Genomic DNA, 53,244 nt, shown 5'->3' with positions numbered 1-53,244 from the left:
TTGCACCGGGCTGGAAAAGCTGGTGACGCGGGCGATATGGGCGTTCTGCGGGATCTCGCGGAAGAGACCGGTGCCGGTCAGGTCGTCCGACACGACGCGGGTGATCTGTGCCGCCATTTCGGCCGAGGCACCGTTTTCCGGCACGAAATCCGGCACGGCGAAGGGCAAGGGTTCGATGACCCCCTCGGTGATCTCGATCCGCAGGGGGCCGTCCTGGGCGAGAAGGGGCGCGGCCGCAAGCGTGGCGGCCGCGGCGAGGATGCTCAGAAGCCTGATCAGAAGTTTGGTCATTTGATCCGCATCTTCTCCGGGTTAAATGTCATTTCAATGTCGCGCCAATGCTCGTACTTGTCGACCGGCAGGCCGAAGCCTTTCGCGCCGCAGCGGATGATGGCGCGGCGCGCGGCCTCGAAAGCCTGCCGCTCGGCGTCGCCGGCCCCGCCCGTGGACGAGATCAGGCGGATGGTGTCGTTCTTCGGCCGCCCGTCCTCGGACATGTCGACGCCGACGACGACGGTGGTCCGCAGCGCATCCGTGGAAAGGCTGCCGGTGTTCCAGCAGGCCGATACGGCGACGCGCAGCGCGTCCCTCTCGCCCGAGGTGAGCGGCGGTCCGATCGGGCCGGACGGCACGTCGTCGCTGGCTGCGGTGGAGGTAGAGCCCGCGAGCGCCCGTTCCAGAGCATCGTTGATCGCGTCCTTCTGTTCCGGCACGGGCTCCGGGTCGGGCTCGGGGTCGGGCTCGGGCTCGGGCGTCGGAGCGGGCTCGGGCTCGGGTGTTTCCGCCGGCTCGGGCTCGGCGGCCGCTGTGCGGACCGGGCGGCCGGACGGGGGGCGTTTCGAGACTTTCGGCGGACCATCGCCCTGGTCCTCGGCCTCGGTGATGATCTCGGTGGTCGCTTCCTCGGGCGCCCTCTCCTCTTCCTCGGGCCGGGCCTCGGTCGCATCGGGCGACGGGGCGGAGGGCGCGGTCGGCGTCTCGTCGATCGCCGCATCCGGGTTGGGGCGCTCGACCGGGCGCGGCGCGACGCGCGGGATCGCCCGGGGCGCCTCTTCGGAGGGGGTGGGGAGCAGGACGGCCGTATCCTCGGACGGCGGCGTGATCTCCTGCGTGCTGTCGGCGACCTCGGCCTGCGGCGCGGTCAGGTCGGGCCTTTCGGGGGAGGTTTCCGACTGCGGGGCCTCGGCCGCCTCGGGCTGGGCCTGTTCGGGGGCGCTGTCGGCCTGCGGCGTGACGGGGCTGGCATCTTCCGCCGGGGCGGGCGCCGGAAGCTCGGCCACCTCGGTGTCCGCGCCAGGGGGCTGCTCCGCCGGGGTGAGCGCTGCATATTCCTCGGGCGAGATCAGGGCGACATCCGTCACCTCGATCGCGTCGTCGGGCGGCAGCGAGAAGCTGCCGATCAAGGCCCATGCGAAGAGAGCCAGATGGCCCGCCCCGGATATGATGTGCCCCGCGTGCATCGGTCCGGCCTAGCTACCGCCATCCAGCGAAGGCCCGCCCGGGTCGGTGACGAGACCGATGTTCTTGAACCCGCCCCGGTTCAGCGCCCCCATCACCTGCATGACCTGCTCGTAGGGCACGGCGCCGTCGGCGCGCAGGTAGATGCGGTCGCTGTCGCGTTCCGCCGCGATCGAGCGGAGCTTGGGGATCAGATCGTCGCGGGCGGTTTCGGTGGTCTGGATCATCACCGCGCCCTCGGCGGTGACGGTCACGGTCAGCGGTTCCTCCTGCTCGGTCGGGAGGGAATTGGCCGCCGTCTCGGGCAGCTTGACCGGAACGCCAACGACCATCAGCGGGGCCGCGACCATGAAGATGATGAGCAGCACCAGCATGACATCGACGAAAGGCGTCACGTTGATCTCGGCCATGGGCCGGGCGCGGCCGCCGTGGCGCCGCCCCCTGCGGCCCGAGCCGCCGTCCTTGCCGATCACCCCCGCCCCCATCTCAGGCGTCCAGCTGGCGGCTGAGAATGGTCGAGAACTCGTCGGCGAAGGCCTCGTAATTGCCCACGAGCCGGTCGGCATCGGTGGAGAGCTTGTTGTAGAAGATCACCGCGGGAATGGCCGCCAGCAGGCCGAGGCCGGTGGCCAGCAGCGCCTCGGCGATGCCGGGCGCCACGACGGCGAGGTTCGTGTTCTGGCTTTCCGCGATACCGATGAAGGCGTGCATGATGCCCCAGACCGTGCCGAAGAGCCCCACGAAGGGTGCGGTCGAGCCGACGGTGGCCAGCACCGGCAGACCCGCCTGCAGGCCCTCGGCCTCTTTCGCGATGGCCACGTCCATCGAGCGGTCTATGCGGGCCTGCGCTCCGGCGATCATCTGGCCGTCCTCGCGGTGCGAGCGGCGCCATTCGGTCATGCCGGCGGCGAAGACGCGATGCGCGCGGCCCGACGGGTCGGGGCCGATCTGCTCGTAGAACTCGTCCAGCGGCTCGCCGGACCAGAAGCTGCGATCGAATTTCGTCGCCTCGGAGCGGGCCGAGCGGTAGGTGATGATCTTCTGGATGATGATGGACCACGACCAGAAGGAGGCGGCGATCAGCAGAAGCATCACCAGCTTCACGGTCAGCGTCGCACGGGCGAAGAGCGCCCACATGGAGAAATCCACGTGCTGCGCGATGGCTAAAGTCTCGGTTTCCATTCTGCCTGCTCGTCAGAAACAAAAATTCGGGCCGTCTTTCGCGGCCTCGTTGCAGCGGAATGTACCGGATCTCAACGCAGTTGGCCAACACATTGCCGCGAGCGCGCGTTGCGTCGGTTTTTCAGTGCATCAACAGGCGGATATTCGCCGGGAGGCGTGCGGGATGGCCGGTTTCGTTCAGCGCGACCACGGTCACGAGCGCGGAGAACAGGGGCTCGGCCTCGCGCAGCACCTCCTGTTTCAGGACGATCCGCGCGCCGGTCACCATCTCGGTCACGGTCGTCACCTCGAGTTCGTCATCGAACTGCGCCGGCGCGAGGTAGTCGGCCTCGATCCGGCGGACGGCGAAGACGATGCCGGTGTCCTCCTTCATCGCCCTCTGGTCGATGCCGAGCGACCGGACCCATTCGCTGCGGGCGCGTTCGATGAATTTCAGGTAGTTGGCGTAATAGACGATCCCGGCGAGATCGGTGTCCTCGTAATACACCCGAAGCTGAAATCGATGCGTCATCTTCCCCTCCGCTGCCGCGCGGAGAAGACACCGAAGCCGGCGGAATCACAAGACGGTGCGGCGCAATTCAGGCACGGCGCAATTCAGGCACGGCGCCCGGCCTCAGGTCCGGCCCAGCCGGGCGTAGATGCGCAGCGCATGGCCCCTGTCCTGCGCCGAGGCCGGCAGCACGGGGTCATAGGCGGCGCGGATCACCGAGGCGGGCATGGGATGCAGGCGGCCCACCCCGTCCTCTCCGCGCAGCAGGGTGGGCTGTGCGGCGAAAGCTTCCGGGCCCCAGTCCAGCATGGATTTCACCGCCAGATCGAGGCCGATCTCCTCGGCCGGGCGCCGGGCCTGATCCCCGCGCATCCTGATAAAGGCAAAGACGGCGCGGATCGCCCCCTCGTCGTCGAAACGGATGTGCCGGTACTGGCCGGCCTCGGCCCCCATCAGTCGCGGCACCAGCGCGCCGAGATCGGGGATCATCTGGTCGAGCCCCTCGAGATCCGCCAACTCCTGCCAGTCGCGCAGGAAGAAGACCATCAGGTTCGTGCCGAGTTCGGGATCGGTTTCGGCCGTAGCGTGACCCGCCATGGCCACGACGGTTTCGATCGCGCCCTTCAGGGGCGGCAGGCTCGTGTCCTCGACACCGAAGACGACCGGAACGATGGGGCGGTTCCACCGGGCGAACTGGAACGATCCGTCCGGACGGGTGAACAGGTTCTCGATGTCTTCCGGCTCCGGGTGAAGCGTGCTCACGTTACCGGCCCCATTTTCCGTCGAATGCCTGAGCAGGATCGATGCCCGCCCGAGGAGCCGAGGGCAAGAAAAAACAGCATATTCAGATGATTTCATCCCGCCGCGTGCCGGCGCCGACGCGATTCTTCGCAGGCCGTCACTCGAACAGGGTGGCCTGACCGGGCGCGCGCGGCGGCGGCAGGCCGATATGCGCCCATCCCCGTGCCGCCAGCATCCGGCCGCGCGGCGTGCGCTGGATCAGCGCCTGTTGCAGCAGGTAGGGCTCGATCACCTCCTCGACGGAATCGCGGCTTTCGCTAAGCGCGGCGCAGAGTGTCTCGATCCCGACAGGACCGCCCTGGTAGTCCTCGCCGATCATCTTCAGATACCGCCGGTCGGCCCCGTCCAGGCCAAGGTTGTCGACGCCGAGCCTGGTCAGCGCATTGTCGGCGAGGTCGCGGGTGATGCGGCCGTCGCCCTCGACCACGGCGAAGTCGACGACCCGGCGCAGCAGGCGGCCGGCGATCCGGGGGGTGCCGCGCGCGCGGCGGGCGATCTCGCGCGCGCCATCGGCATCGGCGGGGGCGCCGAGCTTGCGGGCGTTGCGGGTGACGATCTCGTGCAACTCGTCCTCGGTGTAGAACTGCAAACGGGTCGGGATGCCGAACCGGTCGCGCAGCGGCGTGGTCAGCAGGCCGAGCCGCGTGGTCGCCCCGACCAGCGTGAAGGGCTGCAGTTCGATCCGCACGGTGCGGGCGGCGGGGCCTTCGCCGATCACGAGGTCGAGCTCGAAATCCTCGAGCGCGGGATAGAGCACCTCTTCCACCGCCGGGTTGAGGCGATGGATCTCGTCGATGAAGAGGACGTCGCGCGCCTCGAGATTGGTGAGGATCGCGGCCAGATCCCCGGCCTTGGCAAGGACGGGGCCCGAGGTCATCCGGAAGTTCACGCCGAGTTCGCGCGCCATGATCTGCGCCAGGGTCGTCTTGCCGAGGCCCGGAGGACCGTGGAACAGCGTGTGGTCCATCGCCTCGCCGCGCTGGCGGGCCGACTGGACGAAGACCCGCAGGTTGGCGCGCGCCTCGCGCTGGCCGATGAAGTCGTCGAGCGTCTGGGGCCGCAGGGCGCGGGTGTCCTCGGCATCCTCGGGGAGCGGGTCGGGGCGGAGCGTGGGATCGGAGCTCATCTATCCACCTCAGGCCGGAGCCAGGCGCCTGAGGGCGCTCCGGATCAGCGCGGCGGTGTCGGCCCTGGGTGTCTCGCCCGCGGCTTCGGCCACGGCGGCGGCGGCCTCGGACGGGCCGTAGCCGAGGTTGCCCAAGGCCGAGAGCGCCTCGGCCTGGGCCGAGGCCGTCGAGGCGGGCGCCGCGGTGGCGGCCGGCGCGGGGACAGGCTCGACCACCTCGGTCTCGGCCGGCGCGGCCGACGTGGGGGCGGCCCCGCCCATGGCCATGACCGCGGGGGCCTTGTCCTTGAGTTCCAGCACGATCCTCTGCGCGGTCTTGGGGCCGATGCCCTTGGCCGCCTTGACCGACGCCTGATCGCCGAGCGCGATGGCGCGGCCCAGCCCCTCTGCCCCGAGCGCGCCCAGGATCGCCAGCGCGCCCTTGGCGCCGACGCCCTGAACCGACGTCAGCAGGCGGAACCATTCCTTCTCGACCAGGGTCGGGAAGCCGTAGAGCTGGAGCAGGTCCTCGCGCACGATCAGTTCGGTATAGAGCGCGGCGGCCTCGCCCGCGCCGGGCAGCGTGGCGAGCGTGCGGTCCGAGACGAAGACCACGTATCCCACGCCGCGCACGTCGATCAGAACATGATCGGGGCCGCGCATGTCGATGCGCCCTGCCAACCGCCCGATCATGCGCGCACCTTCGTCGCGCGCGACATGGCGGCGGCCGAACCGAGGTGATGGGCATGGCAGATCGCGATGGCCAGGGCATCGGCGGCGTCGGGACCCGAGAGATCGACACCGGGCAGCTGCAGGCGCACCATGTGCTGCACCTGCTCCTTGGCGGCGTGACCGACGCCCACCACGCTCTTCTTCACGGTGTTCGGCGCGTATTCCCCGACCGGAAGCCCCGCCTGCGCCGGGACCAGCAGCGCGATCCCCCGCGCCTGCCCCAGCTTGAGCGTTCCCGCCCCGTTGGTGTTGACGAAGACCTGTTCGACCGCGGCGGCGTCGGGCGCGTGTTCGATCAGCACGGCGGTCAGGGCCGCGTGAAGCGACAGCAGGCGTTCGGCCATCTCGGTTCCGCTGCCCGCGCACTGCCCGTTCGCCACGTGGCTGATTCGGCTGCCCGAGACCGATATCACGCCCCAACCCAGGCTTCGCAGGCCCGGATCTATGCCGATGACTCTCATACTGCCCCTTCGCATGACTGCGACCTTGTCCTTTTGGCAACATCTAGCACGAATAGTGAACATCCGCCAAGGGCGATACATCCGGCGGACCAAGGTCGGTTTGCGACAGCACAATCCCGGGAAACGACCCGCACCGGCCGAAAGCGACGTCGCGGCGGGTCCGAGCGACACTCCCGGGCGCCTGATTATCAACCTGATATCAATGATTTGGACCGCTCTCCGAGCCATGCAGAAATCTCATGGGACCCATGCAACAACTCTGCTTCCCGGGCGGCGAAAGCTCGATTATTGGGCGGTTTGAAAACATGTATCCGCTCCTCCGGCCAAGGACCCCCGCCATGTCCGTCTACACGATGAAACCCCGCCCCCAGACCGCCTATGTCGAGACGCTCGGCCACATCGGCCGCGCCCTCTCGAACCTGCATCTCGCGCTGCGCGACTGGAACGACCGCCGCGTCACCCGCCGGATCCTCGGCGGTCTCACCGACCGCGAACTGTCCGATATCGGTCTGCTCCGGTCCGAGATCGGCGACCTGCGCTGACCGGCGACCGCACCGACGACAAAGCGCCGCGTCCCCCCGGGGGCCGCGGCCTTTTTTTGGGGCGGACGACAGGCCGGGCGCAGTCAGCCGACGATGAAGCTGATGGCGTTGTAGACCCAGAGGGTCACCGGTTCGATCTGCATCACCTTGGCGCCGAGCCGGTCCATCATGTCGCCATCGGCCATCGCGGCCACCTTGGCGGAGTATTTCGCGAAACCCAACTGGTAGAGCAGGAAGCCCTTGAAGGTCAGCAGAACGCCGGCGATGATCAACATCGCCCGAACGGGCATCGCCCGGCCGATCTGGCGTCGGCGGGTGCCCGAGGGCATCAGCTTCATCAGCCCGGTGTCATCCAGCTCCAGGCGTGACCCCTCTTCCAGCGCGGCGCGGCGGTCTTCCAGCCGCTCCAGTCTCCGGTCGAAATGTGCGAACCCGTCCTTCATTGCTCTTGTCCCGCTCCTCAGGATCTTTTCCCGGAGAAGTTGGTAAAGAGCGATTGAGGCCAGATTTTGGCCGGACTTGGGTCAGTTGGCGCGACCGAGCAGCAGCGTGGTCCAGTCGCCGATCCGCGTCGCCTCGGCGCGGTCCAGCCCCTGGGCGGCATAGGCGTCCGCCACCTCGTCGGCCTGATCGTTCAGAAGCCCCGAGAGAATCGCATGCCCCCCCGGCGCCAGGTGCCGCGCCAGGTCCGGGGCCAGGTCGATCAGCGGTCCCTTGAGGATGTTGGCGAAGATCAGGTCGTAGGGCGCGCCCGCGGCGATCCGGGGGTGATCGAAGCCGGTCGCCTCGATGCAGACGACCCGCCCCGCCATGTCGTTCGCCGCAAGGTTCGCCTCGGCCACCTCGACAGCGACGGGGTCGATGTCGCTGGCCACCGGGGTGACCGGCCAGATGCGGGCGGCGGCCATGGCAAGGACGGCGGTGCCGCAGCCGATATCCGCGACGCTGCCTGCCACGACCCCGCGGTCGGCCAGCCGGTCGAGCGCCTCCAGGCACCCCCTGGTCGTGCCGTGATGCCCCGTGCCGAAGGCCATGGCGGCCTCGATCAGCAGCGGCACGGCATCCTCGGGCACGGTCCCGGCGTCGTGGCTGCCATAGAGATAGAACCGCCCGGCCCGGACCGGCGCCAGTTCGCGCCGGACCTTGGCCACCCAGTCCGTCTCGGGCAGTTCGGACACGGCAAAGGGCCGCGCCTCGTGCAACGTGGCGAGAAGGGCCAACCCCGCCTCGTCCGGGCGCTCGCTGAAATAGCCGCCGACCTCCCACAGGCCCGATCCGTCCTCGATCTCGAAGACGCCGACGCCGTAGGGTTCCGGCGTCAGGGCGTCCATCGCCTCGCCCAGGGCTTCGGCGCGGTCCTTGCCCGGCAGGGTGGTGAGGGCGGTGAAGGTTGGCATGGTCCGAGTTCCTCTGCGATCCGCACCGCGCCTATTCGGCGGCGGCGGGCACGTCAAGGAGCCCGGGCGGGTTTCGGGGCCGGCAGACGACAGGCCGGGGGCCGGATCGGGCAGCGGGGGCGAAGGGCCTCCTCACTCCGCGGCAAGCGGGAGGGTGCGGGCGAAGACGGTTTCGTGCCCCGGTTCGGGATGACGCGGGATGAGCATCGAAAGGGCGAGGGAACAGGCGGCCATGCCGGCGGCGAGGACAAAGACGCCGCCCGACGAGACGAGCCAGAAATAGCCCAGGAGCGCCGGCAGGAAGACGGCCGCGATATGGTTGATCGTGAAGGCCACCGCCGCGGTCGGGGCGATGTCGCCCGGATCGGCGATCTTCTGGAAATAGGTCTTGAGCGCCAGCGCCATGGCAAAGAAGATATGATCGATCACGTAGAGCGTCGCCGCCAGCACGACGCCCCAGCCGAAATAGTAGATCCCGCCGTAGGCCGAGAAGACGCAGACCAGCCCGAAATACTCGAACATCAGCGTGTTCCGCTCGCCGTATCGCGCGACCGCGCGGCCCAGCAGGGGTGCGAAGATCATGTTCGCGACGAGGTTGATCAGGAAGAGGCCTGTCACCTCGTGCACGTCGAAGCCGAACCGCTCGACCATCATGAACCCGGCGAAGACGACGAAGATCTGGCGCCGCGCCCCCGCCATGAACTGCAGCAGGTAATACAGCCAGTAGCGCCGGCGCAGGATCATCTTCTTGACCTGCGGGTTGGGCGCCTCGAACTGCGGATAGGCGATCATGGCGAAGATCGCGATTGCCGCGGTCAGTCCGCCCGCCAGCAGGTACACGATGTTGTAGGTCAGGCCGAGCGGCTCCCACAGCAAAACGATCAGCCCGTAGGAACAGAGCGTCGCCGCCGAGCCCACGGCCAGCAGCAGGCCCAGCACGCGCGGCGCCTCTTCCCTGCTTAGCCACTGCAGCTGCAGCGACTGGTTGACCGTCTCGTAATAGTGAAAGCCGATCGAGCTGAGCAGGGTGATGGTCAGGATGCCCCCGAGCGACGGGAACCAGGCCGTCACCGCCGTCGCCGCGCCCAGCATCGTCAGCGAGACCAGCCCGAGCACCTGCTCGCGCACGAAGATGATCAGCGCGATCACCCCGATGGCTAGGAACCCCGGGATCTCGCGCACGGTGTGCAGCCAGCCGATGTCCGCACCGTCGAACTGCGCCACCTCGATGACGAAGTTGTTGAGCAGCGCGGACCACGTCGCGAAGGCGATCGGCATCGCGGCGGCCATGACGAAAAGCAGCGTCACGGGCCTGCGCCATGCCGGCAGATCCTGGGCCGCGTGGAGATCGAGTACGTTCGTCATGCATCTCCCATACGCCCATTCCCGGGCGATGGCGAGAGGCCTGTTCTCGTCCGCCGGTCCCCCGCCACCTCGTCGCCCGGCCGGCCGGTCCGGCAGGCAAGGCCGTGGCGCGGGTCCCGCCCAGCTGCCGCACAGGAGACCTCCCCGGTCTGCGCCACCGAACACTGGCCGCGCCCTGCCTGCTTCTTTGGTCCGAAAAATATCCTGGGGGAGCTCGAGGGGGTGAAACCCCCTCGTTGCCCTTGAATCGAATGCGCGCATCGCGCGCACCGCTGGCTCCGCCGGTCAGAAGAACGACTGCGGGTCGATGTCCACCGCCACCCGCAGATCCCGGTCCGGCCGCAGCTGTCCGACCCACTGCGCCATGGCCTGCTGCAGCGCCACGCCCTTGTCCGCCTTGACCAGCAGGCGCACCCGGTGCCGCCCGCGGATGCGGGCGATCGGCGCGGCGGCGGGGCCGAAGACCTGGGCCTGCAGCCGCGCGAGCGGCCCGGTGCGGCGGGCGAGGTCCTGGCCCGCCTCGAAGGCCGTCCTGGCCTCGGTGGCTGACAGGATCACCGCCGCCAGCCGGCCGTAGGGCGGCATCCCGGCCAGCCGGCGCGCCGTGGCCTCGGCCGTCCAGAAGGCCTCCTCGTCCCCCGTCAGGATGGCGCGGATCACCGGGTGATCCGGCTGATGCGTCTGCAAGAGCGCCTCGCCCGGGGTCTCGGCGCGGCCGGCACGCCCCGCCACCTGGCGCATCAGCTGAAACGTCCGTTCGGCCGCGCGCAGGTCGGACCCCTGCAGCCCGAGGTCGGCGTCGATCACGCCCACCAGCGTGAGGTTGGGAAAATTGTGCCCCTTGGCCACAAGCTGCGTGCCGATGACGATGTCCACATCGCCCTCGGCGATCCCGGCGATGGCCTCCTTCAGCGCGCGGGCCGAGGAGAAGAGATCCGAGGACAGGACGGCCGCCCTGGCCTCGGGGAAGACCTCCGCGACCTCCTCGGCCAGGCGTTCGACCCCGGGGCCGATCGGGGCCAGCCGGCCCTCGACCCCGCAGGCGGGACAGGCCTCGGGCATCGGCCGGGTCTCGCCGCATTGGTGGCAGACCAGGCGCTTGAGAAAGCGGTGCTCCACCATGCGCGCGTCGCAATGATCGCAGCCGATCTGTTCCCCGCAGGCCCTGCAGAGCGTCACCGGCGCATAGCCACGGCGGTTCAGGAACAGAAGCGACTGCTCGCCTTTCGCGATGCGCCGCTGCACCGCATGGGCCAGCGCGGGGGAAATCCAGCGCCCCGGCTCGATCCGTTCCGCCCGCATGTCGATGGCGCGCATCTCGGGCAGGACCGCCGCACCGTAGCGCGCGCCGAGATCCAGCCGGTCATACTTCCCGGCATCGGCATTGGCCCAGGTCTCGAGCGACGGCGTGGCCGAGGCCAGAACGACCCGCGCCCCCGCGATCGAGGCGCGCAGCACGGCCATGTCGCGCGCGTTGTAGAGCACCCCGTCCTCCTGTTTGTACGAGGTGTCGTGCTCTTCGTCGACGACGATCAGGCCAAGGTCGCGGAAGGGCAGGAACAGCGCCGACCGCGCCCCGACCACCAGTTCCGCCTGCCCCTGCCCGACCATCTTCCAGGCCCGGCGCCGCTCGGTCATGGTGACGCCGGAATGCCATTCGACCGGTTTCGCGCCGAAACGCTGCTCGACCCTGACGAGGAACTGTTCCGACAGGGCGATCTCGGGCAGCAGGACCAGCGCCTGCCGGCCGGCGGCGAGACAGGCGGCCACCGCCTCGAGATAGACCTCGGTCTTGCCCGACCCGGTGACACCGCGCAGCAGGGTCGTGCCGTATCCGCCATCCTGCAGCGCCGCCGAAAGCCGGTCGGCGGCGGCGGCCTGGCTGTCGGTCAGCGGCTTGCCGTGCCGGTCGGTGTCCATCCGCGGATAGGGCGTGTCGCGGGGCGCCTGTTCTTCGCGCACGGCACCCTGCTGCACCAGGCCCTTGATCACGCCGGTGGAGACACCGGCCATCTCGGCCAGTTCCTTCTGGGTGAAGGACAGCCCGCCATAGTCGCGCAGGACCTCCAGCACCCGTCGGCGGGCGTCGGTCATGCGGTCGGGTTCGGCCTGGCCCAGGCGATAGACCTTCTGCATCGAGGGCGGGTCGCTCAGCCCGGGGGCGCGGGTGGCGAGACGCAGCATCGCCGACATGGGCGTCAGCGTGTAATCTCCCGCGCGGGTCAGGAACTCGCGCATCTCGTCGCGCATCGGTGCCGCGTCCAGCACCCTGGTGACGGGCCGGATCTTCGACAGGTCGTAGTTGCCCTGCCCCGGCCCCCAGACGACGCCCAGCACCTGCCGGGGCCCGAGCGGCACCTGGACATAGGCCCCCTGCATGCAGCCCCCCGCCGGGGCGCGGTAGTCCAGCAGCCGGTCAATAGGCTGCGTGGTCAGAACCGAAACCAGCGCGCCGGGATCGTAATGTGAGGTCAGGTCCAACGCGGTCTCCGGCTGATTTCGTTAGCGCTAGCAGAATTGATCGGTTCGGGGGTTACGAAGCGCCCCCCTATCGGGTAAATCGCGGGCGACGTCTTTCCAACCCCCGGCGTGACTGCCGCACGCCCGGGCCAACCGCATGAGGCCCCGAAATGAAGTTCTTTGTCGATACCGCCGATGTCGAGGCCATTGCCGAGCTGAACGAGCTGGGCGTGGTCGACGGGGTGACCACGAACCCGTCACTGATCAAGAAGTCCGGCCGCAACATCCTGGAGGTCACCAAAGAGATCTGCGAAATGGTCGAGGGGCCGGTCTCGGCCGAGGTGACCGCGACGGATGCCGAGCAGATGATCGCCGAGGGGCGCAAGCTCGCCCAGATCGCCGACAACATCGCGGTCAAGGTGCCGCTGACCTGGGACGGGCTCAAGGCCTGCAACGTGCTGACCGACGAAGGCTTCATGGTCAACGTCACGCTGTGCTTCTCGGCCAACCAGGCGCTGCTCGCCGCGAAGGCCGGCGCGACGTTCATCTCGCCCTTCATCGGCCGGCTGGACGACATCAACCTCGACGGACTCGAGCTGATCGCCGACATCCGGACGATCTACGACAACTACGCCTACGAGACCGAGATCCTCGCAGCCTCGATCCGGACCGCGAACCACATCTCCGACTGCGCCAAGATCGGGGCGGACGTGATCACGGCGCCGCCGGCGGTGATCCAGTCGATGGTCAAGCACCCGCTGACCGACAAGGGTCTCGATGCCTTCCTCGCCGACATCAAGGCGGGCGGCATCAGCATCCTCTGAGCCCCCGCCGGCCGCCTGCACCTGCCGTCATCCCCGGCCCCGACCGGGGATCTTCCGGCACCTCGCACCGCCTTCATCCCCGGCTCCGGCCGGGGATCACCCGATCATTTGTCGCGACAGGCGGCAAGGGTTCCTCGGATCGCGCCCCAGGATGACGCGGCGCGGGGCGACCGGCCGGGGCGGCACGATCCCGGCCCCTGTTCCCTTCAGGACTCACACCGGCGGTTTCTCTCCTGCCGGGGAAAAATCCCCCCTCACATCGCGGCCACGTCTGTTAAGGTCGCCAAAAAAAAAGACGAGGCAGAGATGAGCAATCCCAAGATCGACGAGTCCCTTCGCGCCAAGATCATCGCCGAACCCGCCGCCATTCTCGACGACCGCGACCTGATGCATGCCCTGATCGCGGCGAACGACCGCGAGATCGGCAGCAACGTGGTGGACCTGCGCGGCATCGCCATGGAGAGGCTGGAGACGCGGCTCGACCGGCTGGAGGACACGCACCGGTCGGTGATCGCGGCCGCCTACGAGAACCTCGCCGGAACGAACCAGGTGCATCGCGCCGTGCTGCGCATGCTCGACCCGCTGGATTTCGAGGCCTTCCTGCGCGACCTCGACGGCGAGGTGGCCGACACCCTGGGCGTGGATCACATGCGGCTGGTGCTGGAAACCGTGCAGACCGCGGACGACCCTGCCGTCGACCGTCTCGGCGGGGTGTTGCGCGTGGTGCCGCCGGGGTTCTGCAACGAGTTCTGCGACGGCGGCCGGGGCGCGCCGCCCCGGCAGGTCACGCTGCGCCAGGTCCAGTCGGGGGAGCCCGGGATCTACGGGCCTCAGGCCGACTTCGTGCGGTCCGAAGCCTGCCTGCGGCTGAATTTCGGTCCGGGCCGCCTGCCGGGGATGCTCGTGATGGGCGCCGAGGATCCGCATCAGTTCACGCCGCAGCACGGCACCGACCTGCTGGGCTTTTTCGCGGGCGTCTTCGAACGGACGATGCGCCGCTGGCTCGACTGATGAGCGTCGCGATCTCGGATGCGGCACGCGACGCGCTGGCGGACTGGCTGTCGGGGATGAAGTCGCTGCGCGGCGCCTCGGAGGCGACGATTGGTGCCTACCGGCGCGACCTGGTCGACTACCTGTCGTTCATGACCGAGCATCTGGGCGGCCCCCAGGGGATCGCCGCGCTCGGGCGGGTGACCACCTCGGACATGCGGGCCTGGATGGCGCGGGAACGCGGCGCGGGCCTCGGGGCGCGGTCGCTGGCGCGCAAGCTGTCGGCCGTCAAGACCTTCTACCGCTGGCTGGCCGAACGCGAGGGGCTGGAGGTGACGCCGGTGCTCTCGGCGCGCGCGCCCAGGTACCAGCGCAGCCTGCCCCGCCCCCTGGCCGAGGACGCGGCGCGGGCGATGATCGAGACCGTCGGCTCGTCCGATACGCGGCCCTGGGTCGCGGCGCGCGACGCGGCGGTGGTGACGCTGCTTTATGGCTGCGGGCTGCGGATCTCCGAGGCGCTATCCCTGACGGTGGACGATCTTCCGCTCGGGGACAGCCTGCGGATCCGGGGCAAGGGCGGGAAGGAGCGGATCGTGCCGCTGATCGCCCCGGCCCGGCAGGCGGTCGAGGCCTACCTCGAGATCATGCCGCATCCGGTGACCTCGGGCGCGCCGCTCTTCCGGGCCATCCGGGGCGGGGCGCTCTCGGCGCGCACGGTGCAGAAGTCGATGGAACGGGCGCGGATGGGGCTGGGCCTACCGGCGACGGCCACGCCGCACGCGATGCGCCATTCCTTCGCCACCCATCTGCTGAGCGCGGGCGGGGATCTCAGGTCGATCCAGGACCTGCTCGGCCATGCCTCGCTGTCGACGACGCAGGTCTACACCGGCGTCGATACGGCGCGGCTGATGGAGGTCTACGAGGCCAGCCACCCGCGCGCGGCCAGACGCTGAGCCCTCAGGCGGCGGCCGCGGCCGGATGCAGCCAGTCGCGCAGGATGGCCGTGACGGCATGCGGATCCTCGAGCGACGGCAGATGACCCGCGGTGTCGAGACAGTCGAACCGGGCGGTCGGGGCCAGGCCGGCCATGAATTCCTGGCGCTTCGGCGTGACAAGGGTATCGTGGGCGCCCGCGATGATCCGTATCGGGCATTGCGCCCTATAGAGCGAGGACTGGTGGTCGCGCCGCCGCTGCATGGCGCGGGTCTGGACCTCGAAGGCGCCCGCGCCGAAGGGCCCGGCCATCTCGGCGAACAGCTCCTGCGTGGCCATGCGGCCCGGCCCCGGCGCCAGCGCCCCGGCGGGCAGCGCCGCCCGGACGGCCTCGTCCATCCGCCCGATCCGCGCCTGCACGAGAAGCGGCTCGCGGTCGGCGGCGACATTGGGCGCATCGGGCAGCGCATCGGTCGAAACCAGGCAGACGCGCGCCACGCGGTCGGGCGCCTTGCGCAGGATTTCCAGCGCCACGATCCCGCCGAGGCTTGCTCCGACGAGCGCGAAGCGGCGCGGCAGATGCGGGATCAGCGCCGAGGCCATCTCCTCGCAGCGCTCGCCGATCAGCGGCGCCTGGATCACCATGTGGTCGCGGGACAGATCGAAGGTCTGCGCGCAGAACAGGCGCTGGTCGCACAGGTATCCCGGGAGGAATACGATCGGATCGGTCATTGGGCCTGCTCTGCCTCGTTTTTCCGAATCGTCGCAGATCTGGCGGGCAGGTCAAGGCCGGCCGCGGTCAGGCCCCGGGCATTCCGGCGGAAACCTGCGCGACGGCGTCCTCGATCAGCGCCAGGCATTCTGGATCGGAAAAGCGGTGATCCTTGCCCTTCACCAGCAGCAGGCGGATATCCGGACCCTCGGCCCGTTCCAGCAGGCGGTAGGCGACGGAAAGGTCCACGTCCGCATCGGCCGTGCCCATCAGGAAACGGGTGGGAAACGGCAGGTCGATCCTGTCGCGCAGCATCAGGTGATTGCGACCATCCTCGATCAGGCGTTTCGTGATGATGTAGGGTTCGCCGTATTCAGACGGCAGAGCGACCTGTTCCACCATGTCCAGCGCGGTGCGCTGCGCCTGGTCGAACCCGGCCCACATGCTGTCCTCGGTGAAATCGGGCGCGGCGGCGATGGTTACCAGCCCCGCCACGCGCTCGGGCAGGCGCCGCGCCATCAGCAGCGAAATCCAGCCCCCCATGGACGAGCCGACGAGGATCTGCCGGCCCTCGGTCAGGGCTTCGATCACCGCCTGGGCGTCCTCGGCCCAGTCCCCGATGCAGCCGGCCGTGAACTCGCCCCCGCTTTCGCCGTGGCCGGAATAGTCGAACCGCAGGAAGGCCCGGCCCTCGCGTTTCGCCCAGTCCTCGAGTGCGACGGCCTTGGTGCCCTGCATGTCCGACTTGAACCCGCCGAGGAAGACGACCCCCGGCCCGGCGCCTTCGGTGCGGCGATAGGCGATGCGGCGGCCCTGCGGGGTGGTCAGGAATTCAGGTGCGGTCATGTCGGGCTCCTGTTGCTCCGGCGTCGTTGGACGTATCGGGGATGTGCCACGGCGCGAGGGACGGTGCAATCTCAGGCGTGCTCGACCTCTTTCAGTGTCAGGGCCAGCGCGCCCCCGGCGGCGGCCATCAGCGCGAAGCCGGCGATCGCCCAGTCCGCCGACACCGCGCCCAGCCCGCTGCCGAAGAGGCCGACCGCCAGCAGGATCAGCCCGATCGAGAGGTTCGCGACGGCGGCGTAGCCCGCGCGCCGGTCCTCGGGGGACATGTCCACCAGATAGGTCGAGCGGCCCTGCCGCACGCCGTGATAGGCCAGCATGAGACCGAAGAGCACGGCCGGCGCGGCCCAGGCGCGGCCCGCCAGCCCCAAGAGGGACAGCGCAACCATGACTGCAAGGGCCGCGGCGGCGATCGCCCCCGACAGCGCCAGCACCCGGCGCGAGGACCAGTCCGACAGCCGTCCCCAGACGAAGGAACTGACGAAGGAGGCCGCGGCCGAGGCCAGGACCAGGGCGCCCAGTTGCTGCAGGATCGCATCGCCGCCCGCCTGTGCCACGACGACGAGCCAGGGCGGTGCGAGCGCGGTCGAGACAAGCAGCCCGCGCACCAGGATGAAACGCCGCAGCGTCGCATCCTCGGTCAGGAACTGGCGGACGGGGGGCAGCCCGGCCGCCTCGTCCCGGTCGGCCGCGGGCTCTTCCAGCGTCGTGAACAGGCCGGCGGCGGCGATCCAGAGCAGACCGGCGAGGGCGATGGCGATGATCACCGGGGTCCGGGCCTCGAGCATGCCCGACATGAGCAGAAGCGCGAAGACCACCACGCCGGCCGATGCGACCGATCCCGCCAGCCCGGTGACCGCGCCCCGCCGGGTTTTCGCCACGGTCCGTCCCAGCACGTCCTTGGTGCTGACGGAACAGGCGGCGCGCGACAGCGCGAGGCCCGCCAACAGGGCACAGATCGCCAGCCCCGCCGCCATCCCCTCGAGCCAGAGGGCCGAGGCAGCGATCCCCAGCGCCGCGACCCCCTGCCCGACCGAGCCGGCGGCCCACATCCACCTGCGGTGACTCATGCGCCTCAGTAGGCCGGCATAGAGAACCTGCGGCAAAAGCGCCCCGGCCTCGCGGATCGGCACCAGCGCCGAGGCGAGAAAGCCCGGCGCGCCGAGGGCGGTCACCAGCCAGCTCAGAACCAGCTTGGGGTCGATCAGGCCGTCAGCCACCTTGGTCATCGACAGAGAGGCGACGAATCTCAGCCCGTTGCGGGCCTCGGCGCCTTCGGGCGCGGCCTCTCCCTGCGCGCCGGCGATGCGTCCGAACACCTCGCCTGCCTCGATTTTCCGGTCCTGTTGGCCTGCGGTCGTCATGTTTCTTTCCGTTTCCCGCTGTCGGGGCGCTTGACTTGTGCCGAGCGCCGATTCACTTAGGGCGGACGTACATACCCGCAACCGGGCGTTCCGTGGGCGCCAAACCGACGAGGAGGACAATGATGTCCCAGATCACCCTTACCTTTCCCGATGGCAATACGCGCGAGGTCCCGCAGGGGATCACTCCGGCCCAGGTGGCGTCCGATATCTCCACCTCTCTCGGCAAGAAGGCGATCAGCGCGACGGTGAACGGCGCGCATTTCGACCTGCAATGGCCGATCGAGAAGGACGCCTCGGTCGCCATCCACACCATGCAGGACGACGAGCAGGCGCTGGAACTGATCCGGCACGACCTCGCCCATATCATGGCGCGCGCGGTGCAGGAGATCTGGCCCGAGGTGAAGGTCACCATCGGGCCGGTCCGCGACTACGGCTGGTTCTACGACTTCGACCGGGAAGAGCCGTTCACGCCCGAGGACCTGGGCCGCATCGAGGCGCGGATGAAGGAGATCATCAACGCCCGCGACGCCGTCCGCACCGAGGTCTGGTCGCGCGACCAGGCCATCGCGCATTACGAGAAGACCGGCGAGCCCTACAAGGTGGAACTGGTGAACCGGATTCCCGAAGGCGAACCCATCCGGATGTACTGGCATGGCGACTGGCAGGATCTCTGCCGCGGCCCGCACCTGCAGCACACCGGCCAGGTGCCGGCGGACGCCTTCAAGCTGACCCACATCGCCGGGGCCTACTGGCTGGGCGACAGTTCGCGCCCGATGCTTCAGCGGATCTACGGGATCGCCTTCAAGAACCGCAACGATCTCAAGGCGCATCTGAACATGCTCGAGGAGGCCGCCAAGCGCGACCACCGCAAGCTGGGCCGCGAGATGGGTCTTTTCCACATGCAGGAAGAGGCGCCGGGCCAGGTTTTCTGGCACCCGAATGGATGGACGATCTACACCACGCTGCAGGATTACGTGCGCCGCAAACAGCGCGCCGGCGGCTACAACGAGATCAACACCCCGCAGGTGGTGGACCGCAAGCTCTGGGAAGCTTCGGGGCACTGGGAAAAATACCAGCACCACATGTTCATCGTCGAGGTGGACGAAAGCCGCGACGGCGAACATGACGACGCGGCGGCGAAAAGCCGTGAACACACCCGGATCAACGCGCTCAAGCCGATGAACTGCCCCTGTCACGTGCAGGTGTTCAACCAGGGCCTGAAGTCCTATCGGGACCTCCCCCTGCGGCTGGCCGAGTTCGGCTCCTGCGCGCGGTTCGAGCCCTCGGGCGCGCTCCACGGCATCATGCGGGTGCGCGGCTTCACCCAGGACGATGCGCATATCTTCTGCACCGAAGAGCAGATCCAGGAGGAATGCGCGCGGTTCATCGACTTCCTCGCCGACATCTACCGCGAGCTCGGATTTCCGGAATTCGAGATCCGGTTCGCCACCCGCCCCGAGAAACGCGTGGGCACCGAGGAAAGCTGGGACTACGTCGAAGGCGCGCTCGAGAACGCGATCAAGGCCACCGGGCACGACTATGTGCTCGAACCGGGCGACGGCGCCTTCTACGGGCCCAAGCTGGATTTCTACCTGACCGACGCGATCGGGCGGGTCTGGCAATGCGGCACCTTCCAGGTCGATCCCAACCTGCCCGAACGGCTGGATGCGGGATATATCGCCGCCGACGGCGAACGGCACCGGCCCTTCATGCTGCACCGCGCGGTGCTCGGCTCGTTCGAGCGGTTCATCGGCATCCTGATCGAAAACCACGCCGGCAAGCTGCCGCTGTGGCTGGCGCCGCGCCAGGTGGTCGTCGCCGCCATCGTATCGGACGCGGACGACTACTGCCGCGAGGTCGTGGCGAAACTCCAGGCCGCGGGCATCCGCGCCGAGACCGATCTGCGCAACGAAAAGATCAACTACAAGGTCCGGGAGCATTCCGTCGGCAAGGTGCCCTATATCCTCGCCTGCGGCATGAAGGAGGTCGAGGAGCGCACGGTCTCGGTCCGCAAGCTGGGCGAGAAGCAGACCTCGGGCGCGACGCTGGACGAGATCGTCGACCGTCTCCGCACCGAAGCCACGCCGCCGGACCAACGGTGACGGCGGCGGTGCGGGCGAGCGCGCACCCTACGGGCGGCGCGGCCCTGGGCGCATAGCCCGGCCAGGGCGCGGGACGGTCACCACCTCAGCCAGCGCCCGCCGGCCAGCGCGCCGATTCCGGCTGCGATGCCGATGCCCAGCGAATACCAGACCGCATAGAAGAGCGGCGAATCCTCGGTGCAGAAGGTCGAGTAGAGCGCCGCCGCCAGCCCGCCCGCCGCCAGGCCCGCCAGCGCCCCCGCGGCGCGGGGGCGGACCGGGGCGCCGCGGCGCAGGGCCAGCATGAGCCCCACGAGGATCGGCATGGAGAGGGCCGTGATCGAGGGCAGGCAGACCTGGATCGAATGGCCGAGAAAATCCGCCAGCCGCTGATCGGCCGGCGTGGTGACGAAGACCCCGGCGAAGAGGGCCGCGGCGGCGGCCGGGACGATCCAGATCAGACGGCCGGTCCGGCCGGGCACGCCGGCGGGACGCACCGCGCGCAGCCCCAGCACCAGGGCGAATGCGGCCAGCACGAGCGGCAGCGACATCTTGGCGAAGACGAGCGGGTCCAGCATGACCTGGCCGAGCGCCGGGCGCGGGCCGAGCGCCAGCAGATACAGAACGGCAGCCGCCGCCAGCCCGGCCCCCAGCCCCAGGCCGGCCCGCTGCGCGATCGGCGCGGCCGGGGGCGGCGCCGCGTCCCGCGCCAGCATGGTGATGAGATCGTCCGTCTTCATGCCTCGGTCTTCATCCGTTCACGTCCCGCCGTCACCGGCCAGGTCCTTCAGTTGCACCATCGCGCGGTGATAGGCCACGCGGACGGCTCCTTCTTTCATCCCCAGGGCGCGGCCGACTTCCGCCGCGCTGCGCCCCTCCAGCCCGACCGCGCGCACGATCCGCGCCGCTCGGTCGTCGATCCGGTCAAGCAGCACCGCGAGATCGCGGGCCGCCGTCGTTTCGCCCGCCTCGTCCGGCAGCACCTCGACCAGGTCGTCGAGGGGCACCTGCCCGCCGCGCCGGCCGCGCCTGCGACCGGCATCAGCCGACTTGTAGCGGGCGATGGCATAGAGCCAGGGTCTCACCGGCTCGTCCTCGCGCCATGTATGACGCTTGGCGTGAACCGCAAGGAGCACCTCCTGCACGATGTCCTCGGCCTCCTCGGCGCGCGCCGTGCGGGCGCGGACGATGGTGCGGATGACGGGCGCGGCTTCGGAGAGGAAGGCCGCATAGGCCGCGCCGTCCCCGCGCAGTGCCCTGCGCAGCAGATCGCTCCAGCGGTCATCGCGATCCGGCATCTGTCTCTCCATTCGGGCCCGACGGGCAAACGTTACAGCCACCGCGTGAAAAACGGCAATCTCATCACTCGTTCGTGAGCCGTGTAACAGGCCCGCCCCGCCCCGCGAAGGGAGGAGCACGGACGCCGGACACGGCGCCGCAACCAACGAACGCCATTCCGGCATATCCAAACGGAGGAAACCATGAAAACCAACAAAGCCGTCATCGCCAGCGCATTCGTCGCCGCCGTTTCCGCAACCGCCGCCGCCACCCCGGCCGCCGCCGCCGACAACGTCAAGTGCTTCGGCGTCTCGATGGCCGGCGAGAACGACTGCGCCGCGGGGCCGGGCACGACCTGCGCGGGCACGTCCAAGGTCGACTACCAGGGCAACGCCTGGACGCTGGTGCAGGACGGCACCTGCGAAACCGACAGCCCCGTCCTGGCCGACGGCACCGAGGTCATGCTGCCGGACGGCAAGATGGGCAGCCTCGAGGCGCTTGAGCGCGACCTGCCGATGGACAGCTGACCAAGCGCGCGGGGCGGGTTCGCGCCCGCCCCGACGCAACCTGTTTCCGGGGAGGTTCCCATGACCACAGCATCCGAATTGCCCGCCGCGCCGGGCGTCGGCTACAAGCCGCAGCATTATTCCGCGCTCCTCGCCGATCCGGGCGCGGTGCAATGGCTGGAAATCCACGCCGAGAATTACATGGGCGACGGCGGGCGCCCCATCGCGCAGCTTCGTCACCTGGCCGAGCGCTTTCCGATTTCCGTGCACGGGGTCGGCCTGTCGATCGGCGGCGAAACCCGTCCCGACCCGGATCACCTGGCGCGGCTGAAACACCTCTGCGACTGGCTGAACCCGGCCAGCTTTTCCGAGCATCTCGCCTGGTCGACCCATGACGGCGCCTTTCTGAACGACCTGCTTCCCCTGCCCTACACGGAGCGAACGGTGGCGCGGGTCGCAGATCATATCGACGAGGTGCAGGAGGTGCTGGGCCGCCGAATGCTGCTGGAGAACCCCTCCTCCTACCTCGCCTTCGCCGATAGCACGATGCGCGAGACCGATTTCCTGCGTGCAGTGGCCGACCGGACGGGCTGCGGCCTGCTGCTCGACGTGAACAACGTCTTCGTCTCGGCCACGAACCTGGGGCTCGACGCCCGGCGGTATGTGGAAGAGTTCCCCATGGACCGCGTGGGAGAGCTGCATCTGGGCGGGCATGACGAGGATCACGACGATCACGGCGCGCCGCTGCTGATCGACAGCCACGGACGCGCGGTCGCGGATCCGGTCTGGGCGCTGCTCGACGAGGTCCTGGGACATGGCGGCCCGGCGCCCTTGCTGATCGAATGGGATACCGATGTTCCCGACTGGCCCGTGCTCGCCGCCGAGGCGGGGCGGGCGCGCCACGCCCTCGCGCGCGCGGCGGAAAGAGCGGCAGCATGAGCGGCACTGATCAAGGCCTCTTCCGTGCCGCCGTGATGAACCCCGCGGCGGCTGTCCCCTCCTCGCTGCGTGACGGCTCGGGGCGTCCTGCTGGGCGCCGGTTCGCCGTCTACCGCAACAATGTCGCCGTCAGCCTGACCGAGGCCCTGGCCGAGGACTTTCCGGCCTGCCGCGCACTGCTGGGCGACGAGACCTTCCGCGCCATGGCGGGCGCGTATCTCCGACAGCATCCGCCCGCCTCGCCCCTGATGGCCCGCTACGGGGCCGAACTTGGGGCCTTCATGGACGCGGCTCCGCAGCTGTCGCGCATGCGGTGGATCGGAGACCTCGCCCGGTTCGAATTCGCGCTGCGGGACAGCTATCATGCGGCGGACGCCACGCCGCTCGGGGCCGAAACCCTCGCCGCCATTCCGCCCGAAAGCCTGCCGGAGCGGCGGTTCGGCCTCGCTCCGTCGGTGCGCGTCCTGCGATCCGATTGGCCTGTTCTGTCGATCTGGCGCCGCGCGACCGAGGCCGGGGCGCCACAGGCGCAGCCCGTCCCCGAGGACGTGCTGATCGCCCGGCCCGCTTACGACCCCGAGCCGCACCTGCTGGGCCCCGGCGATGCGGCCTTCGTCGATGCCCTGGGCGCTGGCGCGCCGCTGGGCGAGGCCGCCGAGGCCGCCCTGGCCGTGGCGGGCGCGCATGATGCCACGGCGATCCTGACCCTGCTGATCCAGACCCGAAGCCTGACCGAACCGGAGCCCCGGCCATGACCGATCCCTCTGCCCCCCTTGCCCGACTGACGCCCGGTCTTCCGCTGCTGGCGCGTTTCGTCTTTGCCGCCGTTCTGGTGCCGTACTACTGGGCATCGGCCGCCACCAAGATCGGCGGTGGCATCTCCGGGATTTTCTCGCCTTCGGTCGGGGCCTACGCACAGATATTTCCCGGCGCGATGGAGGCGGCGGGCTTCGATTCCGCAAACCTGGACCTCTATCACCGGATCGTGGTCGTGGCAGGCACCTGGGCCGAGTTCCTCCTGCCCCTGCTGATCGTGCTGGGCCTGCTGACCCGGCTCGCCGCGCTCGGCATGATCGGTTTCGTGGTGGTGCAAAGCCTGACCGACCTCTTTGGCCATGGCGGGATCGCGCATGAGGGGACGCTTGGCGCGTGGTTCGACAGGACGCCGGATGCGCTGATCCTCGATCAGCGGGCTTTGTGGATAAACCTTCTCGGCACCCTTGTCGTGCTCGGGGGGGGCCTGCTGTCCGCCGACCGGCTGATCTTCAGAAGTGCGCCTTCGGCTCGTCGGGTTTCCCCGCAGCCAGAGCCATGAGCCCGGCGACACCGCAGAACGCCATCGGGAAGAGGGTGAAGACCCCGAGGCCAAAGCCCACGTACATCCCGGCCACCGACAGCAGAAGCAGCGCACCGCCCCAGAGGGCCCGGACCTTGGCCATGCCCGCGCCGGCCAGCGCCAGGATGGGCGCCAGAACGGCCGTCGCGCGGAGGGCATCGACGTTGGCCACCTGTTCGAAAAGGCCCTCGACCTCGCCGAAGCGGTCGACCGCCTCGGTGTAGCCATAGCTCGCAAGGCCGACGACAAGCCCCATCAGGCCGCCGATCAGCCCGAGGATCAACGCCGCGTTGCGCATCGGTCAGACCCCCAGCTCGGCCCGGGCATCGGCTGCCCAGCCCAAGGTCATGCGGTCGCCGTCCACGATAAGAGGGCGTTTCATCAACGTCGGATGCTCGGCCAGAAGCTGCGCGGGCGGCAGGGCCCGCGCCTGTTCATCCAGGGTGCGCCAGGTCGTGGACCGGCGGTTCACCAGCGCATCGCCGAATCTCGCGAGAGCGGATTCCATCACCGCGGGCTCGACGCCCGAATCCCGGACATCGACAAATTCCGCAGCGGGAAGTGCCTTGCGCGCCGCGCGGCAGGTGTCGCAATTTTTCAGCCCGTACAGCTTCATACCGTTCCTTCCCTTAGGCGTTTGCGCTGACATAGGTAACAATTCGATAAGATTCACCCCGGTTTCGCTTGCTTTTTACATCCGGTCGGTACTCTCCTGTGTCATGGCACCGCCAATCCGGCCGCGCCCAGCTGTTCCGGTGCGATCCACGGTGCCAGGGAAGACCCGCAATTCCGCGGGGCGAAGACAGAAGGAGAGGCGGCATGCCTGTGGGCACCGTAAAGTGGTTCAATACAACCAAGGGCTATGGTTTCATTGAGCCCGAAGAAGGCGGCAAGGACGTGTTCGTCCATATTTCCGCGGTCGAGCGGTCCGGGCTGACCGGGCTGGCGGACAACCAGAAGGTCGGCTACGAACTTCAGGATGGCCGGGACGGCCGAAAGATGGCGTCGGACCTCAAGCTCCTCTGAAAATGCGAAAGCGATCCGGCCGGTCTCAGGCCGGATCCCGCTTGCCCGTCTCGGTCCAGGCTTCGCCCATGGCCACGATGCAGCTCTGGCCGCTGGCATAGGTGATGACCATCGTCCAGTCGCCGCCGTCGTCGGTCCAGACCTCGACGACCTGTTCGGGCCCGCGCAATCCCATGCTCTGCCGTTCGCTGCCGAGCTGATGGATCAGCTTGTCCTTCATCCTGGCCTTGCTCTCGCAGATCACCTCGGCGATCGGGCTGGGCGTGGCGAGGGCGGACACCGGGACGGCGATAAGGAAAAGCGTCAGCGCGGAACGGATCAAGATGATGCGGCCTTCTGTTACCTTGCCCAAGTGTAACAGTTTCATGACATCGCAGCGAGCGGATTGTGCGCCCCGCCCGGCGAACGAAAAAGGCGCGCCGCGCGGCACGCCCCAAGCTAGCTCCGATGCCGTCGCGGTCAGTTCCGCGGCGACTTCGAGCCATAGTGCCCGCCGGGCGATTTCGAGCCGTAGTCGACGTGCGGCCGGTGATATGCCCGGGATACAGGGTGCCGCTGATACTGGGAATAGGTAGCGGCCTGGTTCGGCACGCCGCAACAGATCACCCCGCCGAGGCGGACGGGCTGGAGACCTTCCGGACAGTAGTTGGCCGAGGCCGGATAGGGGAAAAGCTTGGCATCCATCGCCGCCGCGGGCGCCATCATGGCGAGCAGGCCGAGGCCCGCGCTCAGGATCAGGTTCTTCATCTTGCCACCCCCACCTCAGGTCGCCTTCCGGCGCGATGTGCTCAGCTTAACAGCCTGACACCGAAACGCAAAAGGCAAATGATCAGCCCGCGTTGCGGAACAGCGCCTGGGTGATCAGCACGCCCAGCAGCGCCGAGCCCCCGGTCAGGACCGTGCCCCAGGCAAGATCGACCGCGACCATCCGTGGCGACCAGTCGCGCAGGGTGGCGAAATTGGTGAACTCGTACGTGCCATAGGCCATGGCCCCGATCAGCATCCCGTTCGACAGGGCCTGCCAGGGATTGCCGTCGCGCAGGGCCGGGTGCGACACGAACCACACCAGACCGCCGACGTAGAAGAGATAGAAGATCGCCGCCGGGGCAAGGCGGAGATCGTCGAGCAGCAGGTGACTGATGCGGGTTTCGAAGACCGGCCGGATGACGGTCTTGAGCATGATGGCATCGAGGCCGAGAAAAATCACGGCGGTGGAGATATAGAGTGTGAGGATCTGCATGTTGGCCTTCCGCGTCGTTCAGAGGGAATACGCAACGCGTGGCGAGACGGATCTGTCGGGGCGAACGGGTGGGGTCCGGCGCGCCCCCCCCGATATCGGGCACGGTGTGAGGGTGGGCCGAGAGCCCACCCTGCGCGGCGCGGCGCCCCGGACGTGCCAAGGGGGTCAGGCGGCGGCGCGTTTCCGCACTGCCAACGCGCCGAGACCGGCCACGAGCAGAAGACCCGAGGCCGGCAGCGGCACCGGGGCTACCGCACGCAGCACCGTCGCCTCGACCTCGTTTGCCCATTCCCGATGGACCGGCGTGGTCGGATGGACCGGATCGGCCAGGGAATACGCATTGGCGAGGTCGAGATCGAAGATCGGATCACCGGAGCCGTCGAAGCCCGCGAACGTGCAGTTCGTGGGGTCGAAGCTGCCGATGCCGGTGCTGGCGCAGGGGCCGGTTTCGGTGATGCCGTAGGCGGTCGGATCGGCAGCGATGCGGGCCGAGGCGGCATCGAGGTTCGGCACGTAGATATTCAGGCCGCTTGCGCGCAGACCGGCCACCTGTTCGAACAGATATTCGTTGTACTCGACGCGCGTCGCGCCGAAGGTCCCGTCGCCGGCGCCCGGCGTCAACGGAATGATGAAATCGCCGAAGGGACCTAGTCCCGCGATCCGCTCGACCGCGGCGATCACGTGATCGACCGTGTCTTCCACGTCGTAAGCCGGGTTCAGCACCGTCCGTCCCGCGTCGAGATAGGTCTGCTGAAAAATGTCGTTCGACCCCATGAGAACCGAGACCAGCGGCCGTGACCCGGCCGCCGAGAGGTCGAGGTCGCTCTCGAAGACATCGACCTGGTCGCTCAGCGTGGCGAACTGGTTGAGGTCGAAGGTCGGGTCGGTTGTGGCCGTGCCGTAAGGCGCATTGTCGTTCTCGGGACCAGCCGTCGCACCACCCAAGGCGTAGTTGTCGCTGGTCGCGAAGTCCTCGGCGATCATTTCTGCATAGGTCGGCCCGTTGGTAAACCGCCCGCCGGCGCTCGGCGGGGGCAGCAGCCCGAACTTGCCGTCATCCGTCAGGCTGTCGCCGAAAGCGTAGTAGCTGGTAAAAATGGTCCCGAGCGTCCCGGCGGCCGCGGGCACCGAAATGCAGACGGTCAGACCGGCTGCAATCAACAGGTTTCTCATCTTGGTCTCCTCCCTGAAACGCGGGAACGGTAGGGGCGGAAAAACGGTCTGCAAGACTGGGCAGGGACGTGTTTCGCGCTAAGGCAGGCGCATCCGCCCGCCTGTTCCGCCCGCAGGGTGGGCTTTCAGCCCACCATTCCGCCCAACGTCCCCGGATCATCCACAGCCGCCCTACCCCCCGCGCTTGCGGATCAGTTCGCGGACGGCGTAGCCCGGATCGCCCGCCGCCGTCGCCCGGGTCGTCTCCTGCCACTCTTCCTCGTCGAACTCGGGAAAGAAGGTGTCCGCATTCTCGACCGCGGTCTCCACCTCGGTCACCAGCAGACGGTCGGCAAGCGGCAGCATGTCGCGGTAGATGCCCGCGCCGCCGATGCCGTAGATGCGGAAATAGCCCTCGGCCTCGGCCAGGCGGACGGCCTCTCCGACCGTTTCGCAGATCAGTTTCGCGGTGTCGGGCCGGCTGGTGACCACGATGTTCAGCCGCCGGTTCAGCGGCTTGGCCGGCAGGCTTTCCCAGGTGTGGCGGCCCATGATCAGCGCACCGCCGGTGGTTTCGCGCTGAAACATCTTCAGATCGCCCGGCAGGTGCCAGGGGATGCCCCCGTCCTTGCCGATGGCACCGTTGCGATCGCGGGCGACGACGAGCGTGATCATGCCGTCACCGGCGCCGTGATGCCCGGCCTGGGCCTTGTTCCGGCTTGTCTGCACATCTGGTGATTCCCTCCGCCCCGAAAGTTTGCAGAGGTGTACCACTTTTGCGCCCCCCGGGACGAGCAAGTCGTCCGGTGAAATGGCGACGGCGGCAAGCCAGGGGCACGATGATCCTGCTGATGTCGATCACCGAGCGCCGACTCCGATCCGGAACGGGGCAGGATGCCCGCGCGTTGAGACGGTGAAGGAGGTCGACGGATGGCAAAGTTTTCGACGAACGATCACGTCAGCTGGAATTCCGAGGCGGGCCGTGTCAGCGGCCGGATCGTGAAGGTCCACGAGGCGGATTTCGACTACAAGGGTCATCGCCGCCGCGCCTCGAAGGAGGAGCCGCAATACGAGATCGAGAGCGACAAGACCGACCATATCGCGGCACACAAGGAGGGGGCGCTGACCAAGCTCGACTCGTGAGCGGCGCTTTCGCGTTTCATCGGAGATGCCGGCGGCTTGCCGCCTGCGGACAGTTTTCACGGCGCAGCATGCGCGGCGATCCTTCCCCGTAAGGGCCGCCTGACCGTCAGGTCGCGCGCTACACCGCGACCTCCGCCCGGATCGCGGCATGGGGGGCATATCCCTCGACCTCGAAATCCTCGATCCGATACCCGTCGATGCTCTCGGCCTGGCGCAGAAGTCTCATCCGAGGAAGAGGCCGCGGCTCGCGCGACATCTGTTCGCGTGCCTGGTCGAGGTGGTTGAGATAGAGATGAACGTCTCCGCCGACCCAGACCAGTTCACCCGGCCGCAGTCCGGCCTGCTGGGCCAGCATCAACTGCAAGGAGGTTGCCCCGACGTAATTGAAAGGCGCCCCCAGCAGCAGGTCTGCCGATCGTTGAAACAGAAGACAGTTCAGGCGCCCGTCAGTGGTGACGTGGTACTGGTAGACCATGTGACAGGGCGGCAGCGCCATCCCCCCCAGCTCGGCCACGTTCCACCCGTGGAAAAGCATCCGGCGGCTCGCCGGGTTCTCCCGGAGGGTCCGGACCAGGTCGGCGATCTGGTCATGCTCCTTCCCGTCCGAGCCCAGCCAACGGCGCCACTGTTTGCCGTAGACGGGCCCGAGCTCGCCCCAACGTGCAGCGAAGGCGTCATCCTCGAGGATGCGCTGTTCGAAAACGTCCTGCCCGATATCCTCGCCGGTCTCGCGGCGGTAGGTCGCCAGCGGCCAGTCCGTCCAGATGCGGACATTCTCACGCAGGAGCGGCTGGATGTTGGTGCCCCCGGTCAGGAACCACAGCATCTCCTTGACGGCTGTCTTCCAATAGACGCGCTTGGTCGTGAGGATCGGCACGGTGTCTTCGGAGAGGTCAAAGCGCACCATGGCCCCGAAGATCGAGCGCGTGCCCACCCCGGTCCGGTCGGTGCGCTCGTCGCCGTTTTCCAGCACTTGGGAGAGCAGATCGAGGTATTGATACTCGGGATGGCGCATGCGCGGGCCTCGCCTTGAAGTCAGAAGAAGATACCGCCGACGTTACAGAATGCAGAGAGGCGCATCCAGCGCAGAGAGCCGGGACAATCGATCTGCGTCGCAGGAGGCGCCGATCGACGGCTTTGAGGCCGTGCGGGGACCCATGCCGCGGGCTGTCGGGGGGCTCTTTGCTGAACATCCCGATCCGGCCGGCCATCTGGTGGGCCACAACCACCGCCGTTGCGCGCGCCCCATTCGCCTCCGGCTGATCCGCACCGGGGCCACGTGCGCGACGGCAGGCTCGCCAGCCCCGGCCATTCAGCACGAGCCGGCGCCCTTCGGCCCGTTCATGGCGATCCGATTCGCCCGGGGCCGGGACGGCATTCCTGCCTCCGCCGGGCCGCCGCCCCTCGACAGCGGCGGGCGAGGGTCTATCCTCGCCTCAGCGACCGACACACAGGAGCCAGCATGAAAGTCCGTTATCTGCATACGATGGTCCGGGTGAAGGACCTTGAACGCACCATGGCGTTCTTCGAACTTCTCGGCCTGAAGGAAATACGCCGCACCGACCACGAACAGGGGCGTTTCACACTGGTCTTCATGGCCCCCGAGGAACAGGACGAGTGCCCGGTGGAACTGACCTACAACTGGGACGGGGACGACGCGCTGCCCTCGGACAGCCGCCATTTCGGGCATCTCGCCTATTCGGTCGGCAATATCTACGAGATGTGCCAGCACCTGATGGACAACGGCGTGACGATCAACCGCCCGCCGCGTGACGGGCGCATGGCCTTCGTCCGGTCGCCGGACAACATCTCGGTCGAGCTTCTGCAGGAGGGCAGCGCGCTGGATCCGGCTGAACCCTGGGCCTCGATGGAGAACACGGGCCATTGGTGAGCCGCTGCGCCGGGAGCCTGACCGCCCTGGCCCTCATGGCCGGGGCCGCAGCGGCAGACTGCCGCCTGGCCCTGGTTCTCGCGCTCGACGTATCGGCTTCGGTCGACAGCAGCGACTATGCCCTGCAGCGGGACGGGCTGGCCCAGGCGCTGAACCATCCGACGATCCGCGCGGCGATACTCGACGGCGCGCCGGGCGACGTCGTCCTGCATGTCTTCGAATGGAGCGGGCGGTATCAGCAGACGACCGTGGTGGACTGGACGGTGCTGGACACCCCCGCGGCGATGGACGAAATCGTCGCCCGGATCGGGGGATGGAAACGATCGTACAAGGAGTTCCCGACCGCACTCGGCTATGCGCTCGGGCATGCGGCCGGCGTTCTGGAGACCGGACCGCGCTGCGCCCGGCAGGTTGTCGATGTCTCGGGGGACGGGATCAACAACGAGGGCTTCATGCCCGTCAGCGCCTATATGCACTTTCCCTTCGACGGCGTGACCGTGAACGGACTGGTGGTGCAGGGCAAGCAGGCCGAGGTGGTCGATTTCTACCGGCGCGAGGTTCTGCGCGGCCCCGGCGCCTTTCTCGAAACCGCCGACGGGTTCGAGGATTTCGAAAGCGCAATGATCCGAAAACTGTTCCGCGAGATCAACGGGATGGTCGTCGGCTCCAGCGGGGGGGCGGCATGGTCGCCGGGATGAGGGCACTTGTCGTCCTGGCGCTGCTCGCGCTGCCTGCGGGCGCCCAGTCGGCCTGTCGGCAGGCGCTGCTGCTCGCCCTGGACGTGTCCGGCTCGGTCGATGAGCGGGAGTATCGCCTGCAACTCGACGGGCTGGCGGCGGCGCTGCTGCATCCCGACGTGGTCGCGGCCTTCGAGGCGATGCCGGATGCGCCGGTGCGGCTGGCCGTGATGGAATGGTCGGGACCCGGTTTCCAGCGCGTCCTGTCGCCCTGGCGGGAGGTCGCGGACAGCGCCGGGCTGGCAACGGTGGCCGCCACCCTGCGCGGGACCGGTCGGGTCGCGGCGGATTACTCCACCGCCATCGGGTCGGCGCTGGTGCGGGGCGGCGCCGAGGTCCAGGCTCAGCGAGGGTGCTGGCGGCGGGTGATCGACGTCTCCGGCGACGGGAAGTCCAATGTGGGCCCCCTGCCCGGCAGCGTCGGGGCCGAGCTGCGCGGGGTCACGGTGAACGCGCTGGTCATCGGCGAGGCCGGTCCGACGGCGCGCGAGGGACGGTCGCCGGAAATCGGAGAGCTGGTCGCCTATTTCCGGGCCTACGTCCTGCGGGGCGAGGATGCCTTTCTGGAAACCGCCCGCGGATTCGCGGATTTCGAGGCCGCCATGGTGCGCAAGCTGCTGCGGGAGTTGCGGGTGGTCGCGGTTTCCGAAGCGGAGGGGAGGGCTTCGCCGACCCGGCGCGGCGACTGAGCTGAGCGTTGCGCGGGCTGCGGGCGTCCGCCGTCGCCTCCCGGAGAGGCAGAACGGGGGGCCGCGGCGACGCACGGGCGGTTCGAAAGGGGTTCGCCCGGCCCAGTCCCGTGGCCATTCACTCACGTCCCCCCCGACCCCGAGGGCGGCATTGCTGGCTGCGGGCCCAGAACCGGGCCCGAGGACGCTCCGGACGGACACCGACCCGGAGAGAGCGGTCGCGGCAGCCGGGCGACGGCCGGTCAATAGATGTACCGGATCTGGTCCGACCAGTACCGCTCCACGCGCCGGAGCGAGGCGGTGATGAGGTCGATGCCACCGATATCCACGATCTCCCGCTCGCCCAGTTCCGAGGCATGGCGGCGGAACAGCCCGGCCACGGTGTTCCGGACCTCGCGCCCCTTGGCGGTCAGCCGGACCCGGACGGAGCGGCGGTCGATTTCGCATCTCTGGTGATGCATGTAGCCCATCTCGACAAGCTTCTTGAGATTGTAGCTGACGTTGGAGCCCTGGTAGTAGCCGCGGGTCTTGAGTTCGCCCGCCGTGACCTCGTTCTCGCCGATGTTGAAGAGAAGCAGGGCCTGCACGGCGTTGACCTCCAACACGCCGGTGCGTTCGAATTCATCCTTGATCACGTCCAGGAGAAGCCGGTGCAAACGCTCCACCAGGGAAAGCGCATCGAGATAGGACGCCAGAAACGCCTGTTGGCCTGCGGGTAGCGCCGCGGGTTCGTGCATAGAGATCATCATATCCGTTCCGTCACTTGCTGCTCGGACCGGACATTGGCGGAAAAAGCCGAAAAAACCGTTAAGTCAGGCGGGTCTTTTGGCCACCGGATCGTTTTCGGCAGCGGCGGCGATACGGGCGATCACCTGCGCCAGCGGCGCAGGCGGTTCCGCCTGGCCCGTGATCCAGCGATAGAGATCCTGGTCGTTGCGGCCCAGTATCTCGTCGTAGATATCCAGTTCCGGATCGCTCAGCGCCGCCAGATGCGCCTCGGCGAACCGCATCAGAAGGATGTCCATCTCCTTCATGCCCCGCCGCATGGAGCGCATGCGCATGCGGCGCAACCTGATGTCGCGCGGTTCGTCCGTCATCCGGCGTCCTCTTTCAGCTTTGTCCGCAGGCGCTTTTCCAGCACGCCTAGCCGGTCCACCTTGGCATCGAGATCCGTCCGCAGCTCGCGCAGTTCGGCCAGGATCGCCATCACGTCGCCGGGAAGGTCGGCGCCCTCGCCCGGGGCTTGCACCCCGTCGCCTTCGCCGGTCAGCAGCCACGACAGGGAAACCGACAGCAGGCCGCTGAGCATCTGGAGCCGGTTGGCGCGCGGTTCGGACAGGTCGTTCTCCCATCCGCGGAGCGTTGACAGCTTGACGCCGAGCCGTTTCGCCAGTTCGCCCTGCGTCATCTCGGCAGCCTCGCGGGCCGCGGCGAGGCGGTCCCCGAATGTCGCGCTGTCGGCGCCGTACCAGCCGCTGGTGTCGTCGTCCATCATCGGTTCCCTCCGCCGAACCCGCTTGAGAGCCCGGTGCTTTGCTTCTATGACAGGGCCGTCCGAAACACAAATTCCGGGGGCCCCCGATGCCTTTCCTGTCCGACACCCTGTCCCGCGTCAAACCGTCGCCGACCATCGCCGTGACCAACATGGCCGCCGAGCTCAAGGCGGCGGGAAAGGACGTGATCGGCCTGGGCGCCGGTGAGCCGGACTTTGACACGCCGGACAACGTCAAGGCTGCGGCAATTGCGGCCATCAATGACGGGAAAACGAAATACACCGCCGTCGACGGCATCCCCGAGCTGAAAAAGGCCATCTGCGCCAAGTTCAAGCGCGACAACGGACTGGACTACACGCCCGAGCAGGTGACGGTCGGCACCGGCGGCAAGCAGGTCCTCTACAACGCGCTGATGGCGACGCTGAACCCGGGCGACGAGGTGCTGATCCCCGCGCCCTACTGGGTGTCCTACCCCGACATGGCGCTGCTCGCCGGGGGCGAACCCAAGTTCGTCGAGGGCCAGCTTCAGACCAGGTTCAAGATCACGCCCGACCAGCTCGAGGCGGCGATCACGCCCAAGACCAAGTGGTTCATCTTCAACTCGCCGTCGAACCCGACCGGCGCGGGCTATTCCCGCGACGAACTCAAGGCCCTGACCGACGTGCTGAAGAAGCATCCGCATGTCTGGATCATGACCGACGACATGTACGAGCACCTGGCCTATGACGGGTTCGACTTCTGCACCCCCGCCCAGGTCGAGCCGGAACTGTACGACCGCACCCTCACCGTCAACGGCGTCTCCAAGGCCTATGCCATGACCGGCTGGCGGATCGGCTACGCGGCCGGCCCCAAGGAACTGATCGGCGCGATGCGCAAAATCCAGTCGCAGTCGACCTCGAACCCTTGTTCGATCTCCCAGTGGGCGGCGGTCGAGGCGCTGAACGGCACGCAGGACTTCATCCCCGCCAACAACGAGACGTTCAAACGGCGCCGCGACATGGTCTGCGAGATGCTGAACGCCGTGGAGGGGATCACCTGCCCCGTGCCCGAGGGCGCCTTCTACGTCTATCCGTCCATCTCGGGGCTGATCGGCAAGACCACCCCGGACGGGGTGAAGATCGAGGATGACGAGACCTTCGCCAAGGCGCTGCTCGAGGACAAGGGCGTGGCCGTTGTCTTCGGCGCGGCCTTCGGGCTCTCGCCGAACTTCCGGGTCTCCTACGCGACCTCGGACGAGGCGCTGAAAGAGGCCTGCACGCGCATCCAGGACTTCTGCGCGGGCCTGAACTGATGCCCTGGGCGGGAGGTCGGGCCGCCTGGGCGGCACCGGCGGGTCCGGCCGCCTCTCGGGCCGACGATCAGTCCGGGGGCTCGCTGCCGCCGAGGCCCGGCCCCGCGCGGGAGGAGCCGTGATGGCGACCGAACTGCCCCCGTACTACTTCCGCGTCCGCGACAACGGCGCCTTCGTCTTCCGGGTCCTCGCCGCCGACCGCGCCCGCCGGATCGAACTGGATCAGATCGCCGTGGCGAATATCCGGAACGGCGAGATCAAGCCTCACGGCGACCGGGACCTCTCGCCAGAGGATATCGCGGCGATCGAGGAATGGATGGCCGATCGGCTGGCGGTCATGTCGGCGCGCGACATCGACGACATCCATCGCACCGTCGACACCCTGAACCAGACCGCACATTGGGCGCAGTCCAAGGCGACGGATCACGAACTGGACCAGGTGACGGACGCGCTGCTGCTCGCGATGCACGACCTGCGCACGATCCTCGTCCGAAAAAAGGCCGACCGCACGCTCAGGGAGCGGGGAATGGCTTGAGCGGCGGGACCTCGGGGTCTTCGGGCGGATCGACCGACAGGCGCGGCAGCACCTGGCGCCAGAACCACAGGTTCAGCAGGACCGCCGCCACCGCCAGCCCCGCGGCCAGCCCCAGCCAGACGCCGACGCCACCGAGGCCGAGCGGAAATCCGAAACCGTAGGCCACCGGCAGGCCGATCAGCCAATAGCTGACCGTCGCGATGTACATGGGCACGCGCGTCTCCTGCACGCCGCGCAGGATGCCGATGGCCATGACCTGCGCCGCATCCACCAGCTGGAAGAGCGCCGCGGCGATCAGCAGCGCGACGCCGATGGCGATGACCGCCTCGCGCTGCGGGTCGTCGGGATCGAGGAAGAGGCCGATCAGCGTGGCGGGCATCGACAGGAACAGCACGATGGTCAGCACCGCCGCCACCATGGAGAGCAGGATCGACGCGATCGCGCCGTCGCGCAGCGCGGTCCAGTCGCGCCGGCCCATCGTCCGGCCCACGCGGATCGTGGCGGCGTTGGACAGGCCGAGATGGATCATGAAGGTCAGCGAGGCGATCTGCAGCGCGATGCCATGCGCCGCCAGCGGGATCTCGCCCAGCCAGCCGAGCATGACAGACGAGGCCGAGAACAGCCCCACCTCGGCCAGCGTGGTCAGGCCGATCGGGACGCCAAGGCCGAAGACCTGCCGGAACGAGTCCCAGTCCGGCCGCCACATGCGCTGGAACAGGGTGTGTTCCGGCAGCCGGCGCTGGATATAGGCGATCAGAAGCAGCATCGAGACCAGCTGCGTCGCGACCGAGGCGATGGCGGCCCCTCGGATCCCCAGTTCCGGAAACCCGAGATGGCCGAAGATCAGCACGCCGTTGAACCCGGCGTTGGCCACCACCGCCGCCAGCGTGACCCACAGGATGACCCGCGTGCGCTCCAACGCCGAGAGAAAGCTCTTGAACACCATGACGACGTTGGCGGGCAGCAGCCCCAGCCCCGCGATGGCGAGGTACGTCCCGCCGAGCGCCGCGATCTCGGGCTCCTGTCCGATCGCCAGGAACAGCCCTTCGCTCAGATACATGAGCGGCAGCATCAGCACCGTGTAGATGGCAACCAGCCAGAGCGCCATCCGGGTGGCGCGGCGGGCCTGGGTGGTGTCGCCCCGGCCCTCGGCCTCGGCCACGACCGGCGTGACGGCCCATGCAAACCCCGACCCGGTGATGAAGATCACGAAGAAGAAGCCGCCGGCGAGCACCTGCGCCGCCAGGGCCGAGACATCGTACCAGCCCAGCATGAGGGTATCCGTCAGCGTGATCGCGAACTGCGCCACGTGGCTGCCGATCAGCGGCAGGCCGAGCGCCAGCAGCGGCCGGATGTGGCTGCGGATATCGGGCTTGGGTGTCATGATCCCCATTACGCCCGGGCCGGGCCACGGGCAAGGCCCCGACTGCGGGTGCAAGCGCGCCGTTGCGGGCTCAGCCCAGCCGGGCGGCCATGGAGAGGGCGAGCGCGAAGACCAGCAGGCCGGCCGCCAGTTCGGTCAGCGCGCCGGCGCGGGCGGCCATGGCAGCATCGGGCAGAGCGGCGCGTATCCGGTCCAGCGAGGACCGGCGCAGCCAGACCGAGGCGAGGGCCGCCGCCACCGTTACCGTCGCCACCCCCAGACCCATGGCGAATGCGCCGGCGATCCCCGCCGCCAGCAACTGCATGCGCCACGCGACAATCAGCAGGAAGAGCGCGCCGGTGCAGGGCCGGATCGCGACCGCGCCGATCAGGACGAGCGCATCGCGCAGGCTGCGCGTGCGGGCGGCTTCTTCCGGGGTCGGACCATGGGCATGGCAGGTATCGCAGTGATGGTGGCCATGACCATGATCGTGATCGTGATCGTGGCCCGGTCGGCTCCGAAGTCGCCACAGGCTTCGCAGGCCGCGGGCGGCCAGCCACAGCCCGACCAGCGCGATGGCCACGTAGGACAGCAGGTTGAGCGTGCCGTCCGCAAGGCCGGTGACCTGCGTGCGCGTCCATTGCAGGGCGCCGATGCCGGCCAGCACCAGCAGGACCGCCGTCGCCGACTGCGCCAGGCTCGAGGCCAGCGCCAGCCCGGCCAGCCGTGCCGCCGCCACCTGACGGCCCACCCCGTAGCCCCCGATCAGGATCTTGCCGTGGCCCGGCCCCGCCGCATGGAAGACGCCGTAGAGGAAACACAGGCCGAGCAGCCCCGCGACGGCCCCCGCCTCGCCCTGCCGCAGCGCGCGCAGCGTCCGGGCGAGCGCGTTCTGCGCGTCGCGCTGCCCCTCGGCCGCCCATCGCGCGACGGAGTCCAGCCCGCCCCCCAGCCAGAGCCACGCCGCGACCCCGAGCACGAGGACCAGCGGTAGGGCGAGGATCACCCGGCGGGCTGGCATGTCAGCGTGACCGTCTCGGCGAAGACATGGCCCAGCAGCGGGACCCCGACGGCATCTTCGGGAAAGTCCTTCATCACGTCCCTCGCTTCGCGATAGGCCTCGTTCTCGTCCGGCTTGTCGATATTGACCGTGCAGAGCGGGTTCGCCGCGTCGCCCGCGATCCGGACGCCGAGGGTCAGATCGTAGGCGGTGTAGAACTCGGGGTCGTAGGCCTGCAGGACGGCGGTCGCGGCATCGGCGGCCGGCTCGACGGGGCGGCGATGGACAGAGATCAGCCGCCCCTCGACCACGCGCGTCTCGAGCGGGACCGGCGGGCCGAGCGCGACTGCTCCGTCCTGCGGCCCCTCGAGGTAGAGATCGCCCTCGTAGCCCTCGACCCACTTCATGTCCCATCCTTCGACCTGGCGCAGTTCATCGGGCGTGAGAACGCCGTCCGCATCCGGGTCGAGCCCCATGTCCTGGAGCACCAGCAGGGAATAGAACTCGTCGTAGGCCCAGGTCACGTCGACGGCCTCGATCCGCGCCTCGTCGTCGAGATGAAGGGTCAGGCCGGTATCGACGAAGACATGCGGATGCGCCCCGAGCCCCCCGGCTGAGAGGGCCGTGCCAAGCAGAGCGAGAAGCGGGAGGGCGCGCCGGATCATGCCAGTTCCCTACCCCGCGCGGCGCATCGCGGCAAGCGAGGCCGGCCCGGGCAGGCCGCCCGGTCGGCGGCAGCTTGCCCGCGCGGCATGGACCCCGCCGCAGCGCGGCGTGACAAGCTGACGCAGCTTGCCTAGTCTTTCCCCGACCGCACGGGCAGAGAAATGCGCGCGGCATGGACGATCGGGAGGTGAAATCCATGAAATCAATCTTCGAACCGGCCGTGGCCGGGCTGATGGCCTGTACCCTGATGGCGGGCGCGGCGCTTGCCGAAAGCCACGGGGACATGGCGTGGACCGAGTCGAAATACGGGCCCGACGACGAGATCGGCGCGGCCAACCTGCTGACGCCCGAGCGCGCGAAGATGGCAGCCGACCTCGTGACCGAGGGCAAGGTCTATTCCCTTGGCCTCACGCTCGACAGCAGCGTGCCGGCCTTCGCGCCGCGGTCGATGTCGGTCGCGATCCTGCAACCGGGACAGGTCAACAACTCGGGGCTGGGACCGACGGAGACGACCTATAACGACGACATCTTCATGGGCTGGCTGGGGATCGGGTCGCAGATCGACGGGCTGGGCCATATCGGCGTGGATCACGTCTATTACAACGGCAACGACGGGGCGGATTTCGTGGCCGCCGACGGCATGACCAAGCTGGGTATCGAAAAGGTGCCGCCGATCGTCACCCGGGGCGTGCTGCTCGACATGTCGTCGCACTACGGCCAGGAGATCGTGCAGGAAGGCACCGCCTACACGCGCGAGGACATCATGGAAGCCGCCGAGTCGCAGGGCGTGGAGATCCGCGAAGGCGACGTGGTGCTGTTCCACTCGGGCTGGCTCGACCTGCTAAAGGAGGAGACGCGGGACGCGCAGCGCTATGGTTCGGTCGAGCCGGGGCTGGGCAAGACCGGGGCCGAGTATCTCGCCGAGATCGGGGTGATCGCGGTCGGTGCGGATACCTGGGGGCTCGAGGCCGTGCCCTTCGAGGACGGCGTCGGCGTCTTCGAGGTCCACCAGATCCTGCTGGCGCACAACGGCATCTACATCCTCGAGAACATGGTGACCGAGAACCTGGTCGCCGACGGGGTCAACGAATTCATGTTCGTGCTCGGCCAGGCCAAGGTGCGCGGGGCCGTGCAGATGATCATCAATCCGGTCGCGATCCGGTAGGAGGCCACGGAGCGATCGGTGAGGCGGGCGGGCCAGGGGCCCGCCCGTTCCTTTCGGGCCCGGTGGACCTGACGCCGCCGCGGATCCGGCCACGGGCCGGAGGAGACGTGCAAATCCGGGGGCAACCGGCGTAAGCTTGCCCTCGAACCGGGGAGGATGCCATGCGCGACCGCGACATCACGCTGAACGGACAGGATTTTCACCTGCGGGAATGGGGCGATCCCGCGCGGCCGCGGCTGCTGTTTCTGCACGGGTTCCCCGAATATGGCGGCGCATGGGCGGACCTGGCCGGGCGGCTCGGAGATGGGTTCCACTGCGTCGCCCCGGACCAGCGGGGCTATGGCCGGTCCTACGCGCCGGGGGATGTCGAGAGCTACAAGGTCTCTCACCTCGTGGGCGACATGGTCGCGCTGATCGAAGAGATCGGCGGGCCGGTGACGGTTGTCGGGCATGACTGGGGCGCCGCCGTGGCCTACGGGCTGGCGATCGGCCGGCCCGATCTGGTCTCGCGGCTGATCATCCTCAACGGGGTCCACCCGGGCCCGTTCCAGGCCGCGCTGGCCACGGGCGGTGCCCAGGCCGAGGCGTCGCAATACATGCGCAGCCTGCGCCGCGAGGGATCGGAGGACCGGCTGGCGGCGGACGGCTACGCCCGGCTTCTGGGGCTCTTCGCGGAAGGCATGGACATGAGCTGGATGACCCCGGACAGGCAGGCGGACTACATCGCGGAGTGGTCGCGCCCCGGCCGGTTGACCGGCATGGTCAACTGGTACCGCGCGACGCCGATCGTGGTGCCGGAGCCGGGGCGGTCCCTCGACCTGCCCCCGCTTTCGACGGACCGGTTTCGGGTCGCCATGCCGCATCTGCTGATCTGGGGCCTGGGTGACCGCGCGCTGCTGCCCGAGGCGACCGCGGGCCTCGAGGCCTATTGCGACGACCTGACCCGGGTGGACGTGCCGGAGGCCGACCACTGGATCGTGCACCAGGCGCCGGACCGGGTGGCCGCGATCATCCGCGACTGGCTGGAACGCTGATCCGCGCGGCCCCGATCCGACGGCGCGCCCTGCGGGCGCATTCCTTTCATCTCGCGATCTTGCGCTGCAAGATCGCTCGGTCTGCCTCCGGCGGGGATATTTTCATCAAGAAGAAGGGCGGGTTGGGACTTCCTTGGGGGGTTTTGCGCAGGTCCCGGCTTTTACAAGGCCGCGAGGGCTGCAATAATGCGGGCCAACCAAGCAAAAGAGCAGCCGATGGCCGACGATCTTCTGACCGATACCGCACCGGATACCTATGACGCTTCTTCGATCGAGGTGCTCGAAGGGCTGGAACCCGTCCGCAAGCGACCGGGCATGTATATCGGCGGCACGGACGAACGGGCGCTGCACCATCTGGTTGCGGAGATCCTCGACAACTCGATGGACGAGGCGGTGGCAGGCCACGCCACCCGGATCGAGGTCGAACTGCACGAGGATTATTCGCTGACGGTGCGCGACAACGGGCGCGGCATGCCGTTCGACCCGCATCCGAAGTTTCCCGGCAAGTCCGCGCTGGAGGTGATCCTGTGCACGCTGCACGCGGGCGGGAAGTTCTCGGGCAAGAGCTACGAGACCTCGGGCGGTCTGCATGGCGTGGGCGCCTCGGTGGTGAACGCGCTTTCGGATTCGATGGTGGTGCAGGTGGCCCGCGATCGCAAGCTGGTGGAGCAGCGGTTCTCGCGCGGGGTGCCGCAGGGCCCCCTGCAGGAGATCGGGGCTGCGCCGAACCGGCGGGGGACCACGACGACCTTTCATCCGGACGAGGAGATCTTCGGCCATCACAAGTTCAAGCCCGCCCGGCTTTTCAAGTCGATCCGGTCCAAGGCCTACCTGTTCTCGGGCGTGGAGATCCGCTGGAAATCCGCCATCGACGACGGCGAGACCCCGCAGGAGGCCACGTTCCACTTTCCCGGCGGGCTGGCGGATTACCTGAAGGAATCGCTTTCGGGCGCGATGACCTATTCCGAGGCGCCCTTCGCCGGCCGCGTGTCGTTCCAGGAGCGGTTCGGCGTGCCGGGTCGGGTGGAATGGGCGATCAACTGGACGCCGGTGCGCGACGGCTTCGTCCAGTCCTACTGCAACACGGTACCGACGCCCGAGGGCGGGACGCATGTGGCGGGGTTCTGGGCAGCGGTGCTCAAGGGGATCAAGGCCTACGGCGAGCTGGTGAACAACCGCAAGGCGGCGCAGATCACCCGCGAGGACCTGATGGCGGGCGGCTGCGCGCTGGTGTCGTGCTTCATCCGCGAGCCGGAGTTCGTCGGCCAGACCAAGGACCGGCTGGCCACGGTCGAGGCGCATCGGCTGGTCGAGAACGCGGTGCGCGACCATTTCGACAACTGGCTGGCGGCCGATACAAAGTCGGCCGGCGCAATCCTCGATTTCCTCGTGCTGCGCGCAGAAGAGCGGCAGCGCCGCCGGCAGGAGAAGGAGACGCAGCGCAAGACGGCCACGAAGAAACTGCGCCTGCCCGGCAAGCTGACCGACTGTTCCGCGACGAACCGCGACGGGACCGAGCTGTTCCTCGTCGAGGGGGACTCGGCCGGCGGCTCGGCCAAGATGGCGCGGGACCGCAAGACACAGGCGCTGCTGCCGCTGCGGGGCAAGATCCTCAACGTGCTGGGGGCCGCGTCGAACAAGATCGGCACCAATCAGGAGATCAACGACCTCTGCCAGGCCATGGGCGTGGGGCTGGGGACGAAGTTCAACATCGACGACCTGCGCTATGACAAGATCATCATCATGACCGACGCCGATGTCGACGGGGCGCATATCGCCTCGCTGCTGATGACCTTCTTCTTCTCCCAGATGCGGCCGCTGATCGACAAGGGGCACCTCTACCTCGCCTGTCCGCCGCTGTTCCGGCTGACGCAGGGCGCGCACCGGGTCTATGTCCAGGACGAGGCCGAACGGGACGTCTGGCTGGAAAAGGGCCTCGGCGGCAAGGGCAAGATCGAGGTCAGCCGCTTCAAGGGCCTGGGCGAGATGGACGCCAAGGACCTCAAGGAAACCACGATGGACGTGAAGACGCGCAAGCTGATCCGCGTGACCGTGGACGAGGAGGCCCCGGGCGAGACCGGCGACCTGGTGGAGCGGCTGATGGGCAAGAAGCCCGAGCTGCGGTTCCAGTACATCCAGGAGAACGCGCGCTTCGCCGAGGGGCTGGACCTGTGAGCGCAGGGCGGTGCGGGTAGCGCCCCCATCAGTTCCTCTTGGCCAGACTCTTCCGCAGTCCTGCCATCTTTCCGCCCAGAACACTCTCCAAGGTTGAGCGCACCCAACACCTCGGGACCTGCTCGCCCCTTGGAATCAGGCAATGAAAAAGCTGCTGCACAGGTTGCGGACGGATGACTCCGGCTCCGCGACATTGGAAACACTCATCTGGCTTCCGCTCTTCGTGTGGATGCTGGCCATGGCGATCAACGTCACCTTCATCCTGTTCGACAAGAACCAGGCGTTCCGGATCGTGCAGGACGCCAACCGGACCTTGTCGACCGGATACCTGCTGACCGAGGCGCAGACCGAGGCCTTCATCTCGGACCGCCTCGCGACGATCGCGCCCGACGCGGTCGTCTCGACCACGATCAACGACGGCATCGTGACGTCCAACGTCTCGTACCAGGTCGACAACCTGTTCCTGCCGCATGTGGTGAAGGATCTGATGAACATGCAGATCGCGATTTCGGCGCAACACTTCATGGAGTACTGACGGATGACCGGCCATTTCAGGAGTTTCGCCGCGCGGGCCGAGGGCAGCATGACGATCCTGTCGCTCTATTTCCTGGCGGGCGTGCTGGCGGTCAGCGCCTTCGCCATCGACTTCGGATACCTCATGTCGGCGCGCAACCAGCTGCAGGTCGGCGCGGATGCGGCGGCCCATGCCGCGCTTTATTTCCGTGAAAAGAACGATGCCGACGCGGCCAGGGCAAAGGCGGTCGAGATCGCCAATCACAGCATGCCCGCGGCGGACTATGGCGATGTGCTTCGGGTGCAGGATGTCGCGTTCGGCCACTGGGATTACGCGAGCAGGACATTCACGCCCGATCCCCACTCGCGCGAGGCGGTGCGCGTCCTGCCGGGGCGGACCGCCTCACGCGGGAACCCGGTTGCGGCACATCTTTTCCGCTTCCTGAACAAGCCCTTCTGGGATCTTTCGGCGCAGGCCGTCTTCGTCACCTACGTGCCGCATTGCATGCGCGAAGGTTTCGTCGGCGACCGCGTGGTCGATATCCAGTCGAACAACGGCTACGAGGACGGCTTCTGCCTGCATTCGAACGAATACGTCTCGGTCAACTCGAACAACACGTTCGAGCCCGGCACGGTGGTGTCGATGCCCGACAGCGGAGATATCGACCTGCCGCGCTCGGGGTTCGAGACCAACCCGGGTCTCAAGGCGGCCCTGCGCAGCGGCTATTACCGGCTGCGCATCCTTCGGCAGCTGGACCAGATCCACGACGACCTCTACTTTGCCAGCGGAGAATTCCTGCCCGACTACATCACCAGTTCGGTGCCGGTGGTTCTGGACGTCAAGAAACTCACCACAGCCGATCTCGTGCCCGGGCGGGTGCATCGCGTCGGTTGCCGGTCCAACGGCCTGACCGTCGACCCGGGCACCGTCCTGTCCGAGGTCGTGGTCGTGACGGACTGCGCCATCAAGTTCGGTCAGGGCGTGACCCTGGAGGATGCGGTGGTCTTCACCCGCGACACCGGGGCCAAGAGCGTCTCTGCCGCCTCGTCGCTGCAGATCGGCCGCAACGATGCCTGCGCCGAGGGCGGCGGGGCGCAGATCGTCACCTACGGCGGCGTCGACGTGCCGAGCGACCTGCGGTTCTACGGCGGCCAGATCATCGCGCTGGACCATGTCCAGTTCTCGGCCAATGCCGGCGGGATCGAGGGCGCCTCGATCATCTCGGGGTCGACCATCTCGGGAACCTCGAACATGACCATGGGCTTCTGCGGCTCGGGGATGGAGACCAACTTCTCGGTCCCCTACTTCAAGCTGGCCTACTGAACGGGGCCCGGCCCGGACGCCGTGACGGCGCACGCGGTGGGTCGTCCCGTGGCGACGGCTCGCATCATCCGCGCCGGCGGGACCGGACCGCCCTTCAGGATTCCAGTTCGAAGGTGACCATCAGGTTGACGACGTAGGACGTCACCTTGCCGTTTTCGACATTGACCTTGTTTTCCTTGACCCAGGCGCCGCGGACGTTGCGCAGCGTCTCGCTCGCCCGTTCGATGCCCTGTTTCACGGCATCGTCGAAGCTCTCGGGCGAAGTTGCGGAAATTTCTGTGACTCGTGCGATGGACATGGGGTCCTCCTTGCTCTGGTCGCACCTGCCCAACCGGGCACCCCGGGCCGTTGTTCCCGGGATCGACGAGCTCAGCAGGATCGCGCCGGAAGGCCGGCGCTCAGGCCGGCACCACCAGCCCACCGTCGAGCCGGACCGTCCGGTCCATGCGCGCGGCGAGTTCCATGTTGTGGGTCGCGACCAGGGCCGCCAGTCCGGTCTGGCGCACCAGGTCCATCAGCGCGGCGAAGACCCGGTCCGAGGTCTCGGGGTCGAGGTTGCCGGTCGGCTCGTCCGCCAGAAGGATCCGGGGCGCGTTGGCGAGCGCGCGGCAGAAGGCGACGCGCTGCTGTTCCCCGCCCGAGAGCGCGGCGGGGCGATGGCCGGCGCGTTCGGCGATGCCGACGGTTTCCAGCAGCGACCGGGCGCGGGTGCGCGCTGCCCCCTGCCCCGCGCCATTGGCGAGCTGCGGCAGGACGATGTTCTCTTCGGCCGAGAATTCGGGCAGCAGGTGGTGGAACTGGTAGACGAACCCGACGTCGGCGCGGCGGATCGCCGTGCGGCGGCGATCGCTCTGGTCCTGGACGGTGTCGCCGCCGATCCGCACCTCGCCCGCGTCGGGCAGGTCGAGTAGCCCGGCGATGTGCAGCAGGGTCGACTTGCCCGCCCCCGAAGGCGCGACCAGCGCGACGGCCTCGCCCGGGTGCAGCGTCAGATCGACGCCGCGCAGCACCCGGATCTCGCCGGGTTCGCCGCGGTTGTAGACTTTCTCGATCCGCGAAAGCTCAAGTATCGGGTCACTCATAGCGCAGGGCCTCGACCGGGTTCATCCGCGCCGCGCGCCGGGCCGGAAAGATCGTGACGACGAAGGACAGGCCGAGCGCCAGCCCCACCGAGGACAGCACGTCCTGCCATTGCAGCAGCGCGGGCAGCGCATAGATGCCGCGGATCGACGGGTCCCAGACATCGCCGCCGGAGAGGCGGTCGACGAGGGCGAAGATCGGGTCGATGTAGATGGCGAAGAGACAGCCGATCACCAGGCCGATCAGCGTGCCGATGACGCCGGTGGCCGCGCCGCACAGAAAGAAGACGCGCAGCACCGAGGCCTCGGTAAGGCCCATGGTGCGCAGGATGCCGATATCGCGTCCCTTGTTCTTCACCAGCATGATCAGGCCCGAGACGATGTTCATCGAGGCAATCAAGACGAGGACCGACAGGATGATGAACATCACGTTGTCCTCGATATCCAGCGCGCGCAGAAACGACCCGGCTGAATCGCGCCAGGTCCAGACCAGGGCCCGGTCGCCCGCGGCGCGCAGGATCTCGAAGACCTGGGCATCGACCTGCTCGGGGCGTTCGACCATCACCTCGATCTCGTCGGCGACCCCCTCGCGGTTGAAATAGCTCTGCGCCTCGTCGAAGGGCATGTAGACGCGGGTCTGGTCGATGTCGTAGCGCCCGGCCGTGAAAAGATAGGCGATCTCGTAGGTCTTGACGCGGGGCGAGGTGCCGAAGGCCGTCTTGACACCGTCGGGCGAGATCAGCTTGACCCGATCGCCGACCGTCAGGTTCAGGGACCGGGCGACGCCCGATCCCATGGCGATCGCCTCGCCGCCGAAGCGTGACAGGTCGCCCTGGGCGGTTTCGGGGTTCGCCACCCGGGGAATCGTGGCAAGATCCGCGGCGGCGATGCCGAAGACCTCGACCCCCGAGGTGCCTCCGTTGGCCGAGGCCATGACCTGACCCTTCACCAGCGGCGCGGCGCGGGTCACGCCGGGCACGGCGACGATGCGCTCGGCCATCCCGGCATAGTCGGCGATCGTGCGGTCGAGGCGCCCCGCCTCGTTCGGCTGGCCCGAGTTGTAGACCGTGACATGAGCATTCGCGCCCAGGATCGTATCCACGAACTCGGCCCGGAACCCGGCGCGGACCGCCAGGGTGATGATCAGCGCGGCGACGGCCAGGGCGATGCCGATCAGGCTGATCCAGGTCATGACGCTGACCCCGCCCTCGGCGCGGCGGGCGCGCAGATAGCGCCAGGCGATCATCCATTCGAACGGTGCGAAAGCGGCGGGTCTGGCGGTCATGGGGGCTCCTGTCGGGTCCGGCAAGATGTGTCGGTTGGGGCATCTGCCGTCAAGTCCGCTTTGACGCGGGCGCATGGACCTTATCCCGCTGTCAGGGTGTTGGATCACGGTAGGGAGAAAGCGATGCTCGACTGGATCACGTCAAATGCCAATCTCGTTTCCGCCGGCGTCCAGATCGTCACTGCGGCCGTCTGGATCGTCTACCTGCAGATCTTCATCACCTCGTACCGACGCCAGAAACGGTCGAACATCCTGATCAACCGGATTGCCGGCAATGCCGACCGGGCGCATCTGATGGTCGGCAACATGGGGGCCGAACCGATCTATGTCAGCGCGGTGCTGGTCGACGTCCTGGTCGACGGCGAGACGCACTGCGCCGCAGTGACCGAGAGCGTCCAGATCGAAGAAGACAGGGAGGCCCTGACCAATTCGCGCCAGGGTCCGCTGAAGAGCGCCGAGACCAGGGATATAGGGGCGCTTGGCGACATCACCGACCGGGCGCTCGAGCATTTCGGCCTGAGCGACCGGTCCATGGAGGTGGAAGAGATCACAGTGACCGTGGCGGCCGAAGGCACCTACGATGCGGAAATCGTCGCCGGTCAGCAGGCGTTCTGGGTGCATCAGCGCGACGACCGGCGCATCTTCATGCCGAAATGGTCCCGGACACGGCAGGTGCGCGGGCGCCGGCAGAGAAAACGCCTTTCGGTGCGGCTGGACGGGCTGCTGCGGACCGAGGCGCGGACGATCGAAGAAGAGGAAAAGTCGTCGGCCTAGCGCCGCGCGGGCCGGACAGGGCCGAGCAGTATCCGCAGCATTTCCTGCGCCAGGCCCAGCACCAGAAGGCCCAGCACGAACCCGGCGAGGGCGAAAACGATGCCCTCGAAGGTCAGCGGCAGCGCCGGCCGGTAGTCCGCGGCGGTCCGGCGCGCGATCTCGCGGTCGTCGATATGCGCAAGGTGATAGGCGCGGGTGAAGGGGCCCGCTCCGCGCAGCGCATCGAGATCGGCGCTCAGCGCCGCATGGCGGGCGATAGTGCGGGCCATGTCGGCGCGGCGCCTCTCGACGAAGGCGGTGCCGGTCATCGCCTGCAGGGCCTCGCCGCGGGTCAGCCCTTCGGCGGCGGCCGAGCGGTCGAAATCCTCGACCACCCGCGTCAGCTCATCCACCGCGCCGGCAAGCCGCTGGGTGTACTGCTGCGAGAATTCCGGGAACTGCGATAGCCCCGCCGCGCCGGTGAGCGCGCCGGCCAGGGTCAGCGTCCTTGCGATCATGCCTGCCTCGACTGCCGTCTCGTTTCCGGCAGCATAGCGGACTTTCGGCCGGAGGTCAGTCGCGCGCGAAGGCGACCGAGACGAGGGTGGCGTCAAGCCGGGCCATCTCGGGGCCCGTGGCGCAGCCGGCATACCAGGCGGTGACGGTCCAGCCGTTCAGCCAGCGGACCGCGTAGCTTCCCAGGTCGGGGCCGCCGGCAAAGCAGAGGGCGCCGAAATGCCAGAGGTTGACGCCGCCCGCCATCTCGCGTTGCAGCATCCCCATGCCATAGGCCACCGGCCCCTCGATCACGGTCCGGGGCAGGTTGGCCAGGGGGGCGCCCAGCACGCTCTCGTCGCCATAGGCGTGGTCGACGAAGCGGGCATAGTCGGCCACGGTCATGCTCCAGCCGCCCCAGGGCAGGTAGGCGGCGAACCGGGCGGAGGCCGACCCGGCCACACCGGCCGGCTCCAGCACGCGGGAACGGCAGGCGCTCTCGTAGCTGTCGCCGGTGACCTCCTCGATCACCGTTCCCAGCACGGCGTAGTTCTTGTTGCTGTAGTAGTACCGCGCCCCGCCGGTGAGCCTCTCGCGGTCGAGCGCGCGGGGCGTGATCTCGGGCCAGCGCGGGGTGGGGTCGTCCTTCCACCACGCCATGGGGCGCTGCGTGTGGTCGCGGTCCAGTCCCGTCGCATGGCTCAGCAGGGCGCCGATGGTGACGGGCGCCGCACGGCGCAGGCCGAGGATATCGCGCGCCGCCATGTCGTAATCCAGCGCACCCTCGCGCACCAGCGCGGCGATGCAGGTCGCGGTGACCGCCTTGGAGAGCGAGGCGAGATCGACCGGCGCATCCGCGTCCATCCCCTGCGCCCAGGTCAGGATCGACCGGTCGTCGTAGCGCACGGCGATGGCGCCGCGGTCGATGCCCGCAGTCTCCATCCAGTCCGCGAAGCGGAGGGGGAAGTGCGCGGCCCTGCGCGATACCTCGTCCGCCCGGGCCGCTCCGGCGACCAGCACCAGGACCAGGGCGAGGCGCAGCATCACCCGGCCGCGTAGATCGCCGCGACGCGCCGCACGGCCTCTTCGGGGGGCAGTTCCTCGCTCTCGCCGGTCCGGCGGGAGGTCAGCTCGACCACGCCGTTCTTCAGGCCGCGCGGTCCCACGGTGATCCGCCACGGCAGGCCGATCAGGTCCATCGTCGCGAACTTGCCGCCCGCCCGTTCGTCCCGGTCGTCATAGAGCGGGTCGAGGCCGAGCGCCGTGAACCCGTCGTAGAGCGCCTGGCACGCGGCATCGGCCTCGTCGTCGCCCTGCTTGAGGTTGACGATACCGACATGGAACGGCGTCACGCCCTCGGGCCAGATGATGCCCTTGTCGTCGTGGCTGGCCTCGATGATCGCGCCCAGCAGGCGGCTGACCCCGATCCCGTGCGACCCCATGTGGACAGGCACCTGCTTGCCGTCGGGCCCCTGCACGGTCGCGCCCATGGGCTCGGAATACTTGGTGCCGAAATAGAAAATCTGGCCGACCTCGATGCCCCGGGCCACGCGGCGGCGATCCTCGGGAATGCGGTTGAAGACCTCTTCGTCATGGGTCTCGTCCGTGCGGGCATAGCGCGAGGTGAATTCCTCGAGCACCGCCTGGCACTGCTCGACCGAATCATAGTCGATCTCGCGGTCGCCGAATTTCAGGTCGGTGATCTCGCTGTCGTAGAAGACCTCGGATTCGCCGGTCTCGGCCAGCACGAGGAATTCGTGCGTGTCGTCGCCGCCGATGGGGCCGCTGTCGGCGCGCATCGGGATCGCCTGAAGCCCCATGCGCTCGTAGGTCCGCAGATAGCTGACGAGATGCCTGTTGTAGGCGTGCAGCGCGTCCTCTTTCGTCAGGTCGAAATTGTAGCCGTCCTTCATCAGGAATTCGCGGCCGCGCATCACGCCGAAGCGGGGGCGCACCTCGTCGCGGAACTTCCACTGGATATGGTAGAGCGTCATCGGCAGGTCCTTGTAGGACCGCACGTAGGACCGGAAGATGTCGGTGATCAGCTCTTCGTTGGTGGGGCCGAACAGCATGTCGCGGTCGTGACGGTCACGGATTCGCAGCATCTCGGGACCGTAGGCGTCGTAGCGGCCGGATTCCCGCCACAGGTCGGCCGATTGCAGCGTCGGCATCAGCAGCGGGATATGACCCGCGCGCTGCTGTTCCTCGTGCACGATCTGCTCGATGCGGCGCAGCACCCTGTAGCCGAGCGGCAGCCAGGAATAGATCCCGGCGCTCGCCTGCTTGATCATGCCCGCCCGCAGCATGTAGCGGTGGCTGACGATCTGGGCGTCGGCGGGGGTTTCCTTGAGAACAGGCAGGAAATAGCGGCTCAGGCGCATCGCGGGACCCTTCGAATGATGGCTCCCTGCGGTTTACTGGCGCGGTCTGGGTCATACAAGGGCCGAGGCGGCCCCCAACGCCCGAACGGGTCCGGCCTTCCCCGGCGCGGCGCCGCCCCCGGGCCGGTCACAAATCCTCCGGCCGGCCGCCAATCCCCCTGCCCCCGCCCCGGCACGGGCGGATCACCTCCGGATCACTAGACCGACACAAGTGTCGCCATCGGGAAACGCAGCCTGCGCTTTCGGGGTTTCACAGCGTCTGCTCTTGCGGTTCGTCCTGGGAACGGCGAAATTCACGCCGACGGAGGACACCATGGCGCTGCCGGTCAAGGATCAACTGAAGTACTGGGGGATCGCCGCGGCGATCTTCCTGCTGGCGCTGTGGTGGATGGGCGACGTGATCCTGCCCTTCCTGCTGGGGGGCGCGGTGGCCTATTTCCTCGATCCGGTGGCCGACCGCATCGAAGACGCCGGGGCAAGCCGCGCGGTGGCCACGGCGATCATCACGCTCTTCGGGCTGCTGATCTTCGTGCTTCTGGCGCTTCTCGTCATTCCGAACCTGATCGACCAGGCGATCCAGCTCTTCGACACGGTTCCGAAGGTGCTGCACAACTTCCAGGCGTTCCTGACCTCGCGCTTTCCCGAGCTTCTGGACGACGGCTCGACGATCCGCCGGTCGCTGACCTCGGTCGGCGAAACCATCCAGTCCCGGGGCGGGCAGCTGCTCGAGACGGCTCTCACCTCGGTCGGGTCGCTGATCAACATCGTGATGCTCTTCGTCATCGTGCCCGTGGTCGCCTTCTACCTGCTCTACGACTGGGACCGGATGATGGAGGATATCGACGACCTCCTCCCACGCGAACACGCGCCCGCGATCCGCCGCCTCGCGCGCGAGATCGACGAGACGCTGGCCTCGTTCATCCGGGGCATGGGCACGGTCTGCCTGATCCTCGGCACCTACTACGCCATCGCCCTGATGCTTGTCGGACTGCAGTTCGGCCTCGTGGTCGGGGCGGTCGCGGGCCTGATCACCTTTATCCCCTACGTGGGCGCGCTGGTCGGCGGCGCTCTGGCCATCGGTCTCGCGCTCTTCCAGTTCTGGGGGGACTGGGTCTCGATCGGACTGGTGGCGGGCATCTTCGTCCTGGGACAGGTGGTCGAAGGCAACATCCTGACGCCGAAGCTCGTCGGGGACAGCGTGGGCCTGCACCCGGTCTGGCTGATCTTCGCCCTGTCGGTCTTCGGGTCGCTCTTCGGCTTCGTGGGGATGCTGGTGGCGGTGCCGGTGGCGGCGGCGATCGGCGTCCTGATGCGGTTCGTGGTCTCGCAGTACAAGGAGAGCCGTCTGTATCGCGGTCTCGAAGACGGCTCCTCCGGACGCGACTGACCATGGCGGACCCGCTTCCCCTGACCCATCCCCGCCTGCCGGGGCTGACGCGGAGCGATTTCGTCGTGGCCCCGTCGAACGCGGTGGCGCTGGCGATGATCGATCAGTGGCGGGACTGGCCCGGCGGAAAGCTTGTCCTGACCGGGCCGCCCGGGTCGGGCAAGACGCACCTGGCGCATATCTGGGCGGCGGAGGCCAATGCGCGCATCCTCGCCGCCCGCGACCTGGAGAGGGCGGCGGTCCCCGAACTCGCCTCCACCGCGCTGGTCGTCGAGGATGCCGACGCGATCCCGGACGCCGCCCCCCAGGACGCCCTGTTTCACCTGCACAACCTCATGCGCGAAGCGCAGCGCCCGTTGCTGCTGACCGGAAGCCGCGCCGTCGCCTCGTGGCCGCTGACGCTTCCCGATCTCAAAAGCCGGCTGCAGGGGGCGCAGTCGGCGGTTCTGGACCGGCCCGACGACACGCTGCTGAACGCGGTGCTGGTCAAGCTCTTCATCGAGCGCCAGCTTCAGGTGTCGCCGCAGGTCGTCCACTATCTTCTGAGGCGCATGGACAGGTCGTTCGATGCCGCGCGCCGGGTCGTCGAGGCGCTGGATTTCGCGTCACTGGCGCAGCGGCGCGCCATCACCACGCGCCTCGCGGCCGAGGTGCTGGACAAGATCGAGGGCGCGGAGTCATAAAGCCGTTTCAAAAACAGTTCAGAAAGCCCGGACCACTCCCAGCCGGCGACCCCCGATGATCAGTGCCGATTTTCTCAAGTCAGACCTGCCAGAACCGCAAGATCCCGGCGGGCGCGATCTGGCGGGCCCCGCGCGGTTCGTAAACCGCGAACTCAGCTGGCTCGGCTTCAACTGGCGGGTGCTGGAAGAGGCCGAGAACCCCAAGGTGCCGCTTCTGGAACGGCTGCGCTTCCTGTCGATCAGCGCCACGAACCTGGACGAATTCTACACCGTCCGGGTCGCCGGCCTGCGCGAGCTGTACCGCGAGGGACACAAGACGCCGGCGGCGGACGGGCTGACGCCCGAGGAACAGCTTGACCTGATAGACGCGGATGCCCGGCGGCTGATGGGGCGGCAGCAGGTGATCCTGGAAAGCCTCCAGCACGAGATGCGCGAGAACGGCGTTTTCGTGCTCAGGCGGGACGAGCTGACCGAGGCCGACCGCACCTTCCTGGGCGAGGTCTTCCTGCACAGGGTCTTTCCGGTGCTCTCGCCGCTGGCCGTCGATCCGGCGCACCCGTTCCCGTTCATCCCGAACATGGGCCTGTCGCTCGCGCTCATGCTCGAGCGGCGGCGCGACGGCCGGTCGCTGATGGCCCTCCTGCCCATTCCGCAGCAGATCGACCGCTTCGTCGCCCTTCCCAGCGAGCCCGGGCTCACCCGTTTCCTGCCGCTCGAAGAGCTTCTGTTGCTGAACATCGACCAGCTGTTTCCCGGCTACCGGACGCAGGGTTCCTGCACCTTCCGCGTGCTGCGCGACAGCGATCTTGAGGTCGAGGAAGAGGCCGAGGACCTCGTGCGCGAATTCGAGACCGCGCTCAAGCGCCGCCGCCGGGGCGAGGTGGTACGGATGAAGATCTCCTCCGAAGCGCCCGAGGCGCTGAAGTCGGTCATCATGCGCGAGCT

At 68.2% G+C, this 53,244-nt stretch carries 63 protein-coding genes (2 of these 63 cut by a window edge); 25 read left to right on the top strand and 38 right to left on the bottom strand.

Annotation, left to right across the window (positions count from 1 at the left end; genetic code table 11):
* The 9 genes from tolB to ruvC form a co-directional block, all read right to left on the bottom strand.
* A protein-coding gene (gene tolB, locus OB2597_RS19490; protein WP_009807341.1) for a Tol-Pal system beta propeller repeat protein TolB crosses the window boundary here: on the bottom strand, positions 1–291 show its start. It extends 1,041 nt beyond the left edge of the window; only the first 291 of its 1,332 coding nucleotides appear in the window; the start codon lies at positions 289–291; its stop codon lies off the left edge, out of view.
* A complete protein-coding gene (locus OB2597_RS19485) occupies positions 288–1,460 on the bottom strand; it encodes a hypothetical protein (protein WP_009807340.1) in 1,173 nt (390 codons plus the stop codon). Before OB2597_RS19485 ends, tolB begins: the two co-directional genes overlap by 4 nt.
* A 9-nt stretch (positions 1,461–1,469) precedes the next feature.
* On the bottom strand, positions 1,470–1,943 hold the full coding sequence (gene tolR, locus OB2597_RS19480) for a protein TolR (protein WP_009807339.1): 474 nt from the start codon (positions 1,941–1,943) through the stop codon (positions 1,470–1,472).
* A gap of 1 nt (position 1,944) precedes the next feature.
* Positions 1,945–2,640: a protein TolQ gene (gene tolQ / locus OB2597_RS19475; protein WP_009807338.1), complete on the bottom strand. Its 696-nt coding sequence runs from the start codon at positions 2,638–2,640 to the stop codon at positions 1,945–1,947.
* Positions 2,641–2,761: 121 nt separating this feature from the next.
* A complete protein-coding gene (ybgC, locus tag OB2597_RS19470; protein WP_009807337.1) occupies positions 2,762–3,151 on the bottom strand; it encodes a tol-pal system-associated acyl-CoA thioesterase in 390 nt (129 codons plus the stop codon).
* 102 nt (positions 3,152–3,253) lie between these two features.
* A complete protein-coding gene (locus OB2597_RS19465; protein WP_009807336.1) occupies positions 3,254–3,892 on the bottom strand; it encodes a hypothetical protein in 639 nt (212 codons plus the stop codon).
* Positions 3,893–4,028: 136 nt separating this feature from the next.
* Entirely contained in the window at positions 4,029–5,057 is a 1,029-nt protein-coding gene (gene ruvB, locus OB2597_RS19460; RefSeq protein ID WP_009807335.1) for a Holliday junction branch migration DNA helicase RuvB, read from the bottom strand.
* 9 nt (positions 5,058–5,066) lie between these two features.
* Positions 5,067–5,729, bottom strand: a complete 663-nt coding sequence (gene ruvA / locus OB2597_RS19455; protein ID WP_009807334.1) for a Holliday junction branch migration protein RuvA — start codon at positions 5,727–5,729, stop codon at positions 5,067–5,069.
* Positions 5,726–6,229: a crossover junction endodeoxyribonuclease RuvC gene (gene ruvC / locus OB2597_RS19450; protein WP_009807333.1), complete on the bottom strand. Its 504-nt coding sequence runs from the start codon at positions 6,227–6,229 to the stop codon at positions 5,726–5,728. The genes ruvA and ruvC overlap by 4 nt, the downstream gene beginning before the upstream one ends.
* Before the next feature lie 338 nt (positions 6,230–6,567).
* Here ruvC and OB2597_RS19445 point away from each other — a divergent pair, with 338 nt between their 5' ends.
* Positions 6,568–6,771, top strand: coding sequence for a DUF1127 domain-containing protein (locus OB2597_RS19445; protein ID WP_009807332.1), 204 nt, complete (start codon positions 6,568–6,570; stop codon positions 6,769–6,771).
* Between the two features lie 83 nt (positions 6,772–6,854).
* Here the strand turns inward: OB2597_RS19445 and OB2597_RS19440 are convergent, their stop codons facing one another.
* From OB2597_RS19440 to OB2597_RS19425, 4 genes are all read right to left on the bottom strand, one after another.
* Entirely contained in the window at positions 6,855–7,214 is a 360-nt protein-coding gene (locus tag OB2597_RS19440; RefSeq protein WP_009807331.1) for a hypothetical protein, read from the bottom strand.
* 81 nt (positions 7,215–7,295) lie between these two features.
* A complete protein-coding gene (locus OB2597_RS19435; protein WP_009807330.1) occupies positions 7,296–8,168 on the bottom strand; it encodes a 50S ribosomal protein L11 methyltransferase in 873 nt (290 codons plus the stop codon).
* 132 nt (positions 8,169–8,300) lie between these two features.
* On the bottom strand, positions 8,301–9,533 hold the full coding sequence (locus OB2597_RS19430; protein ID WP_009807329.1) for an MFS transporter: 1,233 nt from the start codon (positions 9,531–9,533) through the stop codon (positions 8,301–8,303).
* A gap of 285 nt (positions 9,534–9,818) precedes the next feature.
* Positions 9,819–12,014, bottom strand: coding sequence for a primosomal protein N' (locus tag OB2597_RS19425; RefSeq protein WP_009807328.1), 2,196 nt, complete (start codon positions 12,012–12,014; stop codon positions 9,819–9,821).
* A gap of 149 nt (positions 12,015–12,163) precedes the next feature.
* Here OB2597_RS19425 and fsa point away from each other — a divergent pair, with 149 nt between their 5' ends.
* The 3 genes from fsa (at position 12,164) to OB2597_RS19410 (ending at position 14,760) form a co-directional block, all read left to right on the top strand.
* Positions 12,164–12,817: a fructose-6-phosphate aldolase gene (fsa, locus tag OB2597_RS19420; RefSeq protein ID WP_009807327.1), complete on the top strand. Its 654-nt coding sequence runs from the start codon at positions 12,164–12,166 to the stop codon at positions 12,815–12,817.
* A 306-nt stretch (positions 12,818–13,123) separates the two neighbouring features.
* A complete protein-coding gene (locus tag OB2597_RS19415) occupies positions 13,124–13,828 on the top strand; it encodes a DUF484 family protein (protein ID WP_009807326.1) in 705 nt (234 codons plus the stop codon).
* Positions 13,828–14,760, top strand: coding sequence for a tyrosine recombinase XerC (locus tag OB2597_RS19410; RefSeq protein ID WP_009807325.1), 933 nt, complete (start codon positions 13,828–13,830; stop codon positions 14,758–14,760). The genes OB2597_RS19415 and OB2597_RS19410 overlap by 1 nt, the downstream gene beginning before the upstream one ends.
* Positions 14,761–14,764: 4 nt before the next feature.
* Here the strand turns inward: OB2597_RS19410 and OB2597_RS19405 are convergent, their stop codons facing one another.
* The 3 genes from OB2597_RS19405 to OB2597_RS19395 form a co-directional block, all read right to left on the bottom strand.
* Complete coding sequence (locus tag OB2597_RS19405; RefSeq protein ID WP_009807324.1) at positions 14,765–15,472, bottom strand: alpha/beta fold hydrolase; 708 nt, start codon at positions 15,470–15,472, stop codon at positions 14,765–14,767.
* 67 nt (positions 15,473–15,539) lie between these two features.
* Positions 15,540–16,298 carry an alpha/beta hydrolase gene (locus tag OB2597_RS19400; protein ID WP_009807323.1) on the bottom strand — a complete coding sequence of 253 codons (759 nt, stop codon included), beginning with the start codon at positions 16,296–16,298 and terminating at the stop codon, positions 15,540–15,542.
* Between the two features lie 71 nt (positions 16,299–16,369).
* Positions 16,370–17,659 (bottom strand): MFS transporter permease, encoded by a 1,290-nt coding sequence (locus OB2597_RS19395; protein ID WP_009807322.1) that lies wholly within the window; start codon positions 17,657–17,659, stop codon positions 16,370–16,372.
* Between the two features lie 122 nt (positions 17,660–17,781).
* Here OB2597_RS19395 and thrS point away from each other — a divergent pair, with 122 nt between their 5' ends.
* A complete protein-coding gene (thrS, locus tag OB2597_RS19390) occupies positions 17,782–19,761 on the top strand; it encodes a threonine--tRNA ligase (protein WP_009807321.1) in 1,980 nt (659 codons plus the stop codon).
* Positions 19,762–19,838: 77 nt separating this feature from the next.
* Here the strand turns inward: thrS and OB2597_RS19385 are convergent, their stop codons facing one another.
* Positions 19,839–20,480 carry an NrsF family protein gene (locus OB2597_RS19385; RefSeq protein ID WP_009807320.1) on the bottom strand — a complete coding sequence of 214 codons (642 nt, stop codon included), beginning with the start codon at positions 20,478–20,480 and terminating at the stop codon, positions 19,839–19,841.
* Positions 20,481–20,498: 18 nt separating this feature from the next.
* Positions 20,499–21,038: a sigma-70 family RNA polymerase sigma factor gene (locus tag OB2597_RS19380; protein ID WP_009807319.1), complete on the bottom strand. Its 540-nt coding sequence runs from the start codon at positions 21,036–21,038 to the stop codon at positions 20,499–20,501.
* Between the two features lie 183 nt (positions 21,039–21,221).
* Between OB2597_RS19380 and OB2597_RS19375 the strand changes: the two genes are divergently transcribed.
* The 4 genes from OB2597_RS19375 to OB2597_RS19360 are packed head-to-tail and all read left to right on the top strand — an operon-like array spanning position 21,222 to position 23,778.
* The gene (locus tag OB2597_RS19375; protein ID WP_009807318.1) at positions 21,222–21,545 is read left to right on the top strand and encodes a BufA1 family periplasmic bufferin-type metallophore; all 324 of its coding nucleotides are present in this window, start codon (positions 21,222–21,224) and stop codon (positions 21,543–21,545) included.
* 60 nt (positions 21,546–21,605) lie between these two features.
* Positions 21,606–22,463: an MNIO family bufferin maturase gene (bufB, locus tag OB2597_RS19370; protein WP_009807317.1), complete on the top strand. Its 858-nt coding sequence runs from the start codon at positions 21,606–21,608 to the stop codon at positions 22,461–22,463.
* Complete coding sequence (locus tag OB2597_RS19365; RefSeq protein WP_009807316.1) at positions 22,460–23,218, top strand: HvfC/BufC N-terminal domain-containing protein; 759 nt, start codon at positions 22,460–22,462, stop codon at positions 23,216–23,218. Before bufB ends, OB2597_RS19365 begins: the two co-directional genes overlap by 4 nt.
* Positions 23,215–23,778, top strand: a complete 564-nt coding sequence (locus tag OB2597_RS19360) for a DoxX family membrane protein (RefSeq protein ID WP_009807315.1) — start codon at positions 23,215–23,217, stop codon at positions 23,776–23,778. The genes OB2597_RS19365 and OB2597_RS19360 overlap by 4 nt, the downstream gene beginning before the upstream one ends.
* Here the strand turns inward: OB2597_RS19360 and OB2597_RS19355 are convergent.
* Together OB2597_RS19355 and OB2597_RS19350 are read right to left on the bottom strand one after the other, a co-directional pair.
* Positions 23,729–24,097 (bottom strand): hypothetical protein, encoded by a 369-nt coding sequence (locus OB2597_RS19355; RefSeq protein ID WP_009807314.1) that lies wholly within the window; start codon positions 24,095–24,097, stop codon positions 23,729–23,731. The two genes, OB2597_RS19360 and OB2597_RS19355, sit on opposite strands and share 50 nt — an antisense overlap.
* A 3-nt stretch (positions 24,098–24,100) precedes the next feature.
* Positions 24,101–24,415, bottom strand: coding sequence for an arsenate reductase family protein (locus tag OB2597_RS19350; protein WP_009807313.1), 315 nt, complete (start codon positions 24,413–24,415; stop codon positions 24,101–24,103).
* A 203-nt stretch (positions 24,416–24,618) separates the two neighbouring features.
* On the opposite strand from OB2597_RS19350, the gene OB2597_RS19345 reads away from it, so the two are divergent.
* Positions 24,619–24,825 carry a cold-shock protein gene (locus OB2597_RS19345; RefSeq protein ID WP_009807312.1) on the top strand — a complete coding sequence of 69 codons (207 nt, stop codon included), beginning with the start codon at positions 24,619–24,621 and terminating at the stop codon, positions 24,823–24,825.
* A 25-nt stretch (positions 24,826–24,850) separates the two neighbouring features.
* Here OB2597_RS19345 and OB2597_RS19340 read toward each other — a convergent pair whose 3' ends face one another.
* From OB2597_RS19340 to OB2597_RS19320, 5 genes are all read right to left on the bottom strand, one after another.
* Positions 24,851–25,147 carry a hypothetical protein gene (locus OB2597_RS19340; RefSeq protein WP_238529740.1) on the bottom strand — a complete coding sequence of 99 codons (297 nt, stop codon included), beginning with the start codon at positions 25,145–25,147 and terminating at the stop codon, positions 24,851–24,853.
* 137 nt (positions 25,148–25,284) lie between these two features.
* Positions 25,285–25,572, bottom strand: coding sequence for a hypothetical protein (locus OB2597_RS19335; RefSeq protein WP_009807310.1), 288 nt, complete (start codon positions 25,570–25,572; stop codon positions 25,285–25,287).
* Positions 25,573–25,654: 82 nt separating this feature from the next.
* Positions 25,655–26,065, bottom strand: a complete 411-nt coding sequence (locus OB2597_RS19330) for a DUF2177 family protein (protein WP_009807309.1) — start codon at positions 26,063–26,065, stop codon at positions 25,655–25,657.
* A 165-nt stretch (positions 26,066–26,230) separates the two neighbouring features.
* Positions 26,231–27,238, bottom strand: a complete 1,008-nt coding sequence (locus tag OB2597_RS19325) for an SGNH/GDSL hydrolase family protein (RefSeq protein WP_009807308.1) — start codon at positions 27,236–27,238, stop codon at positions 26,231–26,233.
* A 171-nt stretch (positions 27,239–27,409) separates the two neighbouring features.
* Entirely contained in the window at positions 27,410–27,892 is a 483-nt protein-coding gene (locus OB2597_RS19320; RefSeq protein ID WP_040609985.1) for a dihydrofolate reductase, read from the bottom strand.
* A gap of 255 nt (positions 27,893–28,147) precedes the next feature.
* On the opposite strand from OB2597_RS19320, the gene OB2597_RS19315 reads away from it, so the two are divergent.
* Positions 28,148–28,360: a hypervirulence associated TUDOR domain-containing protein gene (locus OB2597_RS19315; protein WP_009807306.1), complete on the top strand. Its 213-nt coding sequence runs from the start codon at positions 28,148–28,150 to the stop codon at positions 28,358–28,360.
* A gap of 118 nt (positions 28,361–28,478) precedes the next feature.
* On the opposite strand, the gene OB2597_RS19310 is transcribed toward OB2597_RS19315, so the two are convergent.
* Complete coding sequence (locus tag OB2597_RS19310; protein ID WP_009807305.1) at positions 28,479–29,375, bottom strand: thymidylate synthase; 897 nt, start codon at positions 29,373–29,375, stop codon at positions 28,479–28,481.
* A gap of 447 nt (positions 29,376–29,822) precedes the next feature.
* On the opposite strand from OB2597_RS19310, the gene OB2597_RS19300 reads away from it, so the two are divergent.
* Genes OB2597_RS19300 through OB2597_RS19290 form a run of 3 tightly spaced genes read left to right on the top strand, consistent with a single transcriptional unit; the run spans position 29,823 to position 31,677 of the window.
* Entirely contained in the window at positions 29,823–30,251 is a 429-nt protein-coding gene (locus tag OB2597_RS19300) for a VOC family protein (protein WP_009807303.1), read from the top strand.
* Positions 30,245–30,949: a DUF1194 domain-containing protein gene (locus OB2597_RS19295; RefSeq protein ID WP_009807302.1), complete on the top strand. Its 705-nt coding sequence runs from the start codon at positions 30,245–30,247 to the stop codon at positions 30,947–30,949. The genes OB2597_RS19300 and OB2597_RS19295 overlap by 7 nt, the downstream gene beginning before the upstream one ends.
* Positions 30,934–31,677, top strand: coding sequence for a DUF1194 domain-containing protein (locus OB2597_RS19290; RefSeq protein ID WP_009807301.1), 744 nt, complete (start codon positions 30,934–30,936; stop codon positions 31,675–31,677). The genes OB2597_RS19295 and OB2597_RS19290 overlap by 16 nt, the downstream gene beginning before the upstream one ends.
* A gap of 242 nt (positions 31,678–31,919) precedes the next feature.
* Here the strand turns inward: OB2597_RS19290 and OB2597_RS19285 are convergent, their stop codons facing one another.
* The 3 genes from OB2597_RS19285 to OB2597_RS19275 all read right to left on the bottom strand — a co-directional run bounded on the left by OB2597_RS19285 (position 31,920) and on the right by OB2597_RS19275 (position 33,172).
* Entirely contained in the window at positions 31,920–32,414 is a 495-nt protein-coding gene (locus OB2597_RS19285; protein WP_040609984.1) for a MarR family winged helix-turn-helix transcriptional regulator, read from the bottom strand.
* A 75-nt stretch (positions 32,415–32,489) separates the two neighbouring features.
* Complete coding sequence (locus OB2597_RS19280; RefSeq protein WP_009807299.1) at positions 32,490–32,774, bottom strand: FAD assembly factor SdhE; 285 nt, start codon at positions 32,772–32,774, stop codon at positions 32,490–32,492.
* Positions 32,771–33,172: a helix-turn-helix domain-containing protein gene (locus tag OB2597_RS19275; RefSeq protein WP_009807298.1), complete on the bottom strand. Its 402-nt coding sequence runs from the start codon at positions 33,170–33,172 to the stop codon at positions 32,771–32,773. The genes OB2597_RS19280 and OB2597_RS19275 overlap by 4 nt, the downstream gene beginning before the upstream one ends.
* 86 nt (positions 33,173–33,258) lie before the next feature.
* Between OB2597_RS19275 and OB2597_RS19270 the strand changes: the two genes are divergently transcribed.
* Positions 33,259–34,461: a pyridoxal phosphate-dependent aminotransferase gene (locus OB2597_RS19270; RefSeq protein WP_009807297.1), complete on the top strand. Its 1,203-nt coding sequence runs from the start codon at positions 33,259–33,261 to the stop codon at positions 34,459–34,461.
* 121 nt (positions 34,462–34,582) lie between these two features.
* The gene (locus OB2597_RS19265) at positions 34,583–34,996 is read left to right on the top strand and encodes a hypothetical protein (RefSeq protein ID WP_009807296.1); all 414 of its coding nucleotides are present in this window, start codon (positions 34,583–34,585) and stop codon (positions 34,994–34,996) included.
* On the opposite strand, the gene OB2597_RS19260 is transcribed toward OB2597_RS19265, so the two are convergent.
* The 3 genes from OB2597_RS19260 to OB2597_RS19250 all read right to left on the bottom strand — a co-directional run bounded on the left by OB2597_RS19260 (position 34,974) and on the right by OB2597_RS19250 (position 38,024).
* Positions 34,974–36,380 (bottom strand): MATE family efflux transporter, encoded by a 1,407-nt coding sequence (locus tag OB2597_RS19260; RefSeq protein WP_040609982.1) that lies wholly within the window; start codon positions 36,378–36,380, stop codon positions 34,974–34,976. The genes OB2597_RS19265 and OB2597_RS19260 overlap by 23 nt on opposite strands.
* A gap of 70 nt (positions 36,381–36,450) precedes the next feature.
* A complete protein-coding gene (locus OB2597_RS19255; protein WP_009807294.1) occupies positions 36,451–37,380 on the bottom strand; it encodes a nickel/cobalt transporter in 930 nt (309 codons plus the stop codon).
* Positions 37,362–38,024: a DUF1007 family protein gene (locus tag OB2597_RS19250; protein WP_009807293.1), complete on the bottom strand. Its 663-nt coding sequence runs from the start codon at positions 38,022–38,024 to the stop codon at positions 37,362–37,364. Before OB2597_RS19250 ends, OB2597_RS19255 begins: the two co-directional genes overlap by 19 nt.
* Positions 38,025–38,221: 197 nt before the next feature.
* Here OB2597_RS19250 and OB2597_RS19245 point away from each other — a divergent pair, with 197 nt between their 5' ends.
* The 5 genes from OB2597_RS19245 to OB2597_RS19225 all read left to right on the top strand — a co-directional run bounded on the left by OB2597_RS19245 (position 38,222) and on the right by OB2597_RS19225 (position 44,236).
* On the top strand, positions 38,222–39,190 hold the full coding sequence (locus tag OB2597_RS19245) for a cyclase family protein (protein ID WP_040609981.1): 969 nt from the start codon (positions 38,222–38,224) through the stop codon (positions 39,188–39,190).
* A 161-nt stretch (positions 39,191–39,351) separates the two neighbouring features.
* Positions 39,352–40,224 (top strand): alpha/beta fold hydrolase, encoded by an 873-nt coding sequence (locus OB2597_RS19240; protein ID WP_009807291.1) that lies wholly within the window; start codon positions 39,352–39,354, stop codon positions 40,222–40,224.
* A 216-nt stretch (positions 40,225–40,440) separates the two neighbouring features.
* Positions 40,441–42,399: a DNA topoisomerase IV subunit B gene (gene parE, locus OB2597_RS19235; protein ID WP_009807290.1), complete on the top strand. Its 1,959-nt coding sequence runs from the start codon at positions 40,441–40,443 to the stop codon at positions 42,397–42,399.
* 142 nt (positions 42,400–42,541) lie between these two features.
* A complete protein-coding gene (locus OB2597_RS19230) occupies positions 42,542–42,934 on the top strand; it encodes a TadE/TadG family type IV pilus assembly protein (RefSeq protein WP_148234765.1) in 393 nt (130 codons plus the stop codon).
* A 3-nt stretch (positions 42,935–42,937) separates the two neighbouring features.
* Positions 42,938–44,236 (top strand): pilus assembly protein TadG-related protein, encoded by a 1,299-nt coding sequence (locus OB2597_RS19225; protein WP_009807288.1) that lies wholly within the window; start codon positions 42,938–42,940, stop codon positions 44,234–44,236.
* Positions 44,237–44,330: 94 nt separating this feature from the next.
* Here the strand turns inward: OB2597_RS19225 and OB2597_RS19220 are convergent, their stop codons facing one another.
* The 3 genes from OB2597_RS19220 to OB2597_RS19210 form a co-directional block, all read right to left on the bottom strand.
* Positions 44,331–44,534: a dodecin family protein gene (locus OB2597_RS19220; protein WP_009807287.1), complete on the bottom strand. Its 204-nt coding sequence runs from the start codon at positions 44,532–44,534 to the stop codon at positions 44,331–44,333.
* 100 nt (positions 44,535–44,634) lie between these two features.
* On the bottom strand, positions 44,635–45,318 hold the full coding sequence (locus OB2597_RS19215; RefSeq protein WP_009807285.1) for an ABC transporter ATP-binding protein: 684 nt from the start codon (positions 45,316–45,318) through the stop codon (positions 44,635–44,637).
* Positions 45,311–46,600 carry a lipoprotein-releasing ABC transporter permease subunit gene (locus OB2597_RS19210; RefSeq protein WP_009807284.1) on the bottom strand — a complete coding sequence of 430 codons (1,290 nt, stop codon included), beginning with the start codon at positions 46,598–46,600 and terminating at the stop codon, positions 45,311–45,313. Before OB2597_RS19210 ends, OB2597_RS19215 begins: the two co-directional genes overlap by 8 nt.
* A 123-nt stretch (positions 46,601–46,723) precedes the next feature.
* Between OB2597_RS19210 and OB2597_RS21090 the strand changes: the two genes are divergently transcribed.
* Positions 46,724–47,374 carry a hypothetical protein gene (locus OB2597_RS21090; protein ID WP_009807283.1) on the top strand — a complete coding sequence of 217 codons (651 nt, stop codon included), beginning with the start codon at positions 46,724–46,726 and terminating at the stop codon, positions 47,372–47,374.
* On the opposite strand, the gene OB2597_RS19200 is transcribed toward OB2597_RS21090, so the two are convergent.
* From OB2597_RS19200 to proS, 3 genes are read right to left on the bottom strand one after another with little or no spacing between them, the layout of a single operon-like run.
* Positions 47,371–47,871, bottom strand: a complete 501-nt coding sequence (locus OB2597_RS19200; RefSeq protein WP_009807282.1) for a DUF2937 family protein — start codon at positions 47,869–47,871, stop codon at positions 47,371–47,373. The two genes, OB2597_RS21090 and OB2597_RS19200, sit on opposite strands and share 4 nt — an antisense overlap.
* Before the next feature lie 55 nt (positions 47,872–47,926).
* Complete coding sequence (locus OB2597_RS19195; protein WP_009807281.1) at positions 47,927–48,892, bottom strand: serine hydrolase domain-containing protein; 966 nt, start codon at positions 48,890–48,892, stop codon at positions 47,927–47,929.
* Positions 48,892–50,229, bottom strand: a complete 1,338-nt coding sequence (gene proS, locus OB2597_RS19190; RefSeq protein ID WP_009807280.1) for a proline--tRNA ligase — start codon at positions 50,227–50,229, stop codon at positions 48,892–48,894. Before proS ends, OB2597_RS19195 begins: the two co-directional genes overlap by 1 nt.
* Positions 50,230–50,542: 313 nt before the next feature.
* On the opposite strand from proS, the gene OB2597_RS19185 reads away from it, so the two are divergent.
* The 3 genes in view from OB2597_RS19185 to OB2597_RS19175 are tightly spaced (at most 55 nt apart) and all read left to right on the top strand, a layout consistent with a single transcriptional unit that may run on beyond the window.
* On the top strand, positions 50,543–51,616 hold the full coding sequence (locus tag OB2597_RS19185; protein ID WP_009807279.1) for an AI-2E family transporter: 1,074 nt from the start codon (positions 50,543–50,545) through the stop codon (positions 51,614–51,616).
* A gap of 2 nt (positions 51,617–51,618) precedes the next feature.
* Positions 51,619–52,299 (top strand): HdaA/DnaA family protein, encoded by a 681-nt coding sequence (locus OB2597_RS19180; protein ID WP_009807278.1) that lies wholly within the window; start codon positions 51,619–51,621, stop codon positions 52,297–52,299.
* Between the two features lie 55 nt (positions 52,300–52,354).
* Positions 52,355–53,244: the beginning of an RNA degradosome polyphosphate kinase gene (locus OB2597_RS19175; RefSeq protein WP_009807277.1), read on the top strand. The gene runs 1,285 nt beyond the window's last position; only the first 890 of its 2,175 coding nucleotides appear in the window; it begins with the start codon at positions 52,355–52,357; its stop codon lies beyond the right edge, outside the window.

Source organism: Pseudooceanicola batsensis HTCC2597 (genome assembly GCF_000152725.1).
GTDB lineage: Bacteria > Pseudomonadota > Alphaproteobacteria > Rhodobacterales > Rhodobacteraceae > Pseudooceanicola > Pseudooceanicola batsensis.
Note: the sequence above shows the minus strand (reverse complement) of the source record. Positions and strands in the feature narration are given on the sequence as shown.

Coding starts and splice junctions, on each gene's coding strand:
- OB2597_RS19485 (WP_009807340.1), bottom strand. CDS start 1,460: ATGCACGCGGGGCACATCATATCCGGGGCGGGCCATCTGGCTCTCTTC.
- tolR (WP_009807339.1), bottom strand. CDS start 1,943: ATGGGGGCGGGGGTGATCGGCAAGGACGGCGGCTCGGGCCGCAGGGGG.
- tolQ (WP_009807338.1), bottom strand. CDS start 2,640: ATGGAAACCGAGACTTTAGCCATCGCGCAGCACGTGGATTTCTCCATG.
- ybgC (WP_009807337.1), bottom strand. CDS start 3,151: ATGACGCATCGATTTCAGCTTCGGGTGTATTACGAGGACACCGATCTC.
- ruvB (WP_009807335.1), bottom strand. CDS start 5,057: ATGAGCTCCGATCCCACGCTCCGCCCCGACCCGCTCCCCGAGGATGCC.
- ruvA (WP_009807334.1), bottom strand. CDS start 5,729: ATGATCGGGCGGTTGGCAGGGCGCATCGACATGCGCGGCCCCGATCAT.
- ruvC (WP_009807333.1), bottom strand. CDS start 6,229: ATGAGAGTCATCGGCATAGATCCGGGCCTGCGAAGCCTGGGTTGGGGC.
- OB2597_RS19445 (WP_009807332.1), top strand. CDS start 6,568: ATGTCCGTCTACACGATGAAACCCCGCCCCCAGACCGCCTATGTCGAG.
- OB2597_RS19440 (WP_009807331.1), bottom strand. CDS start 7,214: ATGAAGGACGGGTTCGCACATTTCGACCGGAGACTGGAGCGGCTGGAA.
- OB2597_RS19435 (WP_009807330.1), bottom strand. CDS start 8,168: ATGCCAACCTTCACCGCCCTCACCACCCTGCCGGGCAAGGACCGCGCC.
- OB2597_RS19430 (WP_009807329.1), bottom strand. CDS start 9,533: ATGACGAACGTACTCGATCTCCACGCGGCCCAGGATCTGCCGGCATGG.
- fsa (WP_009807327.1), top strand. CDS start 12,164: ATGAAGTTCTTTGTCGATACCGCCGATGTCGAGGCCATTGCCGAGCTG.
- OB2597_RS19415 (WP_009807326.1), top strand. CDS start 13,124: ATGAGCAATCCCAAGATCGACGAGTCCCTTCGCGCCAAGATCATCGCC.
- OB2597_RS19410 (WP_009807325.1), top strand. CDS start 13,828: ATGAGCGTCGCGATCTCGGATGCGGCACGCGACGCGCTGGCGGACTGG.
- OB2597_RS19405 (WP_009807324.1), bottom strand. CDS start 15,472: ATGACCGATCCGATCGTATTCCTCCCGGGATACCTGTGCGACCAGCGC.
- OB2597_RS19400 (WP_009807323.1), bottom strand. CDS start 16,298: ATGACCGCACCTGAATTCCTGACCACCCCGCAGGGCCGCCGCATCGCC.
- OB2597_RS19395 (WP_009807322.1), bottom strand. CDS start 17,659: ATGACGACCGCAGGCCAACAGGACCGGAAAATCGAGGCAGGCGAGGTG.
- thrS (WP_009807321.1), top strand. CDS start 17,782: ATGTCCCAGATCACCCTTACCTTTCCCGATGGCAATACGCGCGAGGTC.
- OB2597_RS19385 (WP_009807320.1), bottom strand. CDS start 20,480: ATGAAGACGGACGATCTCATCACCATGCTGGCGCGGGACGCGGCGCCG.
- OB2597_RS19380 (WP_009807319.1), bottom strand. CDS start 21,038: ATGCCGGATCGCGATGACCGCTGGAGCGATCTGCTGCGCAGGGCACTG.
- OB2597_RS19375 (WP_009807318.1), top strand. CDS start 21,222: ATGAAAACCAACAAAGCCGTCATCGCCAGCGCATTCGTCGCCGCCGTT.
- bufB (WP_009807317.1), top strand. CDS start 21,606: ATGACCACAGCATCCGAATTGCCCGCCGCGCCGGGCGTCGGCTACAAG.
- OB2597_RS19365 (WP_009807316.1), top strand. CDS start 22,460: ATGAGCGGCACTGATCAAGGCCTCTTCCGTGCCGCCGTGATGAACCCC.
- OB2597_RS19360 (WP_009807315.1), top strand. CDS start 23,215: ATGACCGATCCCTCTGCCCCCCTTGCCCGACTGACGCCCGGTCTTCCG.
- OB2597_RS19355 (WP_009807314.1), bottom strand. CDS start 24,097: ATGCGCAACGCGGCGTTGATCCTCGGGCTGATCGGCGGCCTGATGGGG.
- OB2597_RS19350 (WP_009807313.1), bottom strand. CDS start 24,415: ATGAAGCTGTACGGGCTGAAAAATTGCGACACCTGCCGCGCGGCGCGC.
- OB2597_RS19345 (WP_009807312.1), top strand. CDS start 24,619: ATGCCTGTGGGCACCGTAAAGTGGTTCAATACAACCAAGGGCTATGGT.
- OB2597_RS19335 (WP_009807310.1), bottom strand. CDS start 25,572: ATGAAGAACCTGATCCTGAGCGCGGGCCTCGGCCTGCTCGCCATGATG.
- OB2597_RS19330 (WP_009807309.1), bottom strand. CDS start 26,065: ATGCAGATCCTCACACTCTATATCTCCACCGCCGTGATTTTTCTCGGC.
- OB2597_RS19325 (WP_009807308.1), bottom strand. CDS start 27,238: ATGAGAAACCTGTTGATTGCAGCCGGTCTGACCGTCTGCATTTCGGTG.
- OB2597_RS19320 (WP_040609985.1), bottom strand. CDS start 27,892: ATGATCACGCTCGTCGTCGCCCGCGATCGCAACGGTGCCATCGGCAAG.
- OB2597_RS19315 (WP_009807306.1), top strand. CDS start 28,148: ATGGCAAAGTTTTCGACGAACGATCACGTCAGCTGGAATTCCGAGGCG.
- OB2597_RS19310 (WP_009807305.1), bottom strand. CDS start 29,375: ATGCGCCATCCCGAGTATCAATACCTCGATCTGCTCTCCCAAGTGCTG.
- OB2597_RS19300 (WP_009807303.1), top strand. CDS start 29,823: ATGAAAGTCCGTTATCTGCATACGATGGTCCGGGTGAAGGACCTTGAA.
- OB2597_RS19290 (WP_009807301.1), top strand. CDS start 30,934: ATGGTCGCCGGGATGAGGGCACTTGTCGTCCTGGCGCTGCTCGCGCTG.
- OB2597_RS19285 (WP_040609984.1), bottom strand. CDS start 32,414: ATGCACGAACCCGCGGCGCTACCCGCAGGCCAACAGGCGTTTCTGGCG.
- OB2597_RS19280 (WP_009807299.1), bottom strand. CDS start 32,774: ATGACGGACGAACCGCGCGACATCAGGTTGCGCCGCATGCGCATGCGC.
- OB2597_RS19275 (WP_009807298.1), bottom strand. CDS start 33,172: ATGATGGACGACGACACCAGCGGCTGGTACGGCGCCGACAGCGCGACA.
- OB2597_RS19270 (WP_009807297.1), top strand. CDS start 33,259: ATGCCTTTCCTGTCCGACACCCTGTCCCGCGTCAAACCGTCGCCGACC.
- OB2597_RS19265 (WP_009807296.1), top strand. CDS start 34,583: ATGGCGACCGAACTGCCCCCGTACTACTTCCGCGTCCGCGACAACGGC.
- OB2597_RS19260 (WP_040609982.1), bottom strand. CDS start 36,380: ATGACACCCAAGCCCGATATCCGCAGCCACATCCGGCCGCTGCTGGCG.
- OB2597_RS19255 (WP_009807294.1), bottom strand. CDS start 37,380: ATGCCAGCCCGCCGGGTGATCCTCGCCCTACCGCTGGTCCTCGTGCTC.
- OB2597_RS19250 (WP_009807293.1), bottom strand. CDS start 38,024: ATGATCCGGCGCGCCCTCCCGCTTCTCGCTCTGCTTGGCACGGCCCTC.
- OB2597_RS19245 (WP_040609981.1), top strand. CDS start 38,222: ATGAAATCAATCTTCGAACCGGCCGTGGCCGGGCTGATGGCCTGTACC.
- OB2597_RS19240 (WP_009807291.1), top strand. CDS start 39,352: ATGCGCGACCGCGACATCACGCTGAACGGACAGGATTTTCACCTGCGG.
- parE (WP_009807290.1), top strand. CDS start 40,441: ATGGCCGACGATCTTCTGACCGATACCGCACCGGATACCTATGACGCT.
- OB2597_RS19230 (WP_148234765.1), top strand. CDS start 42,542: ATGAAAAAGCTGCTGCACAGGTTGCGGACGGATGACTCCGGCTCCGCG.
- OB2597_RS19225 (WP_009807288.1), top strand. CDS start 42,938: ATGACCGGCCATTTCAGGAGTTTCGCCGCGCGGGCCGAGGGCAGCATG.
- OB2597_RS19220 (WP_009807287.1), bottom strand. CDS start 44,534: ATGTCCATCGCACGAGTCACAGAAATTTCCGCAACTTCGCCCGAGAGC.
- OB2597_RS19215 (WP_009807285.1), bottom strand. CDS start 45,318: ATGAGTGACCCGATACTTGAGCTTTCGCGGATCGAGAAAGTCTACAAC.
- OB2597_RS19210 (WP_009807284.1), bottom strand. CDS start 46,600: ATGACCGCCAGACCCGCCGCTTTCGCACCGTTCGAATGGATGATCGCC.
- OB2597_RS21090 (WP_009807283.1), top strand. CDS start 46,724: ATGCTCGACTGGATCACGTCAAATGCCAATCTCGTTTCCGCCGGCGTC.
- OB2597_RS19200 (WP_009807282.1), bottom strand. CDS start 47,871: ATGATCGCAAGGACGCTGACCCTGGCCGGCGCGCTCACCGGCGCGGCG.
- OB2597_RS19195 (WP_009807281.1), bottom strand. CDS start 48,892: ATGCTGCGCCTCGCCCTGGTCCTGGTGCTGGTCGCCGGAGCGGCCCGG.
- proS (WP_009807280.1), bottom strand. CDS start 50,229: ATGCGCCTGAGCCGCTATTTCCTGCCTGTTCTCAAGGAAACCCCCGCC.
- OB2597_RS19185 (WP_009807279.1), top strand. CDS start 50,543: ATGGCGCTGCCGGTCAAGGATCAACTGAAGTACTGGGGGATCGCCGCG.
- OB2597_RS19180 (WP_009807278.1), top strand. CDS start 51,619: ATGGCGGACCCGCTTCCCCTGACCCATCCCCGCCTGCCGGGGCTGACG.